Source organism: uncultured Roseovarius sp. (assembly GCF_913057115.1).
In the GTDB taxonomy this organism is placed as follows: Bacteria; Pseudomonadota; Alphaproteobacteria; order Rhodobacterales; family Rhodobacteraceae; genus Roseovarius.
The window spans coordinates 1-56,775 of record NZ_CAJXNN010000009.1 but is presented as its reverse complement, the minus strand read 5'-3'; the positions used below and the strand labels follow the sequence as shown (position 1 = coordinate 56,775).

The following is a 56,775-nucleotide window of genomic DNA, read 5'->3' as shown; positions in this document are numbered from 1 at the left end:
GGCCTTCGTTGGAAGATGATGGGCATGGTTTGGACGGGTCATGCGGGGCTGTGGCTGCTGTGGATCGCGGCCGCGCTGACATTGATCACGGGCGTGGATTACTTCAGGAAATCAACGCCTTACTTGAAGGACTAAGTTGATGGACGTGCTCTATTTCGCATGGGTTCGGGAGCGGATCGGACACCCCAAGGACAAGATCGAGACCAACGCCGGCACGGTGCGGGAACTGGTCGAGGAGCTGCGCAGCCGTGAAGAACGCTATGAGGCGGCTTTTGCCGATCTGGATGCCTTGCGGGTGGCTGTGGATCAGGAGCTTACGGACTTTGATGCGTCGCTTGACGGGGCACGGGAAGTGGCATTTTTTCCTCCAATGACAGGGGGTTAGATGGATATTCGGGTTCAGGAAGACAGCTTTGATCTGGGGGCGGAGGCCAATGCCTTTGCCGCGCGGCAAAAGGGCATGGGTGCGGTTGTGACCTTTACCGGGATCGTGCGCGATTTGGGGGAGGGGGATTTGCAGGCGATGCAGATCGAACATTACCCCGGCATGACCGAAAAGGCGATTTCCAAGATCGCCGAAGAGGCGCTAAGCCGTTGGAATATTGGTGATATTCTGGTCATTCATCGGCATGGGGTCTTAAAGGCCGAGGATTTGATCATGATGGTGGCAACATCTTCGCGCCATCGGGTGGATGCCTTTCAGGCGGCGGAATTCCTGATGGATTACCTCAAATCCCGCGCGCCGTTTTGGAAGAAGGAAGTCACGCCAGAAGGGGCCGATTGGGTCGAGGCCAAGGACGAAGACGAAGACGCGCTGAGCCGCTGGTGAAACGTACGAGTCGTACGTTTTGTACGTGAGTTTCGTACGAAAATCGGGGGGTGGCTTTGTAGGGTCGTACGAGTCGTACGAAATGTTGCCAAAATGAGGGGCTGCGCCCCGCAGGTTTGACTGGTGTGAGGGGCGCTGCCCCTCTTGGCCTGCGGCCAATTCACCCCGGGATATTTGTGAACAGAAGAAGGTAGGGTCTAGCGGTAGCTTGAGGGTGGCTGTCCGAAGTGTTGCGCGTAGACGCGGGAGAAATGCGCGGAGGAGGCGAAGCCGGTGGCGAGTGCGATTTGCGTGAGGGGCAGGGAGGAGTTGCGCAGCAGGCTGCGGGCGGTGTCGAGGCGCAGGCTGCGGTAGAAGCCCATGGTGGAGCGGCCCAGCTTGTCCTGAAACAGGCGGTTGAGGTGGCGGGGGGAGACCCCGGCCATCTGCGCGAGGTCCTTGAGGGTGACCGGATCGGCGATATGGGTTTCCATGGTGGCCACCGCATCGAGGATCGCCGGATCGGTGGTGCCGAGGCGTTCGACGAGGCCGGCGCGTTGAGGGCCGATGGAGGGGCGGACCTCGGTATGCATGAACCAGTCGCTGACGCGTCGGGCGAAGGGCGCGCCGTGGTGGCGGGTGATGAGAGCGTGCATCAGGTCCATCGGCGCGGTGCCGCCTGCGCATGTCACGCGGTCGCGGTCGATCACGTAGAGGGTGCGTTCGATGGCGAGGTGGGGGGAGATTTCGGCCAGTGCTGTGGCGTGTTCCCAATGGACGGTCATGCGGCGACCGTCCATCAGCCCGGCGCGGGCAAGGATCACCGGGCCGCCTGACACACCGCCCAGCCGTGTGCCGCGCCGTGCCATGCGTGCGAGCCAGTTGGCGATGCGGGGCGCATCGAAGCGGCTGGGGTCGCCGCCGGCGATCACGAAGAGGTAATCGAGGTCGAGGTCATCGCCGACTTGCGCCTGCGGGGTGACGCTGGCCGCGCCGGAGCTATGGATTATTGGTGTGCCGTCGGTGGTGATATTGATCATTTCGTAAAGCGTGCCATCGGCGAGCAGGTTGGCGGCGCGCATCGGCTCGGTCAGTGACGCGTAGGACATGAGCGCGAAGCCATCGAGGGGCAGGAGGCCGATGCGGCGGGATGTTTCGGGGGTTTTGGCCATAACGGACAAGTATATGGCTGTTTTGGAAAAGTCTATGGGGGCGAGTCAGGGCATGGTCGCGCGAGCAGACACGAGGTTTCCGACCATGCGCTACAGTGCTTTACGAATTCTCCGCGAGGGCCTGACCGGCAACAAGGGATGGAAGTCCGTGTGGCGGGAGCCGGAGCCGAAGGCCGAATATGACATCGTCATCGTGGGTGGCGGGGGGCATGGCCTTGCCACGGCCTATTACCTTGCCAAGGAATTCGGGCACAAGAATATCGCGGTGCTGGAAAAGGGTTGGCTGGGCTCGGGCAACATCGGGCGGAACACGACGATCATCCGCTCGAACTACATGCTGCCGGGGAATGAGCCGTTTTACGAGATGTCGCTGAAGCTGTGGGAAGGGTTGGAGCAGGACTTCAACTATAACGCCATGGTCAGCCAGCGGTCGATCCTGAACCTCTATCACAGCGATGCGCAGCGGGATGCTTTTGTACGGCGGGCCAATGCCATGATGCTGGCCGGGGCGGATGCCGAGATTGCCGATGCCGATCAGTTGCGGGCCGAACTACCGTTTCTGGATTTCGACAATGCGCGGTTTCCGATCAAGGGTGGTTTGTTTCAGCGGCGCGGTGGCACGGTGCGGCATGACGCGGTGGCCTGGGGCTATGCCCGGGGGGCGGATGCGCGGGGTGTGGACATTATCCAGAACTGCGAGGTTACAGGGTTCGACATCGAGAACGGGCGCTGCACCGGCGTGCAAACCTCGCGTGGGGCGATCCGGGCCAAGAAGGTGGCGGTTTGTGTGGCCGGGTCTTCGGGCCGGGTGATGGAGAAGGCCGGGATGCGCCTGCCGATCGAGAGCCATGTCTTGCAGGCCTTTGTGACCGAGGGGCTGAAGCCGGTGATCCCCGGGGTCATCACCTTTGGCGCGGGGCATTTTTATGTCAGCCAGTCGGACAAGGGTGGGTTGGTCTTTGGCGGCGATATCGACGGGTACAATTCCTATGCGCAGCGCGGCAACCTGCCGGTGGTCGAGGACGTGGCCGAGGGTGGCATGGCGATCATGCCGATGATCGGGCGTGCAAGGTTGCTGCGGTCCTGGGGCGGGATCATGGATATGTCGATGGATGGTTCGCCCTTCATCGACAAGACCCACATCGAGGGCCTCTATTTCAATGGCGGTTGGTGCTACGGCGGGTTCAAGGCGACCCCGGCCAGCGGCTTTTGTTATGCGCATTTGTTGGCCAAGGGAGAGCCGCACCCGGTGGCCACGCAGATGCGGTTGGATCGGTTCATGACCGGCAACCTGATTGACGAAAAAGGCGTGGGCAATCAGCCCAACCTGCATTGAGGGAGGCCAGAGCATGATTATCAACCATCCCCTTCTTGGCCCGCGCGATGCTGCGGAGTTTGTGTATCTGGGCGATGCGAGCCTGATCGACCGGCCCGATTGGGAGGCTGAGGATGCGGCAGCGCAGTTCCACGCCTATGGCTATTTGCGGGACAATCCGGCGGGGGCGCATCAAGAGCTTTGGTATCACGAGCAGGGCGACCGTTCGTGGCTTGTGGTGACACGGGACACCACGACGCATGAGATTACACAGGTGGAACTGGCCCGGGATGTGGCCCGGGCGCGGGGGCGCGACAGATGAGCCAGACACATCGGATTGGTGACGGTCAGGTGGACCGGAGCCGCGAGATCAGCTTTCGGTTTAACGACAGGTGGATGAAGGGGCATCCCGGCGATACGCTGGCCTCGGCGCTTTTGGCGAATGGTAAAAAGCTGGTGGGGCGATCGTTCAAGTATCACCGCCCGCGTGGGGTGTTTACCTGCGGGAGTGAAGAGCCCAATGCGCTGGTGCAGTTGCGAACCGGGGCGCATCAGGAACCCAATACGCGGGCGACGACCGTAGAGTTGTTCGAAGGCCTGAGCGCCACGAGCCAGAACCATCGCGGATCCTTGGAGTGGGATCTGATGGCGGTGACCGACCTGATGTCGCCGTTCCTGAGTGCTGGGTTCTATTACAAGACTTTCATGTGGCCGCGGGCCTTTTGGGAAAAACTCTATGAGCCGGTGATCCGGTCCTCGGCGGGCTTGGGCCGGTTGTCGATGCAGGAAGACCCCGACCATTACGACAAGGGGTTCTTGCATTGTGATCTGTTGGTCATCGGCGCGGGGCCATCGGGGTTGATGGCTGCGCTGGTGGCGGCGCGCAGCGGGGCGCGGGTTATTCTGGCTGATGAGGATTTCGCGCCCGGTGGGCGGCTCAATGCCGAGACGCTGGAATTGGGTGGTATGGCGGGGGCCGATTGGGCAGCACGGGTGGTGGCGGAATTGGCGGATATGCCGAATGTCCGCGTGATGCCGCGCACCACGGTATATGGCGCTTATGACCACGGGGTTTATGGCGCGTTGGAGCGTTGTACCGATCATTTGGCCGAAAGTGGCGGTAAGCCCCGGCAAATCCTGTGGCGGATTTATTCCAAGCGGGCGGTTCTGGCGGCGGGGGCGACCGAGCGGCCAATTGCCTTTGGCAACAACGACCGGCCCGGTGTGATGATGGCGGGGGCTGTGCGCGCCTATGTGAACCGCTTTGGCGTGACGCCGGGGCATCATGTGGCGGTGTTCACCAACAACGACGATGGCTGGCGCACGGCCAAGGATTTGGCCGGTAAAGGCGTTGAGGTGGTCGCGGTGATTGACAGCCGTGACAAGCCGGCGGTTTGCGAGGTGCCCGGCGCGCGGCACGTTCGCGGGGCTGCGGTGATGGATACCGTGGGCCGCAAGGGCGTGAAGGCGATCACCCTGACCGATGGGCAGGTGATCCCGGTGGATTGCTTGGCGGTGTCGGGCGGGTGGAACCCGAATGTGCATTTGACCTGTCACCAGCGGGGCCGCCCGGAGTGGCGCGACGATTTGCAGGCCTTTGTGCCCGGTGGCGCGCTGCCGCCCGGTATGGCCGTGGCGGGGGCTGCGAACGGGCAAATGACGCTGGCCGCCGCATTGGCCGAGGGCCAGGCGCAGGCCAAGGCGCAGCTTGAGGCGCTGGGCCATACGGTAGCGAATGTCGACGTGCCTGAGGCCGAGGATGAACCGCGTGAGGCGGCGGCCTTCTGGCATGTGAAGGAAAGCAAGAAGCGCGCCTGGGTCGATCAGCAGAATGATGTGACCGTCAAGGATGTGAAGCTGGCCAATCGTGAGGGCTTCCGCTCGGTCGAGTTGTTGAAGCGTTACACGACGCTGGGCATGGCGACGGATCAGGGCAAGACCTCGAACATCGCGGGTTTGGCGATTCTGGCCGAGGAAGCGGGCAAGACCATTCCCGAGGTCGGCACGACGATTTTCCGCCCGCCTTATACGCCGGTGCCCATGGGTGCGCTGGCCGGTCGGGCGCGGGGCAAGGATTTCCGCCCCTATCGTTTGACGCCAAGCCACAACTGGGCCGAGGAAAACGGCGCGACTTTCGTGGAGGTGGGCAATTGGCTGCGGGCGCAGTGGTTTGCTCGGGACGGCGAGAAGGGCTGGCGCGACTCGGTTGATCGTGAGGTCGAGATGACCCGCAATTCGGTGGGTATTTGCGATGTGACCACGCTGGGCAAGATCGACATTCAAGGCAAGGATGCGGCCGAGTTCCTGAACAAGGTCTATTGCAACGGCTTTGCCACGCTTGCCGTGGGCAAGGTGCGCTATGGTCTGATGCTGCGCGAGGATGGGATTGCCTATGACGATGGCACCACCGCGCGGATGGGGGAAAACCATTTCGTGATGACCACGACCACAGCCAATGCGGTTGTCGTTTTCCGTCGGTTGGAGTTTGCACGGCAATGCCTGTGGCCCAATCTGGACGTGCACCTGATTTCCACCACCGATGGCTGGGCGCAGTTTGCCGTGGCTGGCCCCAATTCCCGCAAGTTGTTGCAGAAGGTCGTGGACAAGGAGCACGACCTGTCGAATGAGGCCTTCCCCTTCATGGCCTGTGGCGAGGTGACGGTTTGCGGCGGGATGCCCGCGAGGTTGTTCCGGATCTCGTTCTCGGGGGAATTGGCTTATGAGATCGCCGTGCCGGCGCGCTATGGCAACTCCATGATGGATGTGTTGATGGAGGCAGGGCGCGAGTTCGATGCGGTGCCGTATGGGACCGAGGCGCTGGGCGTCATGCGCATCGAGAAGGGCCATGCGGCGGGTAATGAGCTGAACGGGCAAACCACGGCGCATAACCTTGGCATGGGCCGGATGGTGAGCCAGAAAAAGGAATGCATCGGTAATGTGCTGAGCCAGCGGCCCGAGATGCTGCGCGAGGATGCGGTGAAGCTGATGGGGCTGAAGCCGGTGAACCCGGCGGAGCCGCTGATTGCGGGCATGCATTTCATCAACCGCAATGCCTCGGCCAATATGGACAACGATCAGGGCTGGATGACATCGGTGGCCTATTCGCCCAGCCTTGGGCATTCCATCGGCCTTGGTTTCATCAAAAGTGGCGATACCCGCAAGGGCGAGATTCTGCGCGCCGTCAGCCCCGTGCATGGCCGCGAAGTGCTTGTCGAGGTGGTCTCGGCCCATTTCATCGACCCGGAAGGAGAGCGTCTGCGTGCCTGAGTTCAGCTTGATATCGGCCCCGCCGCTGGCGGGTTATGACGAAACACTTGGGGGCATCCGGTTGCGAGCGCCTGAGGGGGTGGCGATCGTTTCCATCGCCTTGCCGCTGGGCGGCGAGGCGGCGGCGGAGAAGGCGGTCAAGGCCGCTTATGGCGTGGCCTTGCCCGAGGTGGGGCAATCGGTTGTGGCCGGTGACGCGCGGCTGGTGCGATTGGGTCTGGATCAGGGGTTTGTGATCTTTACCCATACGGAACCGACTGCCGAGGCCCTCGTGGCCGAAAAGCTGAAGGGCAAGGCCTATACCACCGATCAGACCGATGTTTGGGTCGCGCTTGAGATCTCTGGCGCGCGCTGTCGTGACGCCTTGGAGCGGATTTGCCCGCTGGACCTGCACCCTGATGCCTTTGGTGTGGATCAGGCGGCGCGCACGGTGATGGAGCACTTGGGCGTTTTGATCATCCGCACCGGCGAGGAGGCCTATCTGTTGCTCTCGGCTTCGTCCTCGGCGGGGACGTTCCAGCATGCGCTGCACCAATCCATGAAGAATGTAAGTTAACGTAACGCGGGCGTGCCGCCTGTCAGCTAGGGGAGTTTCATCATGTATCTGGAAAACCTTGAGACAGATCGGCCCGCCCTGCCCGGTATGGCGCAGGCCAAGCGCAGCCTTGCGGGTGAGTTTGTATTCGTAAGTCAGGATGCAAGCGTCGGGTTCGCGGCGGAGGCCTGTATTGATGTGCTGCGTGCGGCGAACCGTTTGACCGGGCGCGAGACCTATGGCTGGCGGCACCTGAGCGGTGACGAGGGCCTTGAGGCGGTCGATGGCCCGCTGTGTGATGCGGGCCAGATCTTGGTACTGATCGGGGGACTGGAGCGCGCTTGGCGGCCTGATGCGGCGCGGGTGGCGGCCCTGCGCCGGGCCATTCGTGATGCCGCGCGGGTCTGCGTGGTGGGCGCTGCGGTTTTCGTGCCTTTGACGGCTGGTGTTCTGGGAACCAAGCGATTGGCCGTTCACCCGAATTTTCGCCCCGGTGTAGAGGAGTTGGGCAAAGGGCTGGAGGTGGATGAGGGCGCGACCTGTCATCACAAGGCCCTGTCGAGCGCGATCAGTCCGGCGGCGGCGATGCGCATGATCGTTGAACTGGTCGGCGCGCGGGATGGAGAGTTCACGCGCTCGGCCCTGTCGCGGTACCTTGGCCTGACCGAGCCGGAAGGCGATACCGTTGCAGGCGAGCATTGGCGCTACAAGCGAATGGCGCAGGGAGACGAGGTGATTTGCGAGGCCTTGCAGATCATGCAGGAGCATCTGGAGGATACCCTGACCGTGGGGCAGATTGCCGATCTGCTGGATGTCTCCCCCCGCAAGCTGGAGCGTGGGTTTCGTGACATGCTGAAGCAATCGCCGCTGCGGGTGTATCGCGATATGCGGTTGGAGCGGGCGCATCGCCTGTTGCAGCAGACCCCGATGCCCTTGGGGGAGGTTTCGGTCGCCTGCGGCTTTTCCAATGTAACACTGATGAAGAAGTGGTTTCACCGCAAGTATGGCGAGAGGCCCGAGGCGGTCCGCCGTCATGCCTTTGGCGGCACTTGTGCCGCCTGAGGCATTCGGTTTCTAGGGCGGGGTGACGGGGCGGTTTTTCCGTTCGAGTTGGCGTTCGAGCTGCCGTTCGCGGAAAAAGACGTAAAGCCCCGAGGCGACGATCAATGCGATGCCTGCAAAGCTGAGCGCATTGGGCAGGTCGCTGAAAATCCAGTAGCCAAGCGCGGTGGCGGCGACGATTTCAAGATATTGCAGCGGGGCCAGAAGCGAGGCGGGCGCGAGCGAGAGCGCGAAGCTGATGCAGACATGGCTGAGCGTGGCGATGATGCCGAGGCCGCAGAGGAACCAGATATCGCGCCCGCTGGGCCAGCTTGGGTCAAGCGGACCGATGCCGGAGCCATCGGCCATGGCGAGGATCGGCAGGGCGAGGACCAATGCGGCGGTGCCGGTGTAGACCTGAAGGGTGATCGGGTGCATCCGGGTCGCCATGCGCCGCGTGAGGATCATGTAGAAGGCAAAGCAAAGCGCTGTGACCAGCGGCAGGAGGGCGACGGGGCCGACCCTTTGAAAGCTGGGTTGGATGATGAGCAGCGCACCGGCAAAGCCGACGGCACAGGCGATATAGCGGCGCGGGCCGAGCGGTTCACCAAGCAGGAGGCCGCCGAGGAGAGTCAGGATGAACGGCTCCACGAAGAAAATCGCGATGGCATCGGCGATGGGCATGAAGCGCAGGGCGGTGAAGAAGCAGGCCGTGGCGACGAGGAGAAGCACACCGCGAATGAGGTGCAGGGCAATTTCGCCTGAGCGTGGGCGGTGCAGCCAGCCGAAAAAGGCCGCCAAGGGCAGCAAAAGCGCTACCTGAAAGACAAACCGTGTGGCGGCGATCTGGCCGATGGCGATGTCATGGCTGGTCAGCTTGGCAAAGCTGTCTTGCAGCGGGGCCAAGATGCAGAACCCCACCATGAGCAGGATGCCGAGCGAGGTGGTGGCAGTGTTTTGGGACATATGCGTGGGCCTTGCGTTTTGTCTTGGCCCACGTTCACCAAAAGCGGCGGTTTGTCAAAGGGGCAGTCGGGCCAAGGCCTTTCGAAAGGCCTTGGGGACGCGATTTCGAAATCGCGTGGGAAGCGCCTTGCAAGGCGCTTGGGGCAAGGCGTTTCGAAACGCCTTGCGGGTCAGGCCCCGTCAAGCCCGGTCAGCAGTTGGGCACGTTGACGGCGAGACCACCCAGTGAGGTTTCCTTGTATTTCTCGCTCATATCCGCGCCCGTCTGGCGCATGGTTTCGATGCAGGCGTCGAGGGGGACAAGGTGCGTGCCGTCGCCGCGCAGGGCCAGCGAAGCGGCGGAGACCGCCTTGATCGCGCCCAGCCCGTTGCGTTCGATACAGGGCACCTGCACAAGCCCTTTGACCGGGTCGCAGGTCATGCCCAAGTGATGCTCAAGCGCAATCTCGGCGGCGTTTTCGATCTGCTCCGGCGTGCCGCCCAGAACGGCGGCCAAGCCCGCCGCGCCCATGGCCGAGGCGCTGCCGACTTCGGCCTGACAGCCCGCTTCGGCCCCTGAAATCGAAGCGTTGTATTTAACCAGCCCGCCGATGGCGGCGGCGGTCAGCAGGAAATCTTCGATCTGCGCCTCAGACGCGCCGGGGACATGTTCCAGCCAGTATTTGATGACAGCCGGCACCACGCCCGCCGCGCCGTTGGTGGGGGCGGTCACCACCTGACCGCCAGCGGCGTTTTCTTCGTTCACCGCCATGGCGTAGAGGCTGATCCAGTCGTTGATCTTGTGCGGGGCTTGCAGGTTGGTGCCGCGTTCGGCCAGCAGGGCATCGCGGATGCCCTTGGCGCGGCGGCGCACCATCAGGCCACCGGGCAATTCGCCATCGGTGTGCATGCCGCGTTCGATGCAGTCATCCATCACCTGCCAGATGCGCGCAACGCCTGACGCCAAGTTTTCCGGCCCGCCGCGGGAATGTTCGTTGGCCTTTTTCATCTGGGCAATAGTTTTGCCGGATGTCTCGGCCATTTCCAGCATTTCGGCGGCGGATTTGAAGGGGTAGGGCACCGGGTCGCCCTCATCGGTATTGCGGCCTTGGGCCAGTTCCCCTTCGGTCATCACGAAGCCGCCGCCGATGGAGTAATAGGTTTCTTGCAAGATCACGTCGCCCTGGGCGTCGGTGGCCATCAGGATCATGCCATTGGCATGGCCCGGCAGGTTGGGGCCGAAATCGAAGGTCAGGTCATCCTTGGGGTGGAACTGCAATTCCGGCAGGCCGGGGGGGCGGACGGTGTGGGTGTCGCGGATTTGCGCCAGCACCTCCTCGGCTTTGTCGTGGTCATAGGTGTCGGGCAGGAAGCCCGCGAGGCCAAGGATGGTGGCGCGGTCGGTGGCGTGGCCGACGCCGGTGAAGGCGAGGCTGCCATGCAGCGAGCCGCGCAAACCATGCGCCTCGAACGGGGCGGCGCGCATCTTGTCGAGAAAGCGCGCGGCGGCGACCATGGGGCCCATGGTGTGCGACGACGAGGGGCCGATGCCCACTTTGAACATCTCGAAGACAGACAGAAACATCAGGTCGCGCTCCCTTCCGGTGGGGTGGCTAGTTGCGGGCGGCTGAACGGGGTTGGCCCCAGTCCTTCGGCCTTTATGGCGGCAAGCGCCGCTTTGGATTGGTCCAGTCGCGTCGCCATGGCGTGCATCTGCGGCCAATTGGCGAGTGTGAACCACCCATCGCCGCCCTGTGGTGCAGGATAGAGTTTCGCCCAGCGTAGCAGGCAGGCAAGATAGAGGTCCAGCGCCGAGGGGGTTTCGGCGCAAAGCCATGGATGGCCCTTGGCGGCTTCGGCTTCGAGCATGTCGAGGTGGCGGCTGATCTCGCCCTGCAAATGCGCCCGTAGGCGGGTTTGCGCGGCGCTGTCATGTCCGATGTATTGATCGGGGTAGAAGGTGATGCGCAGGGCCGCGTGCAGGGTGTTGGAGAGGAAAAACAGGTAGGACAAAAAGCGCGCGCGCTGGGGGCTGTCGGGTGCGGGGGCGAGGTGCCCATGCCGGTCGGCCAGCCACAGTAAGATTGCGGCGGTTTCGAACATTGGCCCATCGGGGGTTTCCAGCGTTGGGATCAACCCGCCCGGATTGAGTGCGCGATAGGCTGCGGATTTCTGGGCTTTCTTGGCCCGATCCACCAGCACGGTTTCATAGGGCTGTTCCAGTGCCTCAAGCGCCAGCCGGATCACCAGCGAGGCGTTGTCGGGGGCGTAATGCAGGCGATAGCGCGGTTCCATGCCGCTGACCCTACCGCCAGTTTTTTGCAATTCCAGCCGGAAAGCGACCGCTGCACAGACGGAAACGGGCAATTGGACGGTTTTGCCCCCTCGCACCCAGCCAGCAACTTGCTTATAAGCACATCAAACATCTGGGGAGTCGTTGCCATGTCCGGAGATTTGTCGCCTATCGACAAGGCCAAGTTCGTCGCCGCCAAACGGTCGGTCGATTATGTCGAAGACGGGATGCGCGTGGGTCTTGGGACCGGCAGCACCGCCGCGTGGATGGTGCGCTGTTTGGGTGAACTGGTTCGCGACGAGGGGTTGAAGATCAAGGGCGTGCCCACCTCGACCCGCACCGCCGAATTGGCCCGTGAGGTTGGCATCGAGGTGGTCAGTCTGGACGAGGCCAAGTGGCTGGATGTCACGATTGACGGCGCGGATGAGTTTGACGGTAACCTGAACCTTATCAAGGGCGGCGGTGGCGCGCTGTTGCAGGAAAAGATCGTGGCCACGGCGAGCGACCAGATGGTGGTGATCGCCGATATCGGCAAAGAGGTGGAAACGCTTGGCAACTTCCCCCTGCCGGTCGAGGTGATCCCCTTTGGCTGGCAAACCACCAAGTCGCTGATCGAGGAAATGCTGGTTTCGATGGACGTGCTGGGCCGGGATGCGACCCTGCGGATGAATGGCGAGCGGCCCTTCGTGACCGATGAGGGCAATTACATCCTTGATCTGCATCTGGGCCGGATCGGCAATGCAAACCAGATGGCGATGGTGTTGAACCAGATGCCGGGTGTGGTTGAAAACGGGCTGTTCATTGATATTTGCGACGTGGTGATCCTTGGCTATGGCGACGGGCGTGTTGAAACCCGCGACATTAATGAGGGCACCGTGCAGGAAGATCGCTTGGATTTCGTGGAAAGCGACAACCTGTTTACCGATCTGGGCGATTGAGACCGAATAAAGGGGCAGGCATGGCGTTCGACTACGACCTTTTCGTGATTGGTGGCGGCTCGGGCGGGGTGCGGGCCGCGCGTGTGGCCGCGCAGGGCGGGGCCAAGGTGGCTTTGGCCGAGGAAGACAAATACGGCGGCACCTGTGTGCAGCGCGGCTGTGTTCCCAAGAAGCTCATGGTTTTTGCCAGCGAATTTCCCGGCGCTATCGAAGACGCGCAGGACTACGGCTGGACCGTGCATGCCGGTGGTTTTGATTGGGCCGGGTTCCGGGGCAAGCTGGAAGCGGAGCTGGACCGCTTGGAAGGCGTTTACCGCAGACTTCTGGGCAATGCCGGTGTTGAAAGTTACGATGCCCGCGCGGTGGTGGCCGATGCGCATACTGTTGAGCTGTCCACGGGTGAAAAATTCACCGCAAAGCATATTCTTGTGGCCACGGGCGGTTGGCCGGTGAAGCCGGATATGCCGGGCTGTGAACATGCCATCACCAGCAACGAGATTTTCCATCTGGACAGCTTGCCCAACTCGATCCTGATCGTCGGCGGCGGCTATATCGCATGTGAGTTCGCGGGTATTCTCAATGGTTTGGGCGTTGAGGTGACGCAGTATTACCGTGGTGCGCAAATCCTGCGTGGCTTTGATGAGGAGGCCCGCGGGTTGATCTCGGAAGAGATGATCCAGAACGGCGTTGACCTGCACCTTGGCACCAACATCATCGAGATGGAGGAGGTCGAGGGCGGTTTTCGCGTGAAATCAACCAATGGCGATGAGCGGGTGTTCGAGCAGGTGATGTTCGCCACGGGCCGCGCGCCCAACACCGCGGGCCTCGGGCTTGAGGAAGCCGGTGTGAAACTGGGCCGTAAGGGCGAGGTTATGGTGGACGAGTACAGCCAGACCAGCGTGCCGTCGATCTATGCGATTGGCGATGTGACCGACCGGGTGAACCTGACGCCCGTGGCGATCCGCGAGGGGATGGCCTTTGTGGAAACCGTGTTCAACGGCAACCCGACGCCGGTGGATCATGCCCTGATCCCGACGGCGATTTTCACGCAGCCCGAGATGGGGACCGTGGGCCTGAGCGAGGAAGCGGCGCGCGAGCAGGAAGAGATCGAGGTGTATGCCACCTCGTTCCGGCCGATGCAGACGGCCTTTGTCGGGCGGCCTGATCGGGTGTTGATGAAGCTGATCGTAGCCAAGGCCAACCGCAAGGTTCTGGGTTGTCATATCGTCGCGCCCGGTGCGGGCGAGATGATCCAGCTTGCCGGCATCGCGGTGAAGATGGGGGCCACGAAAGAGGACTTTGACCGCACCGTGGCGGTGCACCCCACCATGTCGGAAGAAATTGTCACCATGCGGGAGCCTGCGCGCACCGCTTGATTTTTCGCCTGTGCTACACAGGTTATGAACAGCGTCCGTTTGAGACGGCACAACAAGGGAAGAGTTTACATGGCTGGACAGTCTGGCGGCCCATGGGGCGGCGGCGGAAATTCAGGCGGCGGCGGGGATGACGGCCGCCGTGGCAACAATGGTGGTGGCCCTCGGCGCCCGAACGATGGCCCGCCGCAGATGCCCGAAATCGACGAGCTTGTGAAAAAAGGCCAAGACCAATTGCGCGTGCTCATGGGTGGGCGCGGCGGCGGCGGTGATGGCCCCGGAGGCGGTGCAGGCGGCCCCGGTTTCGGGCGCGGCACCTTTATCCTTGGCGGCTTGATCGCTGTCGCGGTCTGGCTGGCGGCAAGCCTTTACACCGTAAAGCCCGAGGAACAATCGGTTGAATTGCTTCTCGGTGAGTATTCATCGACCGGCAACCCCGGCCTGAACTTCGCCCCGTGGCCGGTTATGACCTATGATGTGGTCAACGTTACGTCGGAGCGGACAGAAGACATTGGCGTGGGCCGCGGCAGCGACAACGACGGTTTGATGCTGACCACCGATGCCAATATCGTCGATATCGACTTTCAGGTGGTCTGGAACATCAACGACCCGGCCAAACTGTTGTTCAACATCCGCGATCCGCAGCTGACCGTTCGTGCGGTCTCCGAGTCGGCCATGCGTGAGATCATTGCCGCCTCGAACCTTGCGCCGATCCTCAACCGTGACCGGGGGATCATCGCAGATACGGCGCGCGAGAATATCCAGGAAACGCTGGATGACTATGAAAGCGGCATCAATATCGTGCGGGTGAACCTCGATACGGCAGACCCGCCGCGCGAAGTGATCGACGCCTTCCGCGAGGTGCAGGCCGCCGAACAGGAACGCGACCGTTTGCAACGTCAGGCTGACGCCTATGCCAACCGGGTTCTGGCCGAAGCGCGTGGTGAAGCGGCGCAGATCATTCAGGAATCCGAAGGGTACCGAGCGCGCGTCGTCAACGAGGCCATCGGTGAGGCCAGCCGCTTCATCGCCGTGGCTCAAGAGTTCAACCGCGCGCCGGAAGTGACCCAACGCCGCCTATATCTTGAAACGATCGAGCGGACGCTGGGCCAACTTGACAAGGTTCTGATTGATGAAACCAGTGGCGCGGGACAAGACGGCCAAGGCATCGTGCCTTACCTGCCGCTGAATGAACTGCGGCGGGGTGGTGGCACCTCATCCAACACGAACACCAATACCGGAGGCTCGAACTGATGCGTAAAACCGCACTTATTCTGCCGGTCGTCGTGGTTGCCTTTATCGGGGTGCTGTCGTCGATCTTCATCGTGGATGAGCGGGAAAAAGCGCTTGTTCTGCAATTCGGCCAAATTCGACAGGTTGTCGAAGAACCCGGCCTTGGTTTCAAGATCCCGGTCATTCAGGAGGTCGTGCGCTATGACGACCGTATCCTGTCGTTCGACACCGATACCATCGAGGTCACACCGTCGGATGACCGGCGCCTCGTGGTGGATGCCTTCGCGCGCTATCGCATCGCGGATGTCGTTCGCTTCAGGCAAGCGGTTGGCGTTGGTGGCATTCGCGCCGCCGAGGACCGTTTGTCGTCGATCCTGAACGCGCAGATCCGTGAGGTTCTGGGTGCTGATCAGGTCACGTCGGACACGATCCTGTCGCCGGAACGGGGCGAATTGGCCCGCCGTATTCGGGCACAGGCGCGCACCAGCGCAGAAAGCCTTGGACTGCAAATCGTGGACGTGCGATTGAAGCAAACCAACCTGCCGCAACAAAACCTTGATGCGACCTTTGCCCGGATGCGGGCCGAGCGTGAGCGCGAGGCCGCGGATGAGATCGCCCGTGGTAACGAGGCCGCGCAACGGGTGCGCGCTGCTGCGGACCGGACCGTGGTTGAAACCGTCAGCCAGGCCGAGCGCGAGGCCGAGATTACCCGCGGTGAGGCCGATGCCGAGCGGAACCGGATCTATGCCGAGTCTTTCGGCAAGAACCCCGAGTTCTTTGCCTTCTATCGCTCTCTGACGGCCTTGGAAAAATCGCTGCAAAGTGAGAATTCCACCATGGTCTTTTCGCCCGACAGCGAGTTCCTGACCGAGATGTTTGGCGCCATCCGGGCCGATGGCTTGGGTAGGGTCGATCTCGAGGATATCGACATCGACAGCCTGCGCGAAATGGCACCCGAGATGGAAGTATCGCCCGATCTTCCCGAAACGGAACGCCAGCGTCTTGAAGAGCAGGCGACCGAAGGTAACGACGCCGAGGCGACCAATTGATTGAAACGGCACTTCTGGCCCTTGGGCTGGTACTGATTGTGGAGGGGCTGGTCTATGCGCTGGCCCCTTCGATCATTGAGCAACTGCTTGTGGCCTTGCAGGCCCTGAGCGAGGAACAGCGCCGGTTCTTCGGGCTGGCCTGTCTGGCGATTGGCACCGTGATGGTCTGGGCTGCCAAGACATTGGGCGCTTGATTTAAAGCTCACATGCGGTTCACATGGGCGTGACACTGTGTTGCGATCTTTGCGATCTGCGTTTGGCATCTTACATGACACCCATAGATCGTTCCGGGGCCGTAGACCCGGCGACACATTCGGACCAAGGCAAGGAGATCCAAGGTGACAGCCAAATCCGTAGCAATGAAACAGCAAAGCACCGGGATGATGAGGGCGTTTTACCTGACGCTTCTGACCACGGTTTTGATCGTGGCGCAGGCCATGGTGGCGCAGGCCCGGGAAAGTTTCGCCGATCTGGCCGACAAGGTCAGCCCGGCCGTGGTGAACATCACCACATCAACCGTCGTGGCGCAGGGGGCCGGCCCATCGCCCATCGTTCCCGAAGGCTCGCCCTTCGAGGATTTTTTCCGCGAATTTCGTGACCGCAGCGGTCAGGGGGATCGCCCGCGCCGCACCTCGGCGCTGGGGTCGGGCTTCGTGATCAGCGAGGACGGGTTTGTCGTGACGAACAATCACGTCATCGAATCTGCCGATGAGATCATTATCGAGTTCTTTTCTGGCAAGGAACTGGAAGCCGAGGTCGTGGGCACCGACCCCAAGACCGACATCGCGCTTTTGAAGGTCTCGCCCGATGAACCACTGCCCTATGTCAGCTTTGGCGATAGCGACACCGCCCGCGTGGGCGATTGGGTGATGGCCATGGGTAACCCGCTGGGTCAGGGGTTCTCGGTTTCTGCCGGGATCGTATCGGCCCGTAACCGCGCCCTGAGCGGAACATATGACGACTATATTCAGACCGACGCCGCGATTAACCGTGGTAACTCGGGTGGCCCGCTGTTCAACATGGATGCACAGGTGATCGGCGTGAACACCGCGATCCTGTCGCCCACTGGCGGCTCGATCGGGATCGGCTTTTCAATGGCGTCGAATGTCGTGACCCGCGTTGTCGACCAACTCAAGGAATATGGTGAGACGCGCCGAGGTTGGTTGGGCGTTCGCATTCAGGACGTCACCGATGACGTGGCCGAGGCCATGGGCCTTGAAGAGGTTCGCGGTGCCCTTGTGACTGACGTGCCAGAAGGCCCTGCCGCTGAAGCCGGCATGGAATCGGGCGACGTGATCCTGTCATTCGATGGCAAGCAGGTGGAAGACACCCGCGGCCTTGTTCGCCAAGTAGGAAACACCGAGGTCGGCAAGACCGTGCGCGTTGTCGTCTTCCGCGAGGGCAAAACGCAGACCCTCAAGGTGACGCTTGGTCGTCGTGAGGCCGCCGAGGGCGCTGTCCCTGCTGCGCAGCCGAATGGCGAGGCGGAACCCTCGGAGGCGGCGATCCTTGGCATGACGCTCAGCACCCTGACCGAAGAGTTGCGTGGCCAGCTTGATCTGACTGATGAGGCGACAGGCCTTGTGGTGACCGATGTCGACAACCTGTCGGAAGCCTATGAAAAGGGCCTGCGCGCGGGTGACCTGATCACTGAGGCGGGCCAGCAAAAGGTCAACGCGATCAGCGATTTCGAGGATCGTATCGCTGATGCCGAGGAAGCCGGACGCAAGTCGATCCTGCTTCTTGTGCGTCGCGCCGGGGAGCCGCGTTTCGTGGCGTTGCCCTTGGATAGCGAAGATTGATCGCCTTGAAATTCTAGATAGGCTTGCAAAGGGCGCCCACAGGGGCGCCCTTTTTTGCTTTGGCGCTTGGGGTGTGGCTCACTGATGCTTGCGTGGCGTGCGGAATTCGGTTTGAAAGGCCGTGTTGAATTCGACAAGGGCCTCCCCGATATGACCACATGGATCACTGTCTGCGACACCTGCAAGCGCGATGATTGGACCGCCGAAACCCACACCCGGACCCATGGCGAGGATCTGGCCGAACTGGTGGAGCGTCAGGCCGAGGGGCGCGATGTGAAAACCCGGCGGGTGTCTTGCCTCATGGGCTGCTCGCATGGCTGCAATGTGGCGATTCAGGCGCAGGGCAAGCTGGCCTATACGCTGGGACGGTTCGAGCCGGGCGAGGAGGCGGCGCAGGCCATCGTGGATTATGCCGAGATGCACGCGCAAAGCGACACGGGCCGCGTACCGTTCCGCGAGTGGCCGCAAGGGGTGAAGGGGCATTTCGTGACCCGCCACCCGCCGCTGCCCGACGCAGAGGGTTAAGGCCGTGCAGGCGCCGCGCGATCATGGCGGGGGGCTGGATGCCGCCGTGGCCGACTATGGCGGACGTCGTGCGGATTGGATTGACCTGTCGACCGGGATAAACCCGGTGCCTTACCCGGTGCCGCAGATTGCGACCGAGGCTTGGACAGCCCTGCCCGATAGAGCCGCGCAGGATGCGCTTCTGGACGCCGCGCGGCGGCACTGGCACGTGCCGGACGAGGCGGCGATTCTGGCGGCCCCCGGCGCCTCCAGCCTGATTGCCAAGCTGCCCATGCTGGCCCCCAAGGCCCGCGTTGATATTCCCGCGCCCACCTATAATGAACACGCCGCTGCCTTCTTGGCGCACGGCTGGGACATGGGCGAGGAGGGGGCCAGCGCGCGGGTCATCGTGCATCCCAACAACCCCACCGGCCATTGGTACGCCGAAGAGACTTTTGACAGCCCATTGACCGTGGTCGATGAAAGTTTCGCCGATGTCTGGCCCGACCGGTCCTGGGTGCATGAGGCCGCACGCCCTGGTGTTGTCGTCCTCAAGAGTTTCGGCAAATTCTGGGGGCTTGCGGGCATGCGCCTTGGCTTCGCAATTGCCACGCCGGATGTGATTGGGCAACTGGCCACGGCGCTTGGTCCTTGGGCCGTGTCGGGACCGGCGCTGACGATTGGCGCGGTGGCGCTGGACGATCACGATTGGGCGGTGGAAACCCGTGTGCGTCTGAATGAAGATGCCGCGCGGCTGGATGCCCTGATGATCCGCGCGGGGGCGCGGGTTGAAGGCGGCACGTCGCTTTTTCGGCTTTACGAGGTGGACGACGCCAAGGCTTGGCAAGCGCGCTTTGCCCGAAACCATATCTGGAGCCGTGTGTTCCCCTATTCGAAAACATGGCTGCGGCTGGGCCTGCCCGCGCCGGGGCAATGGAGCCGCTTGGAGGCCGCGTTATGAGCACCGCCCTTGTCCTTGCCATCGCCATGATTCTGGATGCCCTTGTGGGCGAGCCGCGCGCGATCTGGGATCGGGTGCCGCATCCGGCCGTTTTGATGGGGCGCGTCGTGGGCTGGTTTGACCGGCGATTGAACGCAGGTGAGGCGCGGCGGGTCAAAGGGGTTTGCACGATGGCGGCGATGGGCGCGGGCGCCGTGTTGCTTGGTATGGTGCTTGAGGTCTTTGGCCCGGTCGTCGAGGTGGTCGTGGTGGCCGTGCTGTTGGCTCAAAACTCCCTCGTGACCCACGTGCGCGCCGTGGCCCGTGCCCTGCGCCTTTCGGTCGGCGAGGCGCGGCGCAGCGTCGCGATGATCGTGGGCCGCGATACCGCCGCGATGGATGGCCCCGCCGTGGCCCGTGCCGCGATTGAATCGGCAGCGGAAAACCAAAGTGACGGGGTGATTGCGCCCGCCTTCTGGTTCCTCATTGGCGGGTTGCCGGGGCTATTGCTTTACAAGATCACCAATACCGCCGACTCGATGATCGGCTACCGCACGCCTCGGCATGAAGAGTTCGGCTGGGCCGCGGCGCGCTTCGATGATCTGCTTAACGTGATCCCCGCGCGCCTGACCGCCGGTTTGATCTGGCTGAGCCATGGGCGCTGGCGGGGCTTTGGCGCGGTGCGTGCCGATGCGCGCCTGCACCGGTCCCCCAATGCGGGCTGGCCCGAGGCAGCGATGGCGCGGGTGCTGGGCGTGGCGCTGTCCGGGCCGCGGGCCTATGAGGGTCGGATGCGCGATTTTCCCTTCGTCAATGCCATGGGGCGGCGTGATATCGGAGCGCAGGAGGTCGAGGACAGTTGCAATGCGCTGTGGCGCAGTTGGGGGCTGACCTTGGGGTTTGCCATGATCGCCGGTCTTCTTGGCTGAGCTTGGCGTCATTGCGGTGGCGGCGCGCAAATGACAATGGGCACCCGCAGGGGGTGCCCAATGCCGAATCTGTCCAAAGACTATCAGCGACGCACGTCGTCACGTGTGCTGACGGGGTGCTCTTTCCCCTTGCCGACTGAGGTCATGGACATGTCGCCAAATGTGGTGTTGGCGGCGCGGCTGACCTCTTGGTCATTTGCCAGCGCATCATCGACCACCTCACGGCTTTGCGACAGCGAATAGCCTTCGATCACGACGCGCTGTCCGCGTTCCTGGGCCAAATCGACCTTGTAGAGTTCGTTCTGGCTCATGCTGTTGAAGGTATCGACGCTGATCCAATTTGGGACACTGCGTTTCAGGTTGCCGGCATCCATCGCGGTTGCGGGCAGGGCAGTGGCGCCAAGGGTCGCGGCGACGGCAAGGCCAAGGATATTGCGGGTTTTGGTGTTGATGGATTTGGTCATTTCAGAACTCCTTTTTTTCGAGTGCGATACTGAAGAGGTGGGCCCGACCAAGCCGAATTTCCAAACACATGTTCAACACGTAAGTGAGAGCCATGGCGTGAGGATTTCGTGAGGTTTCGTGAGGGGTTAGGGCAAACCGGCACAGTTGTGAAAACGGTGATTTAGGTTTCCCGAGAAACGCTTTAAGGTGGGCAAAACTTTTCAAAAGCGGGGATATCCCATGCGATTTTTGTCGATGACGGCGGGTCTGATCATGTTGGCTGGTGGGGCCATGGCGCAGACCTGTGGCGGCAGTTTCCAAGGCTTTGTGAATGACCTGAAGTCCGAGGCGGTCTCGCGCGGCTTTGATCGCGGCACGGTGGATCGCTTCTTTGCCAACGCGCGCCGTGATGCATCCGTGATCAAGGCCGACCGGCGGCAAGGGGTCTTTCAACTGCCCTTCGTGGATTTCGCCCGCCGTTTGATCAGTGCGGGTCGCCTGAACAAGGGGCAGCAGATGGCGCAGCGCCATGACGCGGTTTTTGACCGGATCGAGGCGACATATGGCATTGACCGTGGGGTCCTTTTGGCCTTTTGGGCGTTTGAGACCGACTACGGCGCGTTTCAGGGGGATTTCAACACGCTGAACGCGCTGGTGACGCTTTCGCATGATTGCCGCCGCCCGGAATTGTTCCGCCCGCAGGTTTTTGCCGCGCTGGAGCTTTATACCCACGGCGATTTTGACCCCGCCCGCACCACCGGCGCTTGGGCCGGGGAAATCGGCATGGTGCAAATGCTGCCCGAGGATATTATCGAGAACGGGGTGGATGGCGATGGTGACGGGCATGTCAGCCTGAAAACCTCGGCCCCCGATGCCCTGATGTCGGGGGCCAAGATGCTGAGCTCGCTGGGCTGGCGCCCGAACGAGCCCTGGTTGCAGGAGGTGACGGTGCCTGCGGATATGGACTGGTCCCTGACGGGCCTGCGCACCACCAAGCGCGCCTCGGAGTGGGCGGCCATGGGGGTGCGGCCCCGGCATGGGCAGATCGCCGGATCACTGCCCGCCAACTTGATCGTGCCACAGGGGCGCGGCGGCCCGGCCTTCCTCGCCTATCCGAATTTCCACGTCTATTTCGAGTGGAATCAGAGTTTCACTTACGTCCTCACCGCCGCCTATTTCGCCAACCGTCTAGAAGGCGCGCCGGTGTTTGACGCGGGCAATCCGGCGCCGGGCCTTTCGGGGGAGCGCATGAAGCAGCTACAGCGCAAGCTGGCCGCGCGTGGCTATGACGTGGGTGATATCGACGGCATCCTTGGCGCAGGCACCCGTGCCGCCGTGCAGGACATACAGCAAAAACTGGGCCTGCCCGCCGATGCCTGGCCGACGCCCGGTCTACTGAACCGTTTATGACGGCGCTTCGGGCTCGTAGGTAAGAAAACGCACCGCTTGGTCGTGGCCCAGTTTCTCGGCCAGCACCTGATCACGTGAATACCAGTCGTAGCGTTTATCTTCGCGCACCGGTGACCAGAACAGCACGCCCCCCTTGCGCCATGGGTCAAGGATGACCCCATCATGCAGGGCGGCCCCCTTGCTGCTGATGATGGCGGTGGAATGCTCCAGCCGCATGTTATTGTGGTTGGCCACCGCGCGATGCAGGTCGAGCGTCTGGAAGTTCTCCTTGCGCAGGCGCAACTCGATATCCCGCGCCCAGTGCCAGCAAAGCCCGCGCGGTTTTGTGCCAAGGTTCACCTTGGTGTTGTGGATCAGCGGCGGGTCGGTGATCTGGTATTCCTGCGCCAATTGGTGGGTATAGGCGTAGGTGACCTGAGCGGCGCGCTGCGCCTCCTCGGGGTCGACATCAGGGCCTAGGTTTTGGATCGCCTGCGCCAGCTGCGCCACCTCCTGCGGCGTGCCGGGGGGCGGGCCATTCGGGCCGGGGGCTTGGGCGCAGGCCGCCAAAAGGCCGAACGCCAGAAGCGATAGAAGGCGCAGGGCGCGGGGTGCGATCATGGTAAAGACCTTGGATAGCCGTGTTGCTCAAAGTGCTAGCCCGACTTGCCCGGTCTGTCGAGGTTAAGGGCACGAAACCCACGTCTATGTGACCGCTGTGAGACAGGCGGCGTTAACCATGCCAGCACCGTGCGCTTTACTTTTTGGTAATAGATGCCCATCATATTGGGTGTATCGAAAGGATTTTCAGTGTCTTCACCTGAAAACAGTGACCCTGCGGAGTTGCAGCTCCGCAGGGTCTTTCTTTGTCATGGGCTTATCGCCCGATCCAAAGACGGATGATAGCAAGCAGCAGCGTTGCGGCTGCCAGAGTCACCATCCACTTTCGAAAGGATTTTTCTGTCAGTATCCTCACCTGCTTTCACTGCAAGGGATTGCAGTGAAAGCATCCTGAGAGGAGCGGCTTAAAGGAAGTTTAAAATTTTCGGAAAAGGCGGCTTTTCTAAGCCACCATCGACTCGGCTTTCTTGAGGTCGACCGAGACCAATTGGCTCACGCCTTGCTCGGCCATGGTCACCCCGAACAAGCGGTCCATCCGGCTCATCGTGACCGCATGGTGGGTGATGATCAGGAAGCGGGTTTCGGTGCGGCGGCACATCTCATCGAGCAGGTCACAGAAGCGGCCCACGTTGGCATCGTCCAACGGCGCGTCCACCTCATCCAGCACACAGATCGGCGCGGGATTGGCCAGGAACACCGCAAAGATCAGCGCCAAGGCGGTGAGCGTCTGTTCGCCCCCCGACAAAAGCGACAGGGTGGCCAGTTTCTTGCCCGGCGGCTGGCACATGATCTCAAGCCCCGCATCCAGCGGGTCGTCGCTTTCGACCATCACCAGATTGGCCTCTCCCCCGCCAAAGAGATGCGTAAACAGCATCGAGAAATTGCTGTTCACCTGCTCAAAGGCCGTCAGCAACCGTTCGCGCCCTTCGCGGTTGAGGCTGGCAATCCCGTTGCGCAGGGTCTTGATGGCTTCCTCAAGGTCCTGCTTTTCCTTGAGCAGGCCGTCATGCTCTTCCTCGACTTCGCGGGCGTCTTCCTCGGCCCGCAGGTTCACCGCGCCAAGCGCATCGCGCTGGCGCTTGAGGCGGTTCACATCCGCTTCGATCGCCTCGGAAGAGGGCATTTTATCGGGGTCCGCGCCCAGTTGCTCCAACAGTTTTTCCGGCGTGCTGTCTTGCTCCTCGACGATCCGCTCGGCGGCATAATCGCGCGCCTCGCGGGCCGCATCGCTGCGCGCCTCTGAGCGGGCGCGCGCCTCGCGGGCCTCTGACGCTGTGCGCTCGGCATCGCGTTCGGCGGCCACCGCCTCGCGCGCGGCAGCTTCTCCGGCCGACAGCTTATCGGCGGCTTCGGCGCGGCGCGCTTCGGCCTTGTCGATCTCAAGGCCCAATTCATCCCGGCGGGCGGCGATTTCCTCGGGCTTGGCGCTGGCCTCGGTCAGTTCCGCCTCGGATGCCGCCTTGCGCTCGGCCAGTTCGGCGCTGCGCTTCTCGGCGGTCTCAAGGCGATGCCGCCAGCCGCTGATTTCCTTGGTGACTTCCTGCGACCGACGGGTGCGGGCCTCGCCCTCGCGGCGGGTTTCGTCATGGGCTGACCGCTTGGCCATCATGGTTATGCGCGCCGCCTCGACCGTCATCTTGACGTCTTCGACATCGGCGCGCGCGGCATCGAGATCGCCCAAGCCTTGCAGGCCCGACTCGGCCTCGGACAATTGTTTGCGCGCGGCAAGCGCCTCCTCCTCGTGACGGGTCACGGCAAGGCTCATCGATTCCAGTTTGGATTGCGCAAGATTGCGATCCGCCTCGGCGCGGCTGAGCGCGCGGTTGGCTTGGTTCATTTCGGCATCCGCCGCCCGGCGGGCCTCGCGCGCGGCGCGGTCGGCTTCGGTCAATTCTGCCAGCTTGGCGCGCAGGGTGTCATGCGCCTGCACCGCCCCTTCGGCGCGGGCTGTGGCGCGGGCCAATTCCTGCTTCAGCTCTTCCAAGCGGTTGAGCTGTTGCAAGCGCAGCGCGGCGGCCGAAGGCGCATCCTCGGCCCATGCGCGATAGCCATCCCAACGCCACAGGTCCCCCTCACGGGTCACAAGCCGCTGACCGGGTTTCAAAAGCGGTTGCAGGCGTGGGCCATCGTCCGGGTCGACAAGCCCGATTTGCGACATGCGACGCGACAGCACCTCGGGGACCGAGACGTGTTGATTAAGCGCGGTCACCCCTTCGGGCAGGGTCTGCTCGCTTTGATAGCTGGGCAACACCATCCAGCCGGACGGCCCATCGCCCTCGACCTCGGGCGCGCGCAGATCATCGGCCAGCGCCGCGCCCAGCGCCTTTTCAAAGCCCTGCTCAACTTGCAGCCGGTCAAGGATTTGCCCGCCCTCGGCGGTATCGCGGTCCACCAGTTTGGCCAAGGCCGTGACCTCGGCAGACAGCGCATTGACCTCGCCCTCGGCCTCGGACCGTTCGGCGCGCGCGGTGGTTTCCCGCGCTTGGGTGTCCGAGCGCGCCTCTTCGGCCCTGTTCAGGGCCTCTTCGGCGGATTGCGCGGCCTCAACGGCGGCACTTTCGGCGGCCTTGGCCGCGTCATGGTCGCGCCCTGCCTGATCCAGAGCATTTTGCGCGGCTTCGGCGGCCTGTCGGGCGCGTACCGCTTCGGCCTCGCTTTTCTCAAGGGTCTTGCGGCTGTCCGAGAGCAAACGCTGCGCCGATTGGTGACGCGCGGCAAGGCGGGCCACGTCTTCGGTCAGTTCCGAAAGCTGGGTTTCGCGATCCTGCAAGACTTGGGCGGCCTCGCGCGCCGCTTCGGCCGCCTCTGCCAGCTTTTCCTCATGACCTTCACCCGCCTTGGCCAGTTCGCGGGCCTCCCATTCCAGCCGTTCGATGGTTTCGCCCGCGTCGCGGTTCAGGCCCGACTCGCGCTCCATGTCGCGGGTAAGCTGCTCAATGCGGCTTTGCAGGGTCTCGATCCGGGCGCGGGCGTTTTCCTCCTGGTCGTTCAGCGTGTCGCGTTGCACCTGAAGGCGTTGGAGAACCGCCGCCGCAATCGCCTCTTCCTCGCGCAGCGGGGGCAGGGCCTCTTCGGCCTTGGCACGGGCCTTCACGGCCTCGCGCGCCGCCGCTTCGGCCTGTGACGCGGCACTGGTGCGCTCGCGCAGTTCCTCTTCGGCCCGGGCGCGGGCCTCGTCGGCCTCTTTCCAACGCCGATACAGCAACAGCCCCTCGGCCTGCCGCAACTCCTCGCCAATCGCGCGATAGCGCGCGGCCTGTTTGGCCTGGCGGGCCAGTTGCGCCAATTGGCCTGCCAGTTGTTCGATCACGTCATCGACTCGGGCCAGGTTCTGCTCGGCCCCCTTCAGCTTCAACTCCGCCTCATGGCGGCGCTGATAAAGGCCCGAAATCCCGGCGGCTTCCTCAAGGATACGCCGCCGCGCCTTGGGCTTGGCATTGATCAACTCACTGATCTGCCCCTGCCGGACAAGCGCCGGGGAATGCGCGCCGGTGGAGGCATCGGCAAAGAGCATCTGCACGTCGCGGGCGCGTACATCCTTGCCGTTCACCTTATAGGCGCTGCCGACATCGCGGGTGATGCGGCGGACGATCTCAAGGTGATCGCTGTCGTTGAACCCCGAAGGCGCAAGCCGGTCGGAATTGTCGATATGGATCGACACCTCGGCAAAGTTGCGCGCGGGCCGCGAGGCCGCGCCGGCAAAGATCACGTCTTCCATGCCGCCGCCGCGCATCGCCGTTGGCCGGTTTTCCCCCATGACCCAGCGCAGCGCTTCCAAAAGGTTCGACTTGCCACAGCCGTTCGGCCCCACAACCCCGGTCAGCCCATCGGCGATGAACAGGTCGGTGGGGTCCACGAAGCTTTTGAAGCCGGTCAATCTGAGCTTGGAAAACTGCAAGGGCACCTCGGGCGCAATGATTCCGTCTGGCATGAAATGTGACGGGCGCTTGTGCGGTCTGTCAATGCAGAACCCCTGTATATGGCGTTATGAGGTGACTTATCCACAAGATATGCGCAAATTTCCGAGCTATTTGGCGGATCGCTGCCTATGGCGGCATCAGGATCAAAAGGTTGCGATTGCCGATGGTTTTGCCGATTCTCGGAAAGTTGTGCTTTGGAATGCATGGCTCGAATATGGCGCGCCTGTACCGTATCGCGTCGGAATCCGCCTTGACGGCCAAGGGCCTGAGCGCCATACAAGCCTTTGTGTGGTTCCCCTAAGAAGGTGCAAAGCACCGGGGATGAAACAGGGAATGACGTGACAGCGGACCCATGTCGGGAGCTTATGCGTCAGCCGCCCCCGCGACTGTATGCGGTGAGCGGATGCCATCATGCCACTGGGCCAGTCCCGGGAAGGCAGGCATTCGCAGCGACCCGCGAGCCAGGAGACCGGCCACGCAACGGGTGCTTGCATCCGACCCATGAAACAACGGACGGGGTGTGCCGTTGAGGGACCGTGACAGGCGATGTGCGCCAACGGGCCTCTGCGCGACCCCCTTCAAAAAGACCCGAAGGGGACAGACATGAAAAAACTCTTTGCTATCGCGGCCGCGTCGATTGCTGCCACTCCTGCGCTTGCGCACCATCCGCTGGCTGGTCAGCCGATGGAAACCTTCATGCATGGTGTGATGTCCGGCGTCGGTCACCCTGTGCTTGGCTTTGACCACCTGTTCTTCGTGGTCGCCATGGGCATCGCAGCCCTGTTCACCGCACAGCGCTTTGTTGCTCCTGCTGCCTATCTTCTGGCGATGCTGGCAGGCTGTGGCCTGATGTATGCGGGCATCGCCATGCCGGTCAAGGAGGCCATGATCGCGGTCTCGCTTCTGGCTGTTGGCGGGGTCGTTCTTTCGGGCCGCGCGCTGGGCGCGGGGACGGCGATTGCGCTTTTTGCGGCGTTCGGCCTGTTCCACGGTTCGGCCTTCGGTGACGCGGTTGCGGCGCAAGAAGGTGGGGCCGGTGCCGCGGTTCTGACCGGCTATCTCATCGGTCTTGGCGTGATCCAATACGCGATCGCCATCGCGGCAGGCTGGGCCGCGGAAAAACTGCTTGGCGCAACCGAAGCGGCCTCCACCAATGCCCGCCTCGTCGGTGCGGCGGTTGCTGGTGTCGGCGTGTTCCTGTGCCTTGAGATTGTCGAGGGTCCGGTCGTCGCAATGATTGCGGGCTAACCTCGCTGCATATTCAGCGAAGCGGTTCTGACAGGGCCGCTTCGTGGTTCCATCACGGGGTTTTGGATGACTCGCGGCGTGGCGGCACTGCTTCTAGGCGTGGTTTTGGGTCTTGGACTTGGCTTTGTGCTTGGGTCAAACCTTGAACAGGGGCCAACACCCCATAACGTGCCAAATTCCGCCGAAACGGGCGATGCCGCCCATGACCATTCCGCCCATGACCATGGTCAGGGCGATATGTCAGGCCATGATCACTCGAAACTGATTGAGGCAGACAGGCCCGCGCCCACGCTCACGCTCAGGGTCCTGCCCGATGGCATGCAAAGCCGAAACCTGCATATCAAGACCACGCATTTCACCTTCGACCCCGAAGGTGTGAACGGCCCGCACAAACCCGGACATGGCCACGCCCATGTCTATATCAACGGCATCAAACAGCCCCGCGCCTACGCCCCTTGGGTGCAACTCCATGCCCTGCCCATCGGCACGCATGAGGTCCGCGTGACTTTGAATGCCAACGACCACAGCCAACTGGCCATCAATGGCCAACCTATCGAAGCCACCGTAACGCTGGTTATTGACTGACCGCGTATTGCCCCTGACCTGACTGGAGAGCCTGCCAATGCCTGCCAAGATCCCCGCCACCGTCGTCACCGGCTTTCTGGGTGCCGGAAAAACCACCCTCATCCGCCACATGCTGGAAAACGCGAATGGCAAGCGTATCGCGCTCATTATCAATGAATTTGGCGATCTTGGCGTCGATGGCGGCATCCTAAAGGGCTGTGGCATCGAAGGCTGCGCCGAGGATGATGTCATGGAGCTTTCCAACGGCTGCATCTGCTGCACCGTCGCCGATGATTTCGTGCCGACCATGCAAAAGCTGCTCGACCGTGAGAATGCCCCCGATCACATCGTGATCGAAACCTCGGGCCTTGCCTTGCCGCAACCCTTGGTGCGCGCCTTCAACTGGCCCGAGATTTCCACCCGCGTCACCGTCGATGGCGTGGTCACCGTGGTCGATGGCAAGGCCGTCTCGGAAGGGCGCTTTGCCCATGACGTGGCCGCCGTTGATGCGCAGCGCGCCCAAGACGAAAACCTCGATCACGAAACGCCCCTGTCCGAGCTTTTCGCCGATCAGGTCGCCTGCGCCGATATGATTGTGGTCAACAAATCCGACCTTCTCGAAGGCGATGAGGCCGAGGCATTGGTTTGCAAACTCAAATCCGACAGCCGCGATGGCGTGCAGGTGGTCAAATCCACCATGGGCGCGCTGCCGGTCGATGTGCTTTTGGGGCAAGGTGTGGGGGCCGAGGGCGATATGGAGGCCCGGCACGAGGTGCATCACCACCACCACGACCATGATCACCACGACGATGATCACGACCACCATCACCACGATCACGACCATGACGATTTCGAAAGCTTCGTCGTCACCCGCCCCGAGATTGCCGATCCGGCAGGTTTCGCCCAACAAGTGGCCGATGTGATCCGCGCGCATGACATCCTGCGCCTCAAGGGCTTCGCCGCCGTCGCGGGCAAACCCATGCGCCTGACGCTTCAGGCCGTCGGCCCCCGCATCGACAGCTACTTCGACCGTCCCTTTGCCGGCGATGAGGCGCGCGAAACCCGCCTGGTGGTCATCGGTCAATCCGGCCTCGACCGCGCCGCGATCGAGGCGGCGCTCTCGGCCTGATGCACCTCCTCGCCGCCACCCCCGGGGCCATCGACGATGGCAGCGAAGCCGTCGATCTGGGCCAAACGCCCGCCGACGTGGTCTTCATCTCGGCTGCCGATACTGAACTGGCCGCACTCAGCGCCGCGCGCGTCGAGATGGACGCCCCCCCGGGCCTGCGGCTGGCCAATCTCACCCACCTCAATCATCCGATGTCGGTGGACCTGCACCTTGACGATTGCGCCACCAAATCGCGGCTGGTGGTGGCGCGGGTGCTGGGCGGCATGGGCTATTGGAAATACGGCGCCGAACAATACGCCGCCCGATGCCATGAGGCGGGCGTGCCGCTGGCCCTCCTGCCCGGCGACGATAAACCCGACGCCGAACTCCGCGCGCTTTCCACCATAAGCGATGAAGACTACGACGCCCTCTGGGCCTACCTCGTCGAAGGCGGGCCGGAAAACGCCACCAACTTCCTCGCTTACACCCGCGCCATGCTGGACGGCGGCGAGAAACCCATGGCGGCCAGTCCGCTTTTGCGCGCGGGCGTTTACTGGCCCGGCGCGGGCGTGGCCGACCTCTCAGCGGCGCAGGCAGCATGGACCGAAGGCCAACCCACAGTCCCCCTCATCTTCTACCGCGCGCTGGTGCAAGGCGCGGGCCTCAACCCGATCAACCGGCTAGTCAAATCGCTCCTGCGCCAAGGCCTCAACCCGTTGCCCATTTTCGTGGCCTCGCTCAAGGATCCGGTCTCAACCGCCACGCTTGAGCATCTCTTCACCGCCGCCCCGCCTGCGGTGATCCTCAACTGCACCTCCTTCGCGGTCGGCTCCCCGCACCAAGGCGATGACAGCCCCGAAAACCCCCTCACCATGCCCGCCGCCCAAGCCGCGCCCATCTTCCAGGTGGTCCTCGCCGGGTCGTCCGAGGAAGCCTGGGCCGAGGGTCTCACCGGCCTTTCCGCCCGCGACATCGCGATGAACGTGGCCCTGCCCGAGGTCGATGGCCGCATCCTGTCGCGCGCCATCAGCTTCAAGGGCGAGGCTTTCTTTGACGAGGCCACCGAATGCCCCATCGCCACCTACCGCGCCCAAGGCGACCGGGTGGAATTCGTCGCCCAACTCGCCGCCAACTGGGCCAAGCTGCGCGCCACGCCCGAAGCGAACCGCAAAGTGGCACTGGTGCTGGCCAACTACCCCAACAAGGACGGCCGTCTTGCCAATGGCGTGGGCCTCGACACCCCCGCTGGCACCGTCCACGTCCTCGGCCTTTTGCAAGAGGCGGGCTACGACATCCAAAACGCCCCGCAAGACAGTGACCAGTTGATGCAGGCCGTCATGTCCGGCCCCACCAACTGGCTCACCGACCGGGCGCAGAAAACCGGCGGCGTCACCCTACCACTCTCCACCTATCTCGATCACTTCAACGCCCTGCCATGGGAGATGAAGGAACAGGTCACCTCCCGCTGGGGCGCGCCCGAGGAGGACCCGTTTTTCACTCCCGGTCAGGTCGATTGCGGGTATTTCGCCCTTTCGGCGCTGGAATTCGGCAAGGCCGTCGTCGGCATCCAACCGGCGCGCGGCTATAACATAGACCCCACCGATACCTACCACTCCCCCGATCTGGTCCCGCCGCACAACTACATCGCCTTCTACATCTGGCTGCGGCACCACTTCGGCGCGCAGGCCATCGTGCATATGGGCAAACACGGCAACCTTGAATGGTTGCCCGGCAAGGCGCTGGCCCTTTCGCAAACCTGCTGGCCCGAGGCCGTGTTCGGCCCCACGCCGCATGTCTATCCCTTCATCGTCAACGACCCCGGCGAAGGCACCCAAGCCAAGCGCCGCGCGCAGGCGGTGATCATCGATCACCTCACCCCGCCACTGACCCGCGCCGAAACCTACGGCCCGATGAAAGACCTCGAAGCGCTGGTCGATGAATACTACGAAGCCGCAGGCGTCGATCCCCGCCGGATCGACCATCTGCGCCGCGAAATCCTGACGCTCACCTCCGCCACGGGGCTGGACAAGGACGCGGGGCTGTCGGGGGAGGATGAGGACACCGATCTTGCCAAGCTCGACGCCTACCTCTGCGAGTTGAAAGAGGCTCAGATTCGCGATGGTCTGCACATCTTTGGCCAATCCCCCACAGGCGTGCAGGAACGCGATCTGCTGCAAGCCCTCCTGCGCGTGCCGCGCGGGCAGGGGCAGGGCGGCGATGCCTCCATCATCCGCGCACTGGCCGAGGATCTGGCCCTTGGCTTTGATCCGCTCGATTGCGACATGGCTGCGCCGTGGACCGGGCCAGCCCCCGACCTGCTGCACTCCGTGGACAGCGCCCCATGGCGCAGCCACGGCGACACCGTCGAGCGGCTGGAAGAACTGGCCGCGCGGCTGCTGAGTGGCGAAGAGGGCCCGCCGGGCCCGATGAGCCGCGCCGTGCTGGACCATGCGGAAAGCACTGTGCGCCCCACGCTCCGCGCCTGCGGCCCGGACGAAGGGCGGGGGCTTCTCACCGCCCTTGCAGGCCGGTTTGTCGCCCCCGCCCCCTCGGGCGCGCCCACCCGTGGGCGGCTCGATACCCTGCCCACCGGGCGCAACTTCTTTTCCGTCGACAGCCGCGCCGTGCCCACCCCCACCGCTTGGGCGCTGGGCTGGAAATCGGCCAATCTGCTGATCGAAAAGCACCTGCAAACCCATGGCGATTGGCCCCGCACCATGCTTCTCACCGCTTGGGGCACCGCCAATATGCGCACCGGCGGCGATGACATCGCCCAAGCCATGGCGCTCATGGGCGTGAAACCCAAATGGGACAGTGCCAACCGCCGGGTGACGGGCTTTGAAATCCTGCCCCAAGGCGTGCTGGGCCGCCCGCGTGTGGACGTGACCCTGCGCATCTCGGGCTTCTTCCGCGATGCCTTCCCGCAGCTCATTTCGCTTTTCGACAGCGCCGCGCGCGCCGTGCAAGCGCTTGATGAACCCGAAGACCTCAACCCCGCCGCCGCCCGCGCGCAGGCCGACGGGGCCACCCCCCGCGTCTATGGCGCGAAACCGGGGGCCTATGGCGCGGGGCTTCAGGCAATGATTGATGAACGGCTCTGGGCCGATAAGGCCGATCTGGCCGAGGCGTATCTGACATGGGGCAGCTATGCCTATGGCGCGGGCGACGAAGGCCGCGCCGACCGTGAAGGGTTCGAAACCCGCCTGCGCCAGACCGAGGCGATCGTGCAGAACCAAGACAACCGCGAACACGACCTTCTGGATTCGGATGACTATTACCAATTCGAAGGCGGGGCGGCAGCAGCGGTCAGCACCCTACAGGGCCAAGACCGGCCGATCTATCACAACGACCATTCCCGCCCCGAACGCCCCGTGATCCGTACGCTCGAAGATGAGATCGGCCGCGTTGTGCGTTCCCGCGTGGTGAACCCCAAGTGGATCGAAGGGGTCAAGCGCCACGGCTACAAAGGCGCCTTCGAGATGGCCGCGACCGTTGATTACCTCTTCGCCTTCGCCGCCACCACCGGGGCGGTGCGCAGCCATCACTTCGATATGGTCGAGGCGGCGTTCTTGGAAGATGACGATACCCGCGAGTTCATCGCCCAACACAACGCCCCCGCCCTGCGCGAGATGGCCGAAAGGCTGCAAGAGGCGATTGACCGGGGCCTCTGGATGCCGCGCTCCAACTCCGCCCGTGCGCGGATTGCGGCGGCGGCACATGGCGATAGGGCTGAAACATGACCGTGGTCATATTGTCTGTGCGGCAAAGCGCAGGCCGGCGCTATTTGCGGCTTGGCCTGCATGGGTTCACAGCGCGCCCTGTTAATTCCCGCGCCTTACAGCCGACGTACCGACGCGATACCGACAAAATACCGACGTGATACAGACAGGCCCATTTGCCGCCAAATCACTGTTAACCAAGGGGGCGCGCAGCGATTCGGGGACCGTCGGGTCAAAGGTTAACGCTGTCTGAAAATTGACCTCACGGATAAGGTCGGCAATCCAACGCGCCGTACCCTGTGTCGATCTCATAGGCCTCGCACTCCCATTCCTGCGGGAACCGAGGCCCGGGCGGCGGCCCATCCCCGCAATCCAACCGCGCCTGCATCATCGCCTGATCCCCGGTCAGTTTGTCTACCCGGCAGCCGCTGACCGCCTCGATAGCGGCCAAGCCCTGCGGCGCGGTGGCGGCCATGCGGGGTGCCCATTGCACGTTGGTGCGGATCGCTTCGGCGTGCAAGCCTTTGATACGGATGTCAAAGTCACTTCCGCCCATGCTAACCCGATGGGCGGGCACGCCACGGAAATCCGGGCTTGGGGTGTCGCAGGCGGCCAGCACGGCCAAGGTGAAAAGGACTGCATAACGCATGCCCCACCCTGGGCGGGGCATGGTTAACAATTCTTTACCGAAGCTTGGGCATCAAGCTGCCAAAGACGCCCGGGTTTTGCCGATCATCAAGGCGGCCTGCGCCGCCTCGCGGCCCTTCTCCACGAAATGCGCGCGGTAGATGGCGTTGTGATGGTCGGTTTCCTGATACTGGTGCGGCGTCAGCGAAACCGAGAGTACCGGCACGCCCGTGTCCATCCCCGCCCGCATCAACCCGTCCACCACGGATTGTGCAACAAAATCATGGCGATAGATGCCGCCATCCACCACGAAAGCGGCACAGGCCACGGCCGCGTATCGCCCCGTCTGGGCCAGATCCCGGGCCAACAATGGCATCTCGAAAGCGCCGGGGACGTCGAAGATATCGACCTGGTTTTTGGGAATAACCTCGCAAAAACCGTCCAAGGCACGATCCACGATATCGGCGTGCCAGTTGGCTTTGATGAAGGCATATCGGGTGAGTGTCATTTGGTTTTCTCCTGTAGCTGTCGACACAAATCACCCAAGGCGCAGCACGACAGGAGCAGGGCGCAAGCGCGGCCCTTTCCCGGCGTTCTCTTCCATCCGGACTATGACCGTCGGCTCTGGAATCGCACCAGATCTGCTGACACCCTCGGGCTTGCCAAGGGCCGCTCGCGGGCTTGGGGCGCATGGCCCCTTACCGCCGGTGGGGAATTTCGCCCCGCCCTGAGAACATGGGTAATCTGGGAGAAAACCAACGTCTTGGCAAGTCCGGTCCTTGGCCAAGCGCCGGGGCGCGCAGGTGACGGCGCGCCCCGGTCGTGAGTGTGGACCTTAGCCTTCGGAAGGAAGGACGCCGGCCTCTTGCGCGGCGGCCACTTCATCGGCGCTGAGCGCGCCGTCGCCATCGGTGTCCGCCTGCGAGAATGTGCCGGCTTCGGCGTCTGGCATGGCGTCTTGGAACTCGGTCATCGTCACCATCCCGTCGCCATCAGCATCCATGGCAGTCTCGGCGAATGCAGCGGCGGGCAAGGTGAGGGCCAGAGCGAAGGTCGTGGCAAGAAGTTCCTTGGTCATAGAAGATGTTCCTTTTTGGTTTCACATTGCTGTCACGGGGCCTTTCGCGGCCCTCGCAACAGGCAAGATGGGTGTGACCAAATCCGGTGTCCCGCGTGGTTGGCCTGTACCACGAATAAGCGCGGAAACAGGCCGGAATCGCCATGCCGCCTGCGCGTCAAATCGCCGTTTAAATAAGGGTTTCAGGGCTTTAGCGGGTTGTCGCGCAGGCCAAGGCCGGGTTTCGGCGGATTTCCAAAGAACCCGGGGCCTTGGCAAAAACTCGGGACGCGATTGAGCGAAATCGACTCAGCGTAGCGCGGCGGCGGGAATGATTCGCCCGGTTTCGATGCCGCGCCAGTTTTTGATGGGGGCGTTCATCACTTTGCGGGTGGCAGGATGCTCGGCGTCCAGCAAGCCAAGGCGAACCAGAAGCGCGGCGATGGTGCATTCCGCCGCGCGGGTGGCCCCATCGGCGGCCTTGACCGCGATGCCCAGTTTGCGGCCCGGGATGATGGCGATGAAGAACCCCTCTGCCCCGGTTTTGAGGGCGACGGGTTCAGTGCAGGCGCGCATCAATTCGGTGCAAGCGCGGGTTTCGCCTGCGACAAGTTCGGGGTGTTTGACCATGGCCTGCCAAAGCTGCACGGCGGCAGTTTGGCGGGCGTCTGCGCCCTCGGTGGCCGAGGCGAAACGCGCCATCGCGCGGGCCATGCCGTGCATGGAGGTTGCGAAATTGGGAGCCGAGCAGCCGTCGATGCCGAAGCCGGGGCTTGTCTCGTCCGTCACGTCCTCAAACGCTTGAAGGGCGGCTTTCTGCAGGGGGTGGTCGGGGTCCACATATTCCGGGCCCCAGCCCATGTATTTAGTCAGCGTCAGGAAGCCCGCGTGCTTGCCCGAACAGTTGTTATGTACCTGACAGGGGGTTTCGCCCGAGCGGATCATCGCCTCGCTGTCGTCCTTGCCGAAGGGCAGATGCGCGCCACAGCGGAAGTCATCATCGGTCAGGCCAAGGTCCGCGATCCATTGGTTCACACGGGATGTGTGAATCTCGGCCCCATTGTGTGACGCACAGGCCAGGGCCAGTTGTTCCGAGGTCAGGCCATGTGCCTTGGCGGCGCCGCTTTCAATAAGCGGCAGCGCTTGCAGCATCTTCGCGGAACTACGGGGCAGGATGGTTTTTTCAGGATCGCCCCATGCCTCAACAATCTGGCCGGTATCGTCGCAAATCACGGCGTGCCCCATGTGTGTGCTTTCGGCCAAGGGGCCGCGCCAGATTTCGCAAAGGGGGGCGGGATTGGTCATGTGGGGCCTCCGGGCAAGCTCTGTGCGGTTTTCCGCCAATTCTGTCTTTCAAGTCTCGCCTGTTTCAGGCTATTGTTGCAATGTCGAGTACGGAAAGACCGCGAAAATGACAATCCCGCGAAAGGGATGCGCGTGGTCGGAAAAGATTGAGGCTAAGGACAGCTTGGAGGCTGGACAGATGGTATCATGGATTGCACGGGGTATTGCGACCGCTGGCTTTGTATTGGCGGCGGGCGTAGCTGTGGCACAGGAAACAAGCACCAACCAAGTGGCGGCTGAAACCGCTTGGAGCGTGTTCGAAGACAAGAGCCCGCGGGAATGCTGGGCGGTGTCCTCGCCCACCGAAACGGTGAATACCCGCGATGGCCGGGTTGTGGCCGTGCGGCGGGGCGACATCTTGTTGATGACGTTCTACCGCCCCGAGGCGGGTGTGGCCGGGCAAGTCACCTTTACCGGCGGCTATCCCTTTGCCAGCGGATCGACCGTGAACCTGAATATCGGCGGGCAAGAATATGAACTGTTCACCGAGGGCGAATGGGCCTGGCCAGCCAGCACAGCCGATGATGCCAAGATCATCGCCGCGATGAAACGCGGGGCCGATGCCGTGCTGACCGCACGCTCAAGCCGCGGCACGACCACAAAGGATACTTTCTCGCTTTTGGGGTATACCGCCGCCGTCGAAGAGGCCGAAAAGCGCTGTCAGTGATCAACGAGCTTGATCGAGACTGTTGCAGGGCCCTCTCGTGGGCCCTGTTTTGGGTTCAAACGTCGCGCGGTGCGGCGGCGCGCTTCAGCCTGTCATTGATTGCAAGGCCAAGGCCAGTTTGCGGGATGGGCGAGACGGCGATTGGGCCATCGCCTTGGGCATCCAAAGCGTGCAAGTGGTGAAAGAGATTGGCCGCCGCCTCGGTCAGATCGCCAGCACGAGACAAGTTGAGTGTGCAGTCCACCGGGCCGAAGCCTAGCAGGCGTTCGCCCGGTTCGGGATCAGTTACGTTCAGGCGCATCGGCGCACCGGGGGCGTAGTGCGATGTCATCTGCCCCGGCGCGGTCAGCGGGTCGGACTTGCCATGGTGGGACAGTGGTGCGCCCAGCGCCTGTTCCAGTGCCTCCACGGGAAGGCCTCCGGGCCGCAGAAGCGTGGGCGTATCAGACAGCCCGACAATTGTGGATTCCACCCCCACGTCACAGGCGCCGCCATCGAGAATGGCCTCGATCCGCCCGGAAAGGCCGGCGGACACGTGCGCGGCCTGCGTTGGGCTGATCCGGCCCGAGGGGTTGGCGGAGGGCGCGGCCACAGGCCCGCCGAAGGTCTGCAAGAGTTGCCGGGCCACCGGGTGCGCCGGAACGCGGATGGCCACGGTGGGCAGATCGGCGGTGACAAGCGGTGAAAGCCCCGCATCAGGTTTCAGCGGCAATACCAATGTAAGCGGCCCGGGCCAAAAGGCGCTTGCCAGGCGGTCGGCGGCATCGCCCCATTCGACATGAGTTTTTGCGGTCTCGATATCCGGGACATGCACGATCAGCGGGTTGAACTTTGGCCGCCCCTTGGCCTCGAATATCCGGGCAACGGCATGATCGTTGCGCGCATCGCCGCCAAGGCCATAGACCGTTTCAGTGGGAAAGGCGACAAGCCCGCCTGCGCCCAGAATTTTCGCCGCGTCCTCAAAGCCTTCTGCGTCGGGAATCAGCATTTTTGTGGTCTGGGACATCGGCGGGCACTCTGACGCGGCGTTTCGGTTGATGGCGTGCCTCATTTCCCTAGGGTAACAGGCAAGCAACAGGATTACAGGGCGCGGGCCGCGATGCCAAGGTGCCCATGCCCATGAGATTAGGAGAGATCAATGCCGTATCGCGCACCGGTGGAGGAGTACCAGTTCATCTTCGATCATGTGGTTGGCTTTGAGCAGGTGACAAAGACCGACCGCTTTGCCGAGGCCAGCGGCGACGTGGCCGCGGCCATCGTCACCGAGGCGGGCCGGATGTGCGAAGAGGTGCTTTCGCCCTTGCAACGGGTGGGTGATCTGAACCCCGCGCATCTGGAGAATGGCGTGGTGCGCACAAGCCCCGGATTCGACGAGGGTTATCGCGCGATTGCCGAGGGCGGTTGGGTGTCGATCAGTGCCGATCCGGAGTATGGCGGCATGGGCCTGCCGATGACCTTGGCCACGGCGGTGAATGAAATGATCAGTGCCGCCTGCCTGTCGATCCAGCTCAGCCCGCTTATGACCCAAGGCCAGATCGAAGCGCTGGAGCATCACGCCAGCGACGAGATCAAGGCGCTGTACCTGCCGAAACTGATCAGCGGCGAATGGTGCGGCACCATGAACCTGACCGAAGCGCAGGCTGGTAGTGACGTTGGCGCGCTGCGCACCAAGGCCGAGCCGAATGGCGATGGCACATATGCCATCACCGGGCAAAAAATCTACATCAGCTGGGGGGACAATGACTTCACCGAGAATGTCTGCCACCTCGTGCTCGCCCGCTTGCCGGATGCACCGAAGGGAACGAAGGGCATCAGCCTGTTTATGGTGCCAAAGCATATTCCCAATGCCGATGGCACACCGGGTGAGCGCAACGTTCTCAAGGTCGTGAGCCTTGAGCACAAGATGGGCCTGCATGCCTCTCCTACCTGCGTGATGAGCTATGAGGGCGCAAAGGGCTGGCTTGTTGGCGAGGAAAACGACGGGATGCGTGCCATGTTCACCATGATGAACAATGCGCGGCTTGGCGTGGGGGGGCAAGGCATCGGCGTGGCCGAAGGGGCCTATCAGCACGCGCTGGCCTATGCGCAGGACCGCACGCAGGGCCGTTCGCCGATTGAAGGCGGGACTGGCAGCATTCTGGACCATGCCGATGTGCGCCGCATGCTCTTGGGCATGAAGGCCGATGTTTTTGCCGCCCGGTCGATTGGTTTGGCTTGTGCGGTTGCGATCGACATGGAAACCGCCACCGGGGCCAAGGATTGGTCGGCCCGTGCCGCATTGCTGACGCCGATTGCCAAGGCCTTTGGCACCGATGTCGGCGTCGAGGTGGCCAATACCGGGGTGCAGGTGCATGGTGGCATGGGCTTCATTGAGGAAGCCGGGGCCGCGCAATATGCGCGCGATGTGCGGGTTGCCACGATTTACGAAGGCACCAACGGGATTCAGGCGATGGACCTTGTGGCGCGCAAGCTCTCGGATGGGGGCGAGGCGATGAACGCCCTGCTGGACGAGATCGAAGCGCAGGCGGAAGGCGCGCGCGGCACCCTACCCGATCTGGCCGAGCCTGTTTGGCAAGCCAGTGAGACCCTGCGCGAAGTGGTGGATTGGATGGCGGGGCAAAGCGATCTCAACGAACGCTTTGCAGGCTCGGTACCATTCCTTCGGGCCTTTGCCCGTGTCTTGGGTGGACATTACCATCTGGCCGCGGCGATTGCCGAGGGTGGCAATGGGCGGCGCAGTGCATTGGCGCGCTTTTATATCGAGCGCTTACTGCCCGAACACGCGGGGCTTTGCGCCCATGCCACGGCCGGGGCCGAGGGGCTTTATTCCATGACACCCGAGGATTTCGCGGCATGATGGACGGGGCGGGTGGCACCCTTCGCTACCCTTGGGACGAACCGCCCGCGCATGGCGAGGCCATTGAGGTGGCCCCCGGTGTCCTGTGGATCCGCCTGCCGCTGCCGATGGCCTTGGACCATGTGAATATCTATGCGCTGGATGACGGCGAAAGCTGGACCATCGTGGATACCGGTATTCACTCGAAACGCTCGGTCAAACTGTGGGAAAATGTCTTGGAGGGGCCGTTGCAGGGCAAGCCCGTGGGCCGGGTAATCCTGACCCATCACCATCCTGATCACGTGGGTATGGCGGGTTGGTTGATGGACCGTTTCGGGGCCGAGTTGATGACCAGTCGCACCGCGTGGCTGATGGCGCGGATGTTGATCTTGGACGAAGAAGAGCGCCCCACCGAACAGGCACTGGCCTATTGGCGAAGTGCTGGCATGGACGCGGAGGTGTATGAGGCGCGCAAAAGCGACCGGCCCTATAATTTTTCGGATGTCTGTTATCCGCTACCCGTGGGCTACACCCGCCTAAGGCAAGGCGATGTGCTCCGTGCCGGTGGCCGCCAATGGGATGTGCATATGGGCAATGGCCACGCGCCCGAGCATGTCACGCTGTGGAGCCGTGATGATAATCTGGTGCTGGCGGGCGATCAGATCATCGCCTCGATCAGTCCCAATATCGGTGTCTATCCCACCGAGCCCGAGGCCGACCCCTTGAGTGATTGGATGGAGGCCTGCAAGCGGTTGGCGGCCTTGGCGCGCGACGATCAGCTGGTCTTGTCCGGGCATAAACTGCCCTTCACCGGCTTGCCCGTGCGAATGCGGCAATTGATCGACAACCACCATGGCGCGTTGCGCCGGTTGCTGGCCCATCTGGATGAACCGAGGGTCGCCGCGGAGTGTTTCGCGCCGCTGTTCAAACGCAAAATTGATCGCGGCACCTATGGGCTGGCCCTCGTGGAGTCGGTTGCGCATCTCAATCATCTGCATCACGCTGGTGAGGTGACACGCAGCCGCCGCGCCGATGGCGCGTGGCTGTGGCAGAAAAAGGGATGAGGCCGCATGGACGACGAAATCAAGACTTCCGCCGAGGCGCATGAAGGCGATGCCATGCCGCGCCGCCACGAAGTGCATGCCGACCCCGAAGTCGGCAACGGCGAAGAGGTGCCCGAGGGGTTGCGCCGCAAACCGGTGGACCAGAAAAGCCCCGCCGAATGGGCCTATGAGCGGCTGATTCTCTATATCAAGAACTTTGAAGAGCAGCTGGATAACGAGCACGAGGTCGCCATGGGCTTTACCGGCGGCGATGCCGGTGTCCTGCGGATTGAGGGAATGGGTTATTTCGAGCCCGATATCGTGACTTTTTATGGCAGCGACCCAACTGGCGCGAAAACCCAGCTGGTACAGCATGTCAGCCAATTGAACGTGCTTTTGCGCGCCCTGCCCAAGCAAATCGAGGCTGAAGCCCCGCGGCGGATCGGCTTCCGCCTTGCTCAGGATTTGGAAAAGGCCTGACCCCTGCGGCAGCTTGGGTCGTGACAGGCGTTTTGAAATACAGTATCCAAGCGCCGAGAAACGAAATTGACCTTGAAAAGGGACCGCGAAAAATGGCTGACCATAAACATGGCGAAATGGACATCGAAGTTCAGAAAAAGACCTTTGACGGCTTCATGAAGGCTGTCACTTGGTCGTCAGTTGCGATCATCCTGACCCTGATCTTCATCGCCTTGGTCAACGCCTGAGCGATACATTCACTTCGAGGGACATTTAATGCGCGCGTTGGTATTTGCGGCCTGTGCCGCGATGATGGTAAGTGGTTGCGCGGCTGAACGGGTCTGGGCACCGGATGAAGAAGTGTCGCGCGTGGCCTATCGGCATGACGGCCCACCGCGCCTGACGCTTTACACCATGCTGAACAACAATTCTGGTGCCGGGGCGCATACCGCTCTGATGGTCAATGGATCGCAGCGGGTAATTTTCGACCCGGCCGGCTCATTCAACAAATCCAATGTCCTGCCCGAACGCAACGATGTCTTGTTTGGTATCACGCCGCAGGTTGAGGATGTCTATACCCGCTACCACGCGCGCGAAACCTTCCGCGTGAAGGTGCAAAAGCTGGATGTATCGCCTGAAGTTGCGCGCGTTGCAGAGCAAGCGGTCATGGGCTATGGCCCTGTCCCGCAGGCTATGTGCGCCAACAGCACCTCGGATATTCTTGCAGGTATCTTCCCCGGTCAAGTCAACAAAACCTGGTCGCCCCGCAAACTGTCAGAGCAATTCGCCCAACTGCCCGGCACCACCGAACGGGTGCTGCGCGAGTATGACAGTGACGACAACAGCAAGGTTCTGGATGACTGGGACCCGGAGCGCGAGCGCGTGGCCCGAGCGGCGAACTAGGGGCCTGTCGGACAGTCCTGTGCACCCGATCAATCCCGGACCAGCAAGCCGTTTCGAAACGGCTTGAAGCAAGCGCCTTCGAAGGCGCTTTGAGACGCGGTTTCGAAACCGCGTTACCCAAGCCCGTTCGAACGGGCTTTGCACTGCGCGGGCTTTTGTCCCTCACCCAAGCAGGTACAAGCCACCATAAAGCGTGGCGGCCCCCAGACAGATCGACAAAACGACATTGCGTGTCAGTAACCCCGTGCCAAGGGTCACCACGGCGGCCGCCATACGCGGCGCGTCGAGTGCGCCGCCCGTGGCCTCGGGCCAGATGACCAAGGGCGCAACCAACCCCGGCAGCACGGCCACTGCTGTATAGCGCAAGTGGCGCAAGACCCATGGCGGCAGCGGCTTGTCACCGATCAGCCCCAGAAAAACAAAGCGTAAGGCAAAACTACCTGCTCCCAGCAGGATGATGACGGTCCAGAGGGCAACGGGATCAATCATGCGTTGCCCTCCCGGTCCGCGCGGCGGCTGTCGATCAACTCGACCTGTGCACCGGCCATCATGCCCGCAAGTCCCGCGATCAGAAGGCCAAGGTTATAGACCAACCCGTTGAGCAAAAGCGCGGTAACCACCGACACGAAGGCTGCCGCCAAATGCGCTCGCGTCCGCAACATCGGCGCGATCAGAGCCAGAAAGGTGATGGGAATCGCGAAGTCCAAGGCGAAACTGTCGGGAATCGAACTTCCGATCAGCGCACCTATGACCGTGAACAGATACCACAGCGGGCAAATCGGCACCGCCACGGCAAAGAAATAGGTCAGCCTCTGGCCTATGGTCCAATCGGGATTTTGATCGAACTTCAGCACCGAACAGGCAAAGGTTTGATCAACTAGGAAATAGGCCGCCCAAGCCCTCTGGCCCAGTGTCGCCTTGCCCAGATACGGGGTCAGCGAAGCCGAATACATCGCCATCCGCAGGTTCACCGCCAAAGCCGAGACAAGCGCGATCACCGTTGGTGCGTCGTTGCGCAACAGCTCAATCGCGGTGAATTGCGCGGCCCCCGCGATGACCAAGACCGACATGGTGAGGGTTTCGAAAACGCTTAGCCCTGCTTCGGTCGCCACCACGCCAAAGAGGGTGGAAAACGGGATGATCACAAGGATAAAGGGCGCGCCATCGCGCACCCCTTGCCAGAAGATGGATTTGGTGGTTTCCGTCGCCACGCCTTCGTCCTAGATTAGCGGTGTCTATCAAGGGCCTAGACCTAAGCGCAGGGAGATGCAATTGGCCACCCACGACGATCTGTCCGACTATTTCATCGCGCCCGACCCGAAAGCCGCGCGCCTGACCCGTAAGGTGGAAGGCGTCGACCATGAGGGAAAGCCCATGGAAATCTCGGTGGTCGAGGAGCGGCCTTTGACCATTTTCCTGAATGGTCAGGAGATCGTTACCGCCATGACCATCGGGGATTACCCCGAATATTTGGCGCTTGGTTTTTTGCGCAATCAAGGCATGTTGCGCGATGGCGAGGTCGTGCAGCGGGTGGAATACGACGATGATCTGGAAACCGTTGTGGTGCGCACCGATGGGCAGACCACTTATGAAGAAAAGCTCAAGAAAAAGACCCGCACGAGCGGCTGTGCCGTGGGGACGGTCTTTGGCGACATGATGGAGGGGCTGGAGGCCGTCAGCCTGCCGGAAGTGCAGGTGAAAACCTCGGACCTTTATGCCTTGGCATCCAAGATCAACCGCACGCCGTCCTTGTATCTTGAGGCCGGGGCCATTCACGGCACTGTCCTGTGCCAAGGCGCGCGCCCCTTGGTTTATATGGAAGACGTGGGCCGCCACAACGCCGTGGACAAGATCGCCGGGTGGATGCTGTCCGAAGGCGTCGGCGCGGGCGACAAGGTGCTTTATACCACCGGGCGGCTGACCTCGGAGATGGTGATCAAGACGGCGCTGATGGGGATTCCGGTTCTGGCCTCGCGCTCGGGCTTTACCGCTTGGGGGGTCGAGATTGCCCGGCAAGTGGGCCTGACCTGCATCGGGCGAATGCGCGGGCAACGGTTTGTCTGCTTGAGCGGTGAAGAGAGGCTTTTGCGCGATGCTGATCCCGGCGCGGTGCCCGAAGAAGAGCGTAAGCACCGGCGCAAGGGTGGCAGGAATGATTGACCGAGTGGCGTTCACGCACCGCCTGTCTGACATCCCCAAGACGGAACGGGCAAGCCTGCCCATCCCGCCCGCGCTGCGCCGCAAATTGGCCGGAGCCCCAAAGGACCGGCTGCGGCTGGTTGCGCTTGTGGTCGTGCCGTTCCTTCTGGTCTGGTTCGGGGCGATCCTCGCCGGGGCAAGCGGATCGGTCATGGTCCTGATCGGGGTTGGTTTCGCCTATTGGTTTCTGCTGGGTAACCGGCTGATCAACCGCGAGGTGGAGCGCCTTAAAAACACGGCCGTTTTCGCGATGGTGCCACATGGTGAGCCGGATGAAGTAACGGTGACTGCCGAGGGCATTGCCCGCCGCCACCGGGACTGGACCATCTGGCTGGGCTGGCCGCTTTTCACCGGGGTGTCCGAGGGGCGCGCGGGGCTTTATGTCTGGATGGGCCCGAAGCATGTGATCCATGTGCCAGATAGCGCGCTGTCCGAAGGGGTGACACGGGCCGATCTGCGCGCGGCGGTGGAAAGCTGGGGGGGCAGGTCGTGACCGGCCCGCTTGGCGTGATCCTTGCCGGAGGCAAGGCGACCCGGATGGGTGGCGGCGACAAGGGGCTTTTGCCGCTTGGGGATCAAACCATCCTTGACCATGTGATTGCCCGGTTACGCCCGCAGGTGGCTGGTTTGGCGCTGAATGCCAATGGTGAGCCTGCGCGGTTTGACCGCTTCGGCCTGCCGGTGCTGCCCGACTCTATCGAAGGATTCCCCGGCCCCTTGGTGGGTGTTTTGGCGGGGTTGGATTGGGCCGCCGATGAGGGCGCGGAAAGCATCGTCACCGTGGCCGCCGACACGCCGTTTTTCCCCGCCGATCTGGTGGCTGTGCTGCAAGGCCGGGCGCGGGGCATGACGCATCCCTTGGTTTTGGCCGCCACCCGGCGCGGTGAGGGCGAGACAACCAAATCCATGAGTAGCAGCGGCCTGATCCGCCACCCCACCTTTGGCCTTTGGCCCGTGGCCCTGCGCGATGACCTGCGCGCGGCCCTGAACGACGGGCTGCGCAAGGTGGTGATCTGGACCGAAAAACACGATGGGCGCGAAGCGGTGTTCGAGGGCGGCAACGACCCGTTTTTCAACGTCAACACACCCGAGGATCTGGAACAGGCCAAGGGTATGCTGGAGGGCAAGGCATGAGGGTTTTTGGCGTCGTCGGCTGGAAAAACGCCGGGAAAACCGGGCTGATGGAGCGTTTGGTCTCCGAGATCACCGCGCGCGGTTTCACCGTCTCAACCGTCAAACACGCCCACCACAGCTTTGACGTGGATCACGAGGGCAAGGACAGCTATCGCCACCGGCAGGCGGGCGCGACCGAAGTGCTTTTGGCGTCGCGAAATCGCTTTGCCCTGATGCATGAATTGCGCGACGAGGACGAGCCGGCGCTGGAGGCGCTTCTGGCCAAGCTGGCACCCGTCGATCTGGTCTTGGTGGAAGGCTACAAGCGCGACCGCCACCCCAAGATCGAGGCGCACCGAAGCGTCACCGGCAACCCCTTGATTGCCCCCGAGGATGACACCGTGCGCGCCGTGGCCAGTGACACGGACCTGGACCTGGACCGGCCGGTGTTCGATTTGGATGATACCAAGGCGATTGCCGATTTCATCCTTGAACAGGTGGGTTTGTGACATTCTACGACAGTTTCGCGATTGTCGATTGGTCGGGCGGGAACGACAGCGGGCCGCGCCCGAAACGCGATGCGATTTGGCTGGGATTGGTGCGGGCTGGGGTTGAGGAAACGCCGCGTTACCTGCGCAATCGGCTTGAGGCCGAGGCGGCTTTGACCGAGTTGATCGAAGTGGAGCTGAGCGCCGGGCGGCGGCTTATGCTGGGGTTTGATTTTCCCTTTGGCTATCCGTCGGGCTTTGCCGAGGCGTTGACCGGGCAGGCCTGCCCCTTCGCGATCTGGGAATGGCTGGAGACGCGGATCAGTGACAGCCCAAAGGCCAACAACCGCTTTGACGTGGCCGGTGAGGTCAACCGCATGTTTGGCGGGACCGGCCCCTTTTGGGGCAATGCGCGCCCCAAGCATGACGTGGCGGGTCTGCCGCGTACCAAGGCGGAATATCACAACCCCTTTCCCGACAGGCGCGCGGTAGAGGCCCGCGCCAAGGGCAGTTTCACCTGTTGGCAATTGGCGGGTGCGGGGGCTGTGGGCAGTCAGGTTTTGATGGGTCTGCCAGTGCTGGAACGCCTCAGGCGGCGGTTTCCCGGCAAGGTGGCGGTTTGGCCGTTTGAGCCGATGGTGGCCCCGGTGGGATTGGTCGAGATTTGGCCGGGATTGATTGACCCGGCGGTCAAGCGGGCCGAAGCGGGAGGCGGGATACGCGATGCCCATCAAGTGCGGCTACTGGCGCGCGCGCTTCATCGCTTGCCCATGGACGACATGCGCGCCATGTTGAACATCGACGCACCCGAAGAAGGTTGGATCATGGGACAGGGGTTTGAGGATAAGTTGACCCACGCGGCCGAGGGCCTGCGCCCCCCGCCCCTGCGCGATGATTGCTTTGCCCTGCCCGCCGGGGTGGATTGGACGCCTGTGGATGAGGCGTTGGACATGCTGCGTGCCCGGTTGCACCCGGTTGTCAGGCAAACCACCCTTCCCCTGACTGACGCGCTGGGCCGGGTGTTGGCCGAAGATGTCACCGCCATCCGCGCCAACCCGCCCGAGACCAATACCGCCGTCGACGGCTATGGCTTTGCTCATGCTGCGTTGGCGGAGGGCGATCAGGTCCTACCGCTTGTCGAGGGTCGTGCGGCGGCGGGGGCACCGTTTGTGGGAACGGTTCCAAAGGGAATGGCCGTGCGCGTCCTGACGGGGGCGGCTTTGCCCGAGGGCGTGGATACCGTGATCCTGCAGGAAGATGTGACCTTGGGTGATGATGCGATCGCTTTTAGGTCCGGTATCAAGCCGGGGGCCAATACCCGCCAAGCCGGGGAGGATGTGCATTCGGGCGATGTGATCTTGTCCAAGGGTCGGGTGCTGACAGCGGCGGATTTGGCGCTGGCGGCTGCGGTTGGATTGAACAATCTGCCGGTACGCGCCCGCCTAAAGGTGGCCGTGATCTCGACCGGGGATGAGTTGCGTGATCCGGGTCAAGCCGTTGAAACTGGGCAGATTTTTGATGCAAACCGCCCGATGCTTGGCGGGCTGGTGCAGCAATTCGGATATGACCTTGTGGACATGGGCCGGGTACCGGATGATCGGGATACCCTGCGCGGGACATTGGACCAAGCAGTTGAAAAGGCTGATGTAATTCTGACCTCGGGCGGCGCGTCATCGGGAGATGAGGACCATGTGTCGGCGCTGTTGAACGAGGCGGGGGCAATGGCTGAATGGCGGATTGCCGTGAAGCCCGGGCGCCCCTTGGCCCTGGGGCTTTGGAAAGGCACGCCGGTCTTCGGTTTGCCGGGGAACCCCGTCGCCGCGATGGTTTGTACGTTGATCTTTGCCCGCCCCGCCATGGGAGTGCTGGCTGGAACAAAATGGCAGGAACCACAAGGGTTTACCCTGCCTTCCGCCTTTGAAAAACGGAAGAAGCCGGGGCGGCGCGAATACCTGCGCGCGCGGGTGCGCGACGAACAGGTCGAGGTTTTCAAGTCCGAAGGATCGGGGCGGATCAGTGGGTTGAGTTGGGCGGAGGGATTGGTGGAATTGCCCGATGGTGAGGCGCATATCACCCCCGGAACGTTGGTGCGATATATCCCGTTCTCAAGCTTCGGGTAATCGCGGAAACGATTGTACGAGTCGTACGGTCGTCCCCCGAGTTTCGTACGAAAATCGCCACCCACCACGATCCTGTCGTACGAGTCGTACGAATAAGTTTCCTCACCTCGGGCCAAATTTGTGAAAACACGCTGGCACGAAACGTGGCACTGGTTGGGTTAGAGTGGTTGCCGCAGTGACAAACCTTGGCGACGGCGCCGATCAATCCGCGCTGCGCCGGACCACCGGAGTTCCGTCTTCAATGCGTTCACTTGGGTGAACCAAGACTTCGCTGTTCGCGGAGAGACCGTCCAAGACTTCGGCGGAAAAGCTATTTGTTCGACCGATCGTGACCAGACGAAGGCGGGCCGCGTTCCCCTCGATGACGAAGACGGCCCAGTCTTCGCCCTGCCGGAACAGCGCGCTCAGCGGGATTTGCAGAACGTCGTCATTCTCCCATTCCACGACGCGCAAATTGACGGCGTAGCCATGCCCCAGCGAGGGGCGCTTTTCCTTGGGCGAAACAAGGTCGAAGACCACATCGACGCGTTGCTCTTCAATGCCGAGGGCCGAGACCTTGGTATATGCGGAGGGTTCGATCTCTGACAGCCTTGCCTCCAGCGTGCCGGGCCCGCCCCAACGTTCGACAATGGCTTGATCGCCGACTTCAAGCCGCACGGCATCGTTTGAAAGGACATCAGCCACGATCTCCAGCTCTTCGGGCTGACCGATGGAAAGAAGACGAGCGCCTGCTGCGACCGGGCGCTCACTGATCATCTCGATCTCAAGAACGCGGCCATCTACCGGGGCCATGATCTGGAGGCAGCAATCCTCGATGTTGATCGCGTCGTCGCCGGGCTCGATCAAGGCGGCGCGGGCGCGATCAAGCGCACCCTTGGCCATTTCGAGATTGGAAAGCGCGGCTTCATGTGCGGCTTGCCGAACACCGAGGGTCTGCTCCGCGTTCTCCAAGCGGGTCAACGAGGCCACCCCACGGTCGACAAGCTGTTGCGCGCGCCGGTATTCGCTTTCGGCCAAGCTAAGTTCTTCCTGCGTTTGCCGAAGATTGCTGCGCGACATTTGAAGCCCGGCTTCGGCCTCTCGAATGGCGGCTTCTGCCTGAACCCTGCTACGTGGGTCGAGCGGATCTGAGGCGGCCGGATTGATTGTCGCGACCACGGTTTCGCCGGCCTTGACGGCATCCCCCACCCGGACCGGAGAACGGCGCGCCACGCCGCGGATCGGGGCGGCGACGTCGTAGATTTCGGCGATCCGGGTTTTGCCCTCGACATTGACTGTCACCTGCATTGGCCCGCGTTCGGCCATGGCGATATCAACTGGAACGGGTTCGGTGCGGAAGGCGACGATGCCAAGCATACCGGCGGTCAGCACGCCAAAGGTTGTGAGTATGACAGTTCTGGTTTTCATGTGCCCTCCTTACTCACGCGTTTTCATCACTTGCACCAAGTCCAGCCGGTCCAGTCGTCGGCGGACCGCCAAAGACGAGATCAGCGCCGCCGCCAAGACCACGAGGCTTGCAGTGGCGAACCCGGCTGGCTTCAGCACCAGCGGTATCGCATAGAGGTCACTGCTTGAACCTTCGGCCAAAGCCGCCGCGATACCTGCGCCAAACAGCCAGCCCAAGGGTTGTGCGATCAGAGCCAAAAGCATGGTTTCCCCCAACAGTATGAACGATACCTCGCCGCGGGAAAATCCGAGGATGCGCAGGCTGGCCAATTCACGCGCCCGTTCGGATAACTGGATGCGCGCCCCATTGTAGGCCACGCCGATGGTGATCAGTACCGCAACCGTCAGGTAGATCGTTGTCATGATGACCACGTTTTCGCGGATCGTCGCCTCGAAGGAGCGTTGCATCTTGTCCAAGAGCACCAGCCCACTGAGGTTGGGGGTTGTTTTGAGCACGTGGTGCAGTTCCGGCAAAGCCTTTGGATCGACCTTTAGATTGGCGACGGTGATTTGCGGGGCTTGTCGTAAGAGGCGGCTGAGGGTTTCGATATCCATGTAGGCGCCGAGGCCTACGTATTGTGTGACGACTCCGGTAACCGGCACCTTGTGCGTTTCATTGATGCCGCCCAGAAACTCGACCTCGATCACGTCGCCGGGGCGCACCGCCAGTTGCGCCGCCAAACGCCGGGACAACAGAAGGCCATGGCCGGGTGGGTCGATGGCCTGCCCATCGGTCGAGATGATACGCGCGAGATCGGCACCGGGGCGGCGTGCTTCGATCGCGGCCTCCTTTTCAAGATGTCCATTGCGCAGAACGGCGGATTGGAATTGCTGACCTTCGGCGCGCAACACACCGGGCAGGCGTGTCACGCTGGCAAGGGCTGTCTCGGGCACGCCCGGATCAAAGAGCAAGATGGCATCTTGCCGGTTGGAGCGGTTGAAGGTGGTGTCAATCATCTCGTCCAGTGCCGATGTAAAAAAACCCGAAGCCACCAGTACTGCCGCGGCCAAGGCAAAGCCCAACACCGTAAACGCCGAGCGCACCGGCCAACGCATCAGGCTGCGCAGGATCATCATCACCGGTTGCGACAGGTGAAGAGCGGTCAGGATTTGATCAAGGAACCGGCGCTTGAAGCGGGGAGGCGCGGGGGGTGCCATGGCGACTGCGGGAGGCAGGCGCGCGGCGCGCATTGCGCTTCGCGCCGCGCCGAGGCCGGCACTGGCGATGGCCAGCAGGCCTGACAGGGCGTAGGCGGTGTAGCTGAGATTGTAGATCAGGTAGGGAAAGTCGAAAAACTGCGCATAGAGCCGCGCCAGTGCCCGCGCCAGCCAAGTGCCGGCCGCCCAACCGATCAAGGTACCAGCCAAGGCGATCAGGATTGCCAGAAGAAGGTAATGAATGCAGACTTCGGTATTGGAATAGCCAATTGCCTTGAGAAGCCCTATTTCGCTGCGTTCGAGGGCGATGATGCGGCCGATGACCATGCTGACCAGAAATGCGGAAATCGCGTAAAAGATCGGCGGCAGAATTATCGCGCCGGTGCGTTGTTGTTCGAGTTCGGAGTCGATGAAACTGTTGGACAATTGGACGTCCCGGCCATATGCCCCCAAACCGCCGTAGGGGGCGAGCATGTCGTCAAGCCGGTCGATCACGTCGTCGATATTGGCGTTGCGGCCAAGTTTCAGGGTGACGTTGTTGAATGCCCCCTGCATGTCGTAGGCCGCTGAGATGGCCGTTTGGCGCATCCACACTATGCCGAAGGCCTCGTTGTCTGGCATCAGCGCGCCGGGCCCGATTGTGTAGATGAATTCAGGTGATAGCAGGGTCCCTGTCAGGGTCAGAACCCGTTGATACCCATTGAGATTGGCCCGGAACGTATCGCCGGGGCGAAGGTTGTTGGCCTTGGCAAAGGGCTGGTTGACGGCCACCTCGTGGTCTGAGCCGGGAGATGGCAGGCGACCCTCTCGCAAGACCGGCAGGTTGAGTTGAAGGTTGCCGTTGTCCGGAAGCGACAGCAAGCGCGCCGTGACGGTTTCCTCTTGTCCGGGGACATCGAGAACCGCGAATTTCGATATGCGCGCATCCGCGGCCAGCACGCCGTCGATTTGGCGGACCTCCTGCATTAGCCAGAGCGGTGCGCGGTTGGCATCGGCGAAGACATCGGCAAAGCGATTGCGTTCGTAGTATGCACTACGGGTGTCTTCCAGCGAGATATAGGTGCCGAAGGTCGTCAGCAGGATCGCAACCCCACATGCCAGCACCAATGCGATGGCCAAGGCCTGCGCCCAGAGGCGTTGAAAATCCCTTAGCAGCTTACGGTCAAGGGCGTTCATCGCAGGGCCTCACCAACTTATCTCAGCGGGTGCGATGCGGGTGGTGTTTTCTTCCACGCGGTCGATCCGTCCATCCAGGAAGTACACCACTCGGTGTGCCATCTTGCGGATCCCGGCATTATGGGTGATGACAGCAGTGCTGGTGCCCAGCCTGTCGTTCACATCCCGCAGGACCTCGAGAACCTGAATGCCGGTTTTGCTGTCGAGTGCGCCGGTCGGCTCGTCACACAAAAGCACCTCGGGGCGTTTGGCGATGGCCCGCGCAATTGCAACGCGCTGTTGTTCGCCCCCCGACATTTCAGCCGGAAAATGGTCCAAGCGGTGTTCCAACCCAACCTGCGCCAAGGCCTCTTCCGCCGGCATCGGGTTCGGCGCGACGTCAGTGACCAGTTGCACGTTCTCGCGGGCTGTCAGGCTGGCCACAAGGTTGTAGAACTGAAAGACGAAGCCGACATGGTCGCGTCGATAGCGGGTCAGGCTGCGATCGTTCAGGGACGTCAGTTCGAGGTCACGGAACCAGACCTTGCCCGCAGTCGCGTGATCGAGGCCGCCCAGAATGTTGAGCAGGGTGGATTTTCCACTTCCGGAGGGGCCAAGCAGGACTGCCAGTTCGCCGGAAAAAAGTTCAAGATCCACACCATCAAGCGCCCTGACCTTGAGGTCCCCGGTGTCGTAGACCTTCGACAGATCCTGCGTGCGAAAAACGGTGTTCATGCTGCCCACTCTCTAACACCTTATAAAGGCGCTTTTGGGGGCCACAGCATTGATCCACGTCAAGGCCGGTGTCAGGCCCCGTCATAGCCTTTCTTTTGTGCCTTGTAGAGTTGGGCATAAAGCCCGTTTTCGGCCAAAAGTGCCTCGTGCTGGCCCTGTTCGACAAGTTGCCCGGCCTCCAGCACGAAAATTCGGTCTGCATTAGAGATCGACGACAGGCGGTGCGCCACAACGATAGTCGTTTTGCCCTTGGTCAGCCGCGAAAGAGCGGATTTGATGCGCTCCTCGGTGGCTTGATCGAGCGCGCTCGTCGCCTCGTCCAGCAGCAGGATCGGCGCGTCGCGCAGGAAGGCGCGGGCGATGGCGATACGCTGTTTCTGACCGCCGGAAAGCTGTGCGCCCTTGGGGCCGACGGGGGCGGTGCCGCGCTTGCGGATGAGATCGGCAATTTCGGCGTCCTCGGCGGCTTGCCAGATCTGATCCTCGCTGGCCTCGGGGTTCACATAGCGGATGTTATCCCAGATCGAGGCGTTGAAGATGACGATATCCTGCGCCACCACCGAAAAGGCCCCGCGCAGGGCGGACACCTGTAGATCGCGAATGGGGGTATCGCCAAAGCGGATTTCGCCACCTTGTGTGTCATAGAGCCTTGAGAGGAGCGACAGGATCGTGGTTTTGCCCGATCCGGTGGCCCCGACGATCGCCGACACCTTGCCGCCGCCGAAGGTCAGGTTCAGCCCCTCAAAGAGCGGCTGTTCGGGGGTATAGGCGAAGTGTACGTTTTCGAGGGTGATGTCGGCGCCCGTGTCGAATGTGGTTTTGGCACGCTGGGCATCCTTGATCGAGGGGGTTTCGCGGTAAAGGCCTCGAATGCGATCCAGCAGGACAAGGTTGGATTGTACGGTGCCGAAGAACTGCGCCAGTAGGCGGGCAGGGTCGAAGACCATGACCATGCCCAGCAGGAAGGTGATGATGCCTGCGCCATCAACGTCGAAATCGGGGCTCAGCACCATGTAACCGCCGCCGCCGATCACCAGCACATAGACAAAGGCCGAACTCAGGTCGATCGAGGGCATGACAAGCGCCTGCGTGATCTGCACCCGGTTCATCAGGTCGCGGATCGCCCCGGTGCCTTTCATCAGGCGGTCGGTCTCAACCTGCTCTTGGCTGGCGATCTTGACGGTGCGCATGCCGTTTACCGTTTCCTCGATCCCGTTCATGTAATCGCCAAGGGCGGTTTCCGCCTCGCCTTGGGCGGTTTTCACCCGGTCCGAGACATAGTTCATAACCCAGATGATGAAGGGCAAAACCACAACGGCTGTGGCAAAGAGAATGGGGTTTTTCCAGATGAGGTAGCCCGAGACAATGACCACGGTCACGGCATCGCGGACCGCATTGGCGGTGGCCATGCCCACGAACATGCCCAACTGTTGGGTCTGGGTCACCAACCGTTGAATGATCTCACCCGATTTGGTGCGCTCGAAATAGGCCAGATCCAGCGCCATCAAATGCCCGATCAAATCGCGCCGCATTTCGTAAACCGCTTGGTTAGTGACCCGAACCGCCACAAGCGGCACCAGATAAGACATCAACCCACGCACCGCGAAAAGGAAGAATACCACGACGCAGACCATGGCCAGTTCCCGCGCTTGCCCGGACTCGAAGATCACCCGCAACCCGTTTTCCGTCATCGACAGAAACTGCTGATAGACCAGCCCTTGGATCAGGATCATGCCAAGGATCAGAAAGAGCTTGGGCGTCTTGTCTTTGAGGTAATTGCGCCAGAACCAGCGGATATTGTCGCGGTCCTGCTCGGTATAGAGTTTCTGACGGGTTGACTTGGTCATAAGGGCCTTGGGGGTTTGGGCGGTCTTTCCCCTGCCTATAGAGGGTTCGCGCGCAAAGGTCAGTACGCGATTTTCATCCCGTCGGACACCATCCCTTCTTCTGTTCAAAAATATCCTGGGGGAGTCGCCCGAAGGGCGACGGGGGCAAAGCCCCCTCAGGCGGCGACCAATTGCCCATCCCGTATGCCTTTCACCTTTGCGGTGACGATCTGGCCCTCGGGGCGGTCTGTATCAAAACTCACCTCGGTGAATTGCTCGGTGCGGCCCATGCGGGGGTTTTCCATCAGGATGTGATGGGTCCGGCCCTGTTGCGCTGCGAGGTGCCGTGTGACCTGCGCCTCACCCGCCGCACGCAGGCGCGCGGCGCGTTCCTTGATCAGCTTGCCGTTCACCTGCTGCGGGATGCGCGCGGCAGGGGTGCCTTCGCGCTTGGAATAGGGGAAGACATGCAGCCATGTGAGGTCACAGTCGGCCACCAGCTTCAGCGAGTTCTCGAAATGCGCCTCGCTCTCGGTGGGAAAGCCCGCGATGATATCGGCGCCGAAGGTCATCTCGGGGCGCAGGCGGCGGGCCTCCTCGCAGAAACGAATGGCGTCGTCGCGCAAATGGCGGCGCTTCATCCGCTTGAGGATCAGGTCATCGCCATGTTGCAGGCTGAGGTGCAGATGCGGCATCAGGCGCGGCTCACTTGCAATCGCTTGCATCAGGTTGTCGTCGGCCTCGATGGAATCGATCGAACTGATCCGCAGGCGCGGCAGGTCGGGCACCAGTTTGAGGATGCGCATGACCAGATCACCCAGCCGGGGTTGTGCAGGCAGGTCCGCGCCCCAGCTTGTCAGGTCCACCCCGGTCAGCACCACCTCGTTATAGCCCCGGTCGACTAACCGCTTGATCTGATCCACCACCACGCCCGCGGGCACGCTGCGCGAATTGCCCCGGCCATAGGGGATGATGCAGAAGGTGCAGCGATGATCACAGCCGTTTTGCACCTGCACATAGGCGCGGGACCGGGTGCCAAAGCCGTCGATCAGGTGGCCGGCGGTCTCGGTCACCGACATGATGTCGTTGACCTGAAGTTTCTCGCTGTCGCCGATGAAATCGGCGGCCAGCCGCCCCCATGTTTCGGGCTGCATTTTCTCGGTATTGCCGATGACGGCGTCGACCTCCTCCATCTTGGTGAAGGTCTCAGGCTCGGTCTGGGCGGCGCAGCCGGTGACGATGAGGCGCGCCTCGGGGTTTTCGCGGCGCAGGCGGCGAATCTCTTGCCGGGCCTTGCGTACAGCTTCCGCCGTTACCGCGCAGGTGTTGACCACGACCGCGCCCGATAGCCCGGCTTGCGCCGAAAGCTCTTTCATCGCTTCGGTTTCATAGGCATTGAGGCGACAGCCCAGCGTGGTGAACTTGGGTGGCGTGGTCATTCCAGCCCCCGCAGGAATTCGGGCGTCAGCACCCCGTCAAAGACATGGCTCGTGCCGCCGGTCATCCAGACGCCATCCTCGCGCCAGTCGATATCGAGCGTGCCGCCATCCAGATCAATCCGCACCTGCCGCCCCGTCAGGCCCCGGCGCGCGGCGGCCACGGCGGTGGCGCAACTGGACGACCCGGAGGCCAGCGTCACGCCCACGCCCCGCTCCCAGACCCGCACGCGCAGGTGGTCGGGGGCGACCACACTGGCCACCTGAACATTGGTGCGTTCGGGGTAAAGCGGGTGATGTTCATAGCGCGGGCCGAATTGCTCCAGCGGGATCGCCTCGGCGTCGTCCACGAAGAAGGTGCAATGCGGATTGCCCATGCCGGTGGCGGTTGGGCTGCCTTCGATGGGCAGTTCCAGCGTGTCCATCTCTTCGGCCAAGGGAATCGCATCCCACTCAAGCTGCGGCGCGCCCATATTGACGGTGGTCAGGCCGCCCCCGGCATCACGGGCCAGAATCACGCCACGGTCGGTGGTCAGCGACAGGCTGTCGCGGCCGGTCTCATTCATCAGGTGCCGCGCAATGCAACGGGTGGCGTTGCCACAAGCCGCCGAGGTGGAACCATCAGAATTATAAAAGGTCAGATGCGCGTTGCCTTCGCCGTTTTCGATAAGGGCCAATTGGTCGAAACCAACGCCCATATGCCTGTCTGCAAGGGCGATGGCGAGCGCCGGAGTGACCTCCACAGGGCGCAGACGGGCATCCAGCACGACAAAGTCGTTGCCCAGCCCGTGCATCTTCATGAAGGGCAATTTGGAATCTGCGCGTGTGTTCATGCCGCGCATATAAACCCGGTGGATAAGTGAATCCAGCATTCCCATGAAATTCCCGCAATTTCGGGGTTGACCCCCTGCCCGGGTGTTTCTAGATAGGCCGCCTAGTGGGCCGTTAGCTCAGTTGGTAGAGCAACTGACTTTTAATCAGTGGGTCGCAGGTTCGAATCCTGCAC

53 protein-coding genes and 2 riboswitches (1 of these 55 only partly in view) are annotated in these 56,775 nt (G+C 62.4%); of the genes, 33 read left to right on the top strand and 20 right to left on the bottom strand.

Annotated features, from left to right (window positions below; genetic code table 11):
- The 3 genes in view from pgsA to QZ498_RS05870 are tightly spaced (at most 4 nt apart) and all read left to right on the top strand, a layout consistent with a single transcriptional unit that may run on beyond the window.
- On the top strand, positions 1–135 hold the 3' portion of the coding sequence (gene pgsA, locus QZ498_RS05880; RefSeq protein ID WP_294620804.1) for a CDP-diacylglycerol--glycerol-3-phosphate 3-phosphatidyltransferase. Its footprint begins 525 nt before the window's first position; only the last 135 of its 660 coding nucleotides appear in the window; the start codon falls outside the window, past its left edge; the stop codon is at positions 133–135.
- A 4-nt stretch (positions 136–139) separates the two neighbouring features.
- A complete protein-coding gene (gene moaD, locus QZ498_RS05875; protein ID WP_294620803.1) occupies positions 140–385 on the top strand; it encodes a molybdopterin converting factor subunit 1 in 246 nt (81 codons plus the stop codon).
- A complete protein-coding gene (locus tag QZ498_RS05870; RefSeq protein ID WP_294620802.1) occupies positions 386–829 on the top strand; it encodes a molybdenum cofactor biosynthesis protein MoaE in 444 nt (147 codons plus the stop codon).
- A gap of 197 nt (positions 830–1,026) precedes the next feature.
- Here the strand turns inward: QZ498_RS05870 and QZ498_RS05865 are convergent, their stop codons facing one another.
- Entirely contained in the window at positions 1,027–1,980 is a 954-nt protein-coding gene (locus QZ498_RS05865; RefSeq protein ID WP_294620801.1) for a GlxA family transcriptional regulator, read from the bottom strand.
- 85 nt (positions 1,981–2,065) lie between these two features.
- On the opposite strand from QZ498_RS05865, the gene QZ498_RS05860 reads away from it, so the two are divergent.
- The 5 genes from QZ498_RS05860 to QZ498_RS05840 are packed head-to-tail and all read left to right on the top strand — an operon-like array spanning position 2,066 to position 8,159.
- A complete protein-coding gene (locus QZ498_RS05860; protein WP_294620800.1) occupies positions 2,066–3,316 on the top strand; it encodes a sarcosine oxidase subunit beta family protein in 1,251 nt (416 codons plus the stop codon).
- 13 nt (positions 3,317–3,329) lie between these two features.
- Complete coding sequence (locus QZ498_RS05855) at positions 3,330–3,617, top strand: sarcosine oxidase subunit delta (RefSeq protein WP_294620799.1); 288 nt, start codon at positions 3,330–3,332, stop codon at positions 3,615–3,617.
- Positions 3,614–6,562 (top strand): sarcosine oxidase subunit alpha family protein, encoded by a 2,949-nt coding sequence (locus QZ498_RS05850; protein WP_294620798.1) that lies wholly within the window; start codon positions 3,614–3,616, stop codon positions 6,560–6,562. The genes QZ498_RS05855 and QZ498_RS05850 overlap by 4 nt, the downstream gene beginning before the upstream one ends.
- Positions 6,555–7,118 (top strand): sarcosine oxidase subunit gamma, encoded by a 564-nt coding sequence (locus QZ498_RS05845; protein WP_294620797.1) that lies wholly within the window; start codon positions 6,555–6,557, stop codon positions 7,116–7,118. Before QZ498_RS05850 ends, QZ498_RS05845 begins: the two co-directional genes overlap by 8 nt.
- Before the next feature lie 42 nt (positions 7,119–7,160).
- Positions 7,161–8,159: a helix-turn-helix domain-containing protein gene (locus tag QZ498_RS05840; RefSeq protein ID WP_294620796.1), complete on the top strand. Its 999-nt coding sequence runs from the start codon at positions 7,161–7,163 to the stop codon at positions 8,157–8,159.
- A gap of 12 nt (positions 8,160–8,171) precedes the next feature.
- On the opposite strand, the gene QZ498_RS05835 is transcribed toward QZ498_RS05840, so the two are convergent.
- From QZ498_RS05835 to QZ498_RS05825, 3 genes are all read right to left on the bottom strand, one after another.
- Complete coding sequence (locus QZ498_RS05835; protein WP_294620795.1) at positions 8,172–9,104, bottom strand: DMT family transporter; 933 nt, start codon at positions 9,102–9,104, stop codon at positions 8,172–8,174.
- Between the two features lie 190 nt (positions 9,105–9,294).
- Complete coding sequence (locus QZ498_RS05830; protein WP_294620794.1) at positions 9,295–10,668, bottom strand: L-serine ammonia-lyase; 1,374 nt, start codon at positions 10,666–10,668, stop codon at positions 9,295–9,297.
- A complete protein-coding gene (locus tag QZ498_RS05825; RefSeq protein WP_294620793.1) occupies positions 10,668–11,378 on the bottom strand; it encodes a glutathione S-transferase family protein in 711 nt (236 codons plus the stop codon). The genes QZ498_RS05830 and QZ498_RS05825 overlap by 1 nt, the downstream gene beginning before the upstream one ends.
- 147 nt (positions 11,379–11,525) lie before the next feature.
- On the opposite strand from QZ498_RS05825, the gene rpiA reads away from it, so the two are divergent.
- The 9 genes from rpiA to cbiB all read left to right on the top strand — a co-directional run bounded on the left by rpiA (position 11,526) and on the right by cbiB (position 20,144).
- Entirely contained in the window at positions 11,526–12,314 is a 789-nt protein-coding gene (rpiA, locus tag QZ498_RS05820; RefSeq protein ID WP_294620792.1) for a ribose-5-phosphate isomerase RpiA, read from the top strand.
- A gap of 20 nt (positions 12,315–12,334) precedes the next feature.
- Complete coding sequence (gene gor / locus QZ498_RS05815; protein WP_294620791.1) at positions 12,335–13,690, top strand: glutathione-disulfide reductase; 1,356 nt, start codon at positions 12,335–12,337, stop codon at positions 13,688–13,690.
- A 69-nt stretch (positions 13,691–13,759) separates the two neighbouring features.
- Positions 13,760–14,941, top strand: a complete 1,182-nt coding sequence (hflK, locus tag QZ498_RS05810; protein ID WP_294620790.1) for an FtsH protease activity modulator HflK — start codon at positions 13,760–13,762, stop codon at positions 14,939–14,941.
- Positions 14,941–15,969, top strand: coding sequence for a protease modulator HflC (gene hflC / locus QZ498_RS05805; RefSeq protein WP_294620789.1), 1,029 nt, complete (start codon positions 14,941–14,943; stop codon positions 15,967–15,969). The genes hflK and hflC overlap by 1 nt, the downstream gene beginning before the upstream one ends.
- Positions 15,966–16,163, top strand: a complete 198-nt coding sequence (locus QZ498_RS05800) for a DUF2065 domain-containing protein (RefSeq protein ID WP_294620788.1) — start codon at positions 15,966–15,968, stop codon at positions 16,161–16,163. Before hflC ends, QZ498_RS05800 begins: the two co-directional genes overlap by 4 nt.
- A gap of 186 nt (positions 16,164–16,349) precedes the next feature.
- The gene (locus QZ498_RS05795) at positions 16,350–17,771 is read left to right on the top strand and encodes a DegQ family serine endoprotease (RefSeq protein WP_294620844.1); all 1,422 of its coding nucleotides are present in this window, start codon (positions 16,350–16,352) and stop codon (positions 17,769–17,771) included.
- Between the two features lie 150 nt (positions 17,772–17,921).
- On the top strand, positions 17,922–18,296 hold the full coding sequence (locus QZ498_RS05790) for a DUF1636 domain-containing protein (protein WP_294620843.1): 375 nt from the start codon (positions 17,922–17,924) through the stop codon (positions 18,294–18,296).
- 4 nt (positions 18,297–18,300) lie between these two features.
- Positions 18,301–19,236, top strand: coding sequence for a threonine-phosphate decarboxylase CobD (cobD, locus tag QZ498_RS05785; RefSeq protein ID WP_294620787.1), 936 nt, complete (start codon positions 18,301–18,303; stop codon positions 19,234–19,236).
- Positions 19,233–20,144, top strand: a complete 912-nt coding sequence (gene cbiB / locus QZ498_RS05780) for an adenosylcobinamide-phosphate synthase CbiB (protein ID WP_294620786.1) — start codon at positions 19,233–19,235, stop codon at positions 20,142–20,144. The genes cobD and cbiB overlap by 4 nt, the downstream gene beginning before the upstream one ends.
- Positions 20,145–20,227: 83 nt before the next feature.
- Here the strand turns inward: cbiB and QZ498_RS05775 are convergent, their stop codons facing one another.
- Positions 20,228–20,608, bottom strand: coding sequence for a hypothetical protein (locus QZ498_RS05775; RefSeq protein ID WP_294620785.1), 381 nt, complete (start codon positions 20,606–20,608; stop codon positions 20,228–20,230).
- 220 nt (positions 20,609–20,828) lie between these two features.
- Here QZ498_RS05775 and QZ498_RS05770 point away from each other — a divergent pair, with 220 nt between their 5' ends.
- Positions 20,829–21,998: a lytic murein transglycosylase gene (locus QZ498_RS05770; protein WP_294620784.1), complete on the top strand. Its 1,170-nt coding sequence runs from the start codon at positions 20,829–20,831 to the stop codon at positions 21,996–21,998.
- Here QZ498_RS05770 and QZ498_RS05765 read toward each other — a convergent pair.
- Together QZ498_RS05765 and smc are read right to left on the bottom strand one after the other, a co-directional pair.
- A complete protein-coding gene (locus QZ498_RS05765) occupies positions 21,993–22,598 on the bottom strand; it encodes a hypothetical protein (protein ID WP_294620783.1) in 606 nt (201 codons plus the stop codon). The genes QZ498_RS05770 and QZ498_RS05765 overlap by 6 nt on opposite strands.
- 442 nt (positions 22,599–23,040) lie before the next feature.
- Entirely contained in the window at positions 23,041–26,496 is a 3,456-nt protein-coding gene (gene smc / locus QZ498_RS05760) for a chromosome segregation protein SMC (RefSeq protein WP_294620842.1), read from the bottom strand.
- 294 nt (positions 26,497–26,790) lie between these two features.
- Positions 26,791–27,011, top strand: a riboswitch (cobalamin riboswitch).
- Positions 27,012–27,121: 110 nt separating this feature from the next.
- Between smc and QZ498_RS05755 the strand changes: the two genes are divergently transcribed.
- The 4 genes from QZ498_RS05755 (at position 27,122) to cobN (ending at position 33,178) form a co-directional block, all read left to right on the top strand.
- Positions 27,122–27,766, top strand: a complete 645-nt coding sequence (locus tag QZ498_RS05755) for a HupE/UreJ family protein (protein WP_294620782.1) — start codon at positions 27,122–27,124, stop codon at positions 27,764–27,766.
- 66 nt (positions 27,767–27,832) lie between these two features.
- Complete coding sequence (locus QZ498_RS05750; protein WP_294620781.1) at positions 27,833–28,351, top strand: hypothetical protein; 519 nt, start codon at positions 27,833–27,835, stop codon at positions 28,349–28,351.
- 37 nt (positions 28,352–28,388) lie between these two features.
- Positions 28,389–29,459: a cobalamin biosynthesis protein CobW gene (gene cobW, locus QZ498_RS05745; protein ID WP_294620780.1), complete on the top strand. Its 1,071-nt coding sequence runs from the start codon at positions 28,389–28,391 to the stop codon at positions 29,457–29,459.
- Entirely contained in the window at positions 29,459–33,178 is a 3,720-nt protein-coding gene (gene cobN, locus QZ498_RS05740; protein WP_294620779.1) for a cobaltochelatase subunit CobN, read from the top strand. Before cobW ends, cobN begins: the two co-directional genes overlap by 1 nt.
- Before the next feature lie 241 nt (positions 33,179–33,419).
- Here the strand turns inward: cobN and QZ498_RS05735 are convergent, their stop codons facing one another.
- From QZ498_RS05735 to QZ498_RS05720, 4 genes are all read right to left on the bottom strand, one after another.
- Positions 33,420–33,806 carry a hypothetical protein gene (locus tag QZ498_RS05735; protein ID WP_294620778.1) on the bottom strand — a complete coding sequence of 129 codons (387 nt, stop codon included), beginning with the start codon at positions 33,804–33,806 and terminating at the stop codon, positions 33,420–33,422.
- A 51-nt stretch (positions 33,807–33,857) separates the two neighbouring features.
- On the bottom strand, positions 33,858–34,292 hold the full coding sequence (locus QZ498_RS05730) for a 6,7-dimethyl-8-ribityllumazine synthase (RefSeq protein ID WP_294620777.1): 435 nt from the start codon (positions 34,290–34,292) through the stop codon (positions 33,858–33,860).
- Positions 34,293–34,372: 80 nt separating this feature from the next.
- Positions 34,373–34,523: riboswitch (FMN riboswitch) on the bottom strand.
- A 96-nt stretch (positions 34,524–34,619) separates the two neighbouring features.
- On the bottom strand, positions 34,620–34,862 hold the full coding sequence (locus tag QZ498_RS05725) for an EF-hand domain-containing protein (protein ID WP_294620776.1): 243 nt from the start codon (positions 34,860–34,862) through the stop codon (positions 34,620–34,622).
- A 288-nt stretch (positions 34,863–35,150) separates the two neighbouring features.
- Positions 35,151–36,146 (bottom strand): asparaginase, encoded by a 996-nt coding sequence (locus QZ498_RS05720; protein ID WP_294620775.1) that lies wholly within the window; start codon positions 36,144–36,146, stop codon positions 35,151–35,153.
- A gap of 178 nt (positions 36,147–36,324) precedes the next feature.
- Between QZ498_RS05720 and QZ498_RS05715 the strand changes: the two genes are divergently transcribed.
- Positions 36,325–36,852 carry an invasion associated locus B family protein gene (locus QZ498_RS05715; protein ID WP_294620774.1) on the top strand — a complete coding sequence of 176 codons (528 nt, stop codon included), beginning with the start codon at positions 36,325–36,327 and terminating at the stop codon, positions 36,850–36,852.
- A gap of 55 nt (positions 36,853–36,907) precedes the next feature.
- Here the strand turns inward: QZ498_RS05715 and QZ498_RS05710 are convergent, their stop codons facing one another.
- Positions 36,908–37,858 (bottom strand): L-threonylcarbamoyladenylate synthase, encoded by a 951-nt coding sequence (locus QZ498_RS05710; RefSeq protein WP_294620773.1) that lies wholly within the window; start codon positions 37,856–37,858, stop codon positions 36,908–36,910.
- A gap of 132 nt (positions 37,859–37,990) precedes the next feature.
- Here QZ498_RS05710 and QZ498_RS05705 point away from each other — a divergent pair, with 132 nt between their 5' ends.
- The 5 genes from QZ498_RS05705 (at position 37,991) to QZ498_RS05685 (ending at position 42,093) form a co-directional block, all read left to right on the top strand.
- Positions 37,991–39,709 (top strand): acyl-CoA dehydrogenase, encoded by a 1,719-nt coding sequence (locus QZ498_RS05705; RefSeq protein WP_294620772.1) that lies wholly within the window; start codon positions 37,991–37,993, stop codon positions 39,707–39,709.
- Positions 39,709–40,752 (top strand): MBL fold metallo-hydrolase, encoded by a 1,044-nt coding sequence (locus QZ498_RS05700; RefSeq protein ID WP_294620841.1) that lies wholly within the window; start codon positions 39,709–39,711, stop codon positions 40,750–40,752. The genes QZ498_RS05705 and QZ498_RS05700 overlap by 1 nt, the downstream gene beginning before the upstream one ends.
- A gap of 6 nt (positions 40,753–40,758) precedes the next feature.
- On the top strand, positions 40,759–41,211 hold the full coding sequence (locus QZ498_RS05695; protein WP_294620771.1) for a DUF6173 family protein: 453 nt from the start codon (positions 40,759–40,761) through the stop codon (positions 41,209–41,211).
- Positions 41,212–41,303: 92 nt separating this feature from the next.
- The gene (locus QZ498_RS05690; protein WP_294620770.1) at positions 41,304–41,438 is read left to right on the top strand and encodes an aa3-type cytochrome c oxidase subunit IV; all 135 of its coding nucleotides are present in this window, start codon (positions 41,304–41,306) and stop codon (positions 41,436–41,438) included.
- A gap of 28 nt (positions 41,439–41,466) precedes the next feature.
- Positions 41,467–42,093, top strand: a complete 627-nt coding sequence (locus QZ498_RS05685; RefSeq protein WP_294620769.1) for a hypothetical protein — start codon at positions 41,467–41,469, stop codon at positions 42,091–42,093.
- Between the two features lie 162 nt (positions 42,094–42,255).
- On the opposite strand, the gene QZ498_RS05680 is transcribed toward QZ498_RS05685, so the two are convergent.
- Together QZ498_RS05680 and QZ498_RS05675 are read right to left on the bottom strand one after the other, a co-directional pair.
- On the bottom strand, positions 42,256–42,582 hold the full coding sequence (locus QZ498_RS05680; protein WP_294620768.1) for an AzlD domain-containing protein: 327 nt from the start codon (positions 42,580–42,582) through the stop codon (positions 42,256–42,258).
- Entirely contained in the window at positions 42,579–43,304 is a 726-nt protein-coding gene (locus tag QZ498_RS05675) for an AzlC family ABC transporter permease (protein ID WP_294620767.1), read from the bottom strand. Before QZ498_RS05675 ends, QZ498_RS05680 begins: the two co-directional genes overlap by 4 nt.
- Positions 43,305–43,359: 55 nt before the next feature.
- Here QZ498_RS05675 and QZ498_RS05670 point away from each other — a divergent pair, with 55 nt between their 5' ends.
- From QZ498_RS05670 to glp, 5 genes are read left to right on the top strand one after another with little or no spacing between them, the layout of a single operon-like run.
- Complete coding sequence (locus tag QZ498_RS05670) at positions 43,360–44,253, top strand: formate dehydrogenase accessory sulfurtransferase FdhD (RefSeq protein WP_294620766.1); 894 nt, start codon at positions 43,360–43,362, stop codon at positions 44,251–44,253.
- The gene (locus tag QZ498_RS05665; RefSeq protein WP_294620765.1) at positions 44,246–44,785 is read left to right on the top strand and encodes a hypothetical protein; all 540 of its coding nucleotides are present in this window, start codon (positions 44,246–44,248) and stop codon (positions 44,783–44,785) included. Before QZ498_RS05670 ends, QZ498_RS05665 begins: the two co-directional genes overlap by 8 nt.
- Positions 44,782–45,426: a molybdenum cofactor guanylyltransferase MobA gene (gene mobA / locus QZ498_RS05660; protein ID WP_294620764.1), complete on the top strand. Its 645-nt coding sequence runs from the start codon at positions 44,782–44,784 to the stop codon at positions 45,424–45,426. The genes QZ498_RS05665 and mobA overlap by 4 nt, the downstream gene beginning before the upstream one ends.
- A complete protein-coding gene (gene mobB, locus QZ498_RS05655; protein WP_294620763.1) occupies positions 45,423–45,914 on the top strand; it encodes a molybdopterin-guanine dinucleotide biosynthesis protein B in 492 nt (163 codons plus the stop codon). Before mobA ends, mobB begins: the two co-directional genes overlap by 4 nt.
- Entirely contained in the window at positions 45,911–48,013 is a 2,103-nt protein-coding gene (gene glp / locus QZ498_RS05650) for a gephyrin-like molybdotransferase Glp (RefSeq protein WP_294620762.1), read from the top strand. Before mobB ends, glp begins: the two co-directional genes overlap by 4 nt.
- Before the next feature lie 201 nt (positions 48,014–48,214).
- Here glp and QZ498_RS05645 read toward each other — a convergent pair whose 3' ends face one another.
- The 6 genes from QZ498_RS05645 to dapF all read right to left on the bottom strand — a co-directional run bounded on the left by QZ498_RS05645 (position 48,215) and on the right by dapF (position 56,611).
- Positions 48,215–49,420, bottom strand: a complete 1,206-nt coding sequence (locus tag QZ498_RS05645) for an HlyD family efflux transporter periplasmic adaptor subunit (protein ID WP_294620761.1) — start codon at positions 49,418–49,420, stop codon at positions 48,215–48,217.
- A 9-nt stretch (positions 49,421–49,429) separates the two neighbouring features.
- On the bottom strand, positions 49,430–51,793 hold the full coding sequence (locus QZ498_RS05640; RefSeq protein WP_294620760.1) for an FtsX-like permease family protein: 2,364 nt from the start codon (positions 51,791–51,793) through the stop codon (positions 49,430–49,432).
- A gap of 9 nt (positions 51,794–51,802) precedes the next feature.
- Positions 51,803–52,507 carry an ABC transporter ATP-binding protein gene (locus QZ498_RS05635; RefSeq protein ID WP_294620759.1) on the bottom strand — a complete coding sequence of 235 codons (705 nt, stop codon included), beginning with the start codon at positions 52,505–52,507 and terminating at the stop codon, positions 51,803–51,805.
- Between the two features lie 71 nt (positions 52,508–52,578).
- A complete protein-coding gene (locus QZ498_RS05630) occupies positions 52,579–54,354 on the bottom strand; it encodes an ABC transporter ATP-binding protein (protein ID WP_294620758.1) in 1,776 nt (591 codons plus the stop codon).
- 155 nt (positions 54,355–54,509) lie between these two features.
- The gene (mtaB, locus tag QZ498_RS05625; RefSeq protein WP_294620757.1) at positions 54,510–55,772 is read right to left on the bottom strand and encodes a tRNA (N(6)-L-threonylcarbamoyladenosine(37)-C(2))-methylthiotransferase MtaB; all 1,263 of its coding nucleotides are present in this window, start codon (positions 55,770–55,772) and stop codon (positions 54,510–54,512) included.
- On the bottom strand, positions 55,769–56,611 hold the full coding sequence (gene dapF, locus QZ498_RS05620) for a diaminopimelate epimerase (RefSeq protein WP_294620840.1): 843 nt from the start codon (positions 56,609–56,611) through the stop codon (positions 55,769–55,771). Before dapF ends, mtaB begins: the two co-directional genes overlap by 4 nt.
- Positions 56,612–56,775 lie beyond the last annotated feature (164 nt).

Bases quoted from the DNA above. Each gene is read 5' to 3' on its own strand.
- QZ498_RS05705 (WP_294620772.1), top strand. From the start codon at position 37,991: ATGCCGTATCGCGCACCGGTGGAGGAGTACCAGTTCATCTTCGATCAT.
- QZ498_RS05730 (WP_294620777.1), bottom strand. From the start codon at position 34,292: ATGACACTCACCCGATATGCCTTCATCAAAGCCAACTGGCACGCCGAT.
- QZ498_RS05750 (WP_294620781.1), top strand. From the start codon at position 27,833: ATGACTCGCGGCGTGGCGGCACTGCTTCTAGGCGTGGTTTTGGGTCTT.
- QZ498_RS05685 (WP_294620769.1), top strand. From the start codon at position 41,467: ATGCGCGCGTTGGTATTTGCGGCCTGTGCCGCGATGATGGTAAGTGGT.
- QZ498_RS05855 (WP_294620799.1), top strand. From the start codon at position 3,330: ATGATTATCAACCATCCCCTTCTTGGCCCGCGCGATGCTGCGGAGTTT.
- cobW (WP_294620780.1), top strand. From the start codon at position 28,389: ATGCCTGCCAAGATCCCCGCCACCGTCGTCACCGGCTTTCTGGGTGCC.
- QZ498_RS05640 (WP_294620760.1), bottom strand. From the start codon at position 51,793: ATGAACGCCCTTGACCGTAAGCTGCTAAGGGATTTTCAACGCCTCTGG.
- QZ498_RS05755 (WP_294620782.1), top strand. From the start codon at position 27,122: ATGAAAAAACTCTTTGCTATCGCGGCCGCGTCGATTGCTGCCACTCCT.
- QZ498_RS05770 (WP_294620784.1), top strand. From the start codon at position 20,829: ATGCGATTTTTGTCGATGACGGCGGGTCTGATCATGTTGGCTGGTGGG.
- dapF (WP_294620840.1), bottom strand. From the start codon at position 56,611: ATGCGCGGCATGAACACACGCGCAGATTCCAAATTGCCCTTCATGAAG.
- QZ498_RS05795 (WP_294620844.1), top strand. From the start codon at position 16,350: ATGATGAGGGCGTTTTACCTGACGCTTCTGACCACGGTTTTGATCGTG.
- QZ498_RS05665 (WP_294620765.1), top strand. From the start codon at position 44,246: ATGATTGACCGAGTGGCGTTCACGCACCGCCTGTCTGACATCCCCAAG.
- hflK (WP_294620790.1), top strand. From the start codon at position 13,760: ATGGCTGGACAGTCTGGCGGCCCATGGGGCGGCGGCGGAAATTCAGGC.
- QZ498_RS05835 (WP_294620795.1), bottom strand. From the start codon at position 9,104: ATGTCCCAAAACACTGCCACCACCTCGCTCGGCATCCTGCTCATGGTG.
- QZ498_RS05830 (WP_294620794.1), bottom strand. From the start codon at position 10,668: ATGTTTCTGTCTGTCTTCGAGATGTTCAAAGTGGGCATCGGCCCCTCG.
- QZ498_RS05635 (WP_294620759.1), bottom strand. From the start codon at position 52,507: ATGAACACCGTTTTTCGCACGCAGGATCTGTCGAAGGTCTACGACACC.
- cobN (WP_294620779.1), top strand. From the start codon at position 29,459: ATGCACCTCCTCGCCGCCACCCCCGGGGCCATCGACGATGGCAGCGAA.
- cbiB (WP_294620786.1), top strand. From the start codon at position 19,233: ATGAGCACCGCCCTTGTCCTTGCCATCGCCATGATTCTGGATGCCCTT.
- gor (WP_294620791.1), top strand. From the start codon at position 12,335: ATGGCGTTCGACTACGACCTTTTCGTGATTGGTGGCGGCTCGGGCGGG.
- QZ498_RS05700 (WP_294620841.1), top strand. From the start codon at position 39,709: ATGGACGGGGCGGGTGGCACCCTTCGCTACCCTTGGGACGAACCGCCC.
- QZ498_RS05695 (WP_294620771.1), top strand. From the start codon at position 40,759: ATGGACGACGAAATCAAGACTTCCGCCGAGGCGCATGAAGGCGATGCC.
- QZ498_RS05670 (WP_294620766.1), top strand. From the start codon at position 43,360: ATGCAATTGGCCACCCACGACGATCTGTCCGACTATTTCATCGCGCCC.
- QZ498_RS05645 (WP_294620761.1), bottom strand. From the start codon at position 49,420: ATGAAAACCAGAACTGTCATACTCACAACCTTTGGCGTGCTGACCGCC.
- QZ498_RS05720 (WP_294620775.1), bottom strand. From the start codon at position 36,146: ATGACCAATCCCGCCCCCCTTTGCGAAATCTGGCGCGGCCCCTTGGCC.
- mobB (WP_294620763.1), top strand. From the start codon at position 45,423: ATGAGGGTTTTTGGCGTCGTCGGCTGGAAAAACGCCGGGAAAACCGGG.
- QZ498_RS05735 (WP_294620778.1), bottom strand. From the start codon at position 33,806: ATGCGTTATGCAGTCCTTTTCACCTTGGCCGTGCTGGCCGCCTGCGAC.
- QZ498_RS05715 (WP_294620774.1), top strand. From the start codon at position 36,325: ATGGTATCATGGATTGCACGGGGTATTGCGACCGCTGGCTTTGTATTG.
- QZ498_RS05630 (WP_294620758.1), bottom strand. From the start codon at position 54,354: ATGACCAAGTCAACCCGTCAGAAACTCTATACCGAGCAGGACCGCGAC.
- hflC (WP_294620789.1), top strand. From the start codon at position 14,941: ATGCGTAAAACCGCACTTATTCTGCCGGTCGTCGTGGTTGCCTTTATC.
- QZ498_RS05790 (WP_294620843.1), top strand. From the start codon at position 17,922: ATGACCACATGGATCACTGTCTGCGACACCTGCAAGCGCGATGATTGG.
- QZ498_RS05860 (WP_294620800.1), top strand. From the start codon at position 2,066: ATGCGCTACAGTGCTTTACGAATTCTCCGCGAGGGCCTGACCGGCAAC.
- QZ498_RS05825 (WP_294620793.1), bottom strand. From the start codon at position 11,378: ATGGAACCGCGCTATCGCCTGCATTACGCCCCCGACAACGCCTCGCTG.
- QZ498_RS05765 (WP_294620783.1), bottom strand. From the start codon at position 22,598: ATGATCGCACCCCGCGCCCTGCGCCTTCTATCGCTTCTGGCGTTCGGC.
- QZ498_RS05840 (WP_294620796.1), top strand. From the start codon at position 7,161: ATGTATCTGGAAAACCTTGAGACAGATCGGCCCGCCCTGCCCGGTATG.
- QZ498_RS05725 (WP_294620776.1), bottom strand. From the start codon at position 34,862: ATGACCAAGGAACTTCTTGCCACGACCTTCGCTCTGGCCCTCACCTTG.
- moaD (WP_294620803.1), top strand. From the start codon at position 140: ATGGACGTGCTCTATTTCGCATGGGTTCGGGAGCGGATCGGACACCCC.
- QZ498_RS05690 (WP_294620770.1), top strand. From the start codon at position 41,304: ATGGCTGACCATAAACATGGCGAAATGGACATCGAAGTTCAGAAAAAG.
- QZ498_RS05850 (WP_294620798.1), top strand. From the start codon at position 3,614: ATGAGCCAGACACATCGGATTGGTGACGGTCAGGTGGACCGGAGCCGC.
- rpiA (WP_294620792.1), top strand. From the start codon at position 11,526: ATGTCCGGAGATTTGTCGCCTATCGACAAGGCCAAGTTCGTCGCCGCC.
- mtaB (WP_294620757.1), bottom strand. From the start codon at position 55,772: ATGACCACGCCACCCAAGTTCACCACGCTGGGCTGTCGCCTCAATGCC.
- QZ498_RS05870 (WP_294620802.1), top strand. From the start codon at position 386: ATGGATATTCGGGTTCAGGAAGACAGCTTTGATCTGGGGGCGGAGGCC.
- QZ498_RS05775 (WP_294620785.1), bottom strand. From the start codon at position 20,608: ATGACCAAATCCATCAACACCAAAACCCGCAATATCCTTGGCCTTGCC.
- QZ498_RS05710 (WP_294620773.1), bottom strand. From the start codon at position 37,858: ATGTCCCAGACCACAAAAATGCTGATTCCCGACGCAGAAGGCTTTGAG.
- QZ498_RS05865 (WP_294620801.1), bottom strand. From the start codon at position 1,980: ATGGCCAAAACCCCCGAAACATCCCGCCGCATCGGCCTCCTGCCCCTC.
- QZ498_RS05680 (WP_294620768.1), bottom strand. From the start codon at position 42,582: ATGATTGATCCCGTTGCCCTCTGGACCGTCATCATCCTGCTGGGAGCA.